This is a genomic window from uncultured Veillonella sp. (genome assembly GCF_900545795.1).
GTDB lineage: Bacteria > Bacillota > Negativicutes > Veillonellales > Veillonellaceae > Veillonella_A.
Window position 1 is genome coordinate 1 of sequence record NZ_URAR01000007.1, and the last position, 57671, is coordinate 57671.

45 protein-coding genes are annotated in these 57671 nt (G+C 39.0%); 40 read left to right on the forward strand and 5 right to left on the reverse strand.

The window, feature by feature from the left end; translation table 11 throughout:
- Positions 1–381 precede the first annotated feature (381 nt).
- The 21 genes from QZR90_RS04615 to QZR90_RS04715 all read left to right on the forward strand — a co-directional run bounded on the left by QZR90_RS04615 (position 382) and on the right by QZR90_RS04715 (position 23497).
- The gene (locus QZR90_RS04615) at positions 382–1200 is read left to right on the forward strand and encodes a peptidoglycan-binding protein (protein WP_295789292.1); all 819 of its coding nucleotides are present in this window, start codon (positions 382–384) and stop codon (positions 1198–1200) included.
- Positions 1201–1507: 307 nt separating this feature from the next.
- Positions 1508–2344 carry a pur operon repressor gene (gene purR, locus QZR90_RS04620; RefSeq protein WP_295789294.1) on the forward strand — a complete coding sequence of 279 codons (837 nt, stop codon included), beginning with the start codon at positions 1508–1510 and terminating at the stop codon, positions 2342–2344.
- Positions 2341–3726 (forward strand): bifunctional UDP-N-acetylglucosamine diphosphorylase/glucosamine-1-phosphate N-acetyltransferase GlmU, encoded by a 1386-nt coding sequence (gene glmU / locus QZR90_RS04625; protein ID WP_295789296.1) that lies wholly within the window; start codon positions 2341–2343, stop codon positions 3724–3726. Before purR ends, glmU begins: the two co-directional genes overlap by 4 nt.
- 118 nt (positions 3727–3844) lie before the next feature.
- Positions 3845–4798 carry a ribose-phosphate pyrophosphokinase gene (locus QZR90_RS04630; protein ID WP_295789298.1) on the forward strand — a complete coding sequence of 318 codons (954 nt, stop codon included), beginning with the start codon at positions 3845–3847 and terminating at the stop codon, positions 4796–4798.
- Positions 4799–4816: 18 nt separating this feature from the next.
- Positions 4817–5392, forward strand: a complete 576-nt coding sequence (pth, locus tag QZR90_RS04635) for an aminoacyl-tRNA hydrolase (protein WP_295789300.1) — start codon at positions 4817–4819, stop codon at positions 5390–5392.
- Positions 5393–5685: 293 nt separating this feature from the next.
- Positions 5686–5883: a hypothetical protein gene (locus tag QZR90_RS04640; RefSeq protein WP_295789303.1), complete on the forward strand. Its 198-nt coding sequence runs from the start codon at positions 5686–5688 to the stop codon at positions 5881–5883.
- 68 nt (positions 5884–5951) lie between these two features.
- Positions 5952–6461 (forward strand): NUDIX domain-containing protein, encoded by a 510-nt coding sequence (locus QZR90_RS04645; RefSeq protein ID WP_295789306.1) that lies wholly within the window; start codon positions 5952–5954, stop codon positions 6459–6461.
- 125 nt (positions 6462–6586) lie between these two features.
- Complete coding sequence (locus tag QZR90_RS04650) at positions 6587–7267, forward strand: thymidylate kinase (RefSeq protein WP_295789308.1); 681 nt, start codon at positions 6587–6589, stop codon at positions 7265–7267.
- A gap of 295 nt (positions 7268–7562) precedes the next feature.
- Positions 7563–8606, forward strand: coding sequence for a hypothetical protein (locus QZR90_RS04655; RefSeq protein WP_295789310.1), 1044 nt, complete (start codon positions 7563–7565; stop codon positions 8604–8606).
- A complete protein-coding gene (locus QZR90_RS04660) occupies positions 8603–9448 on the forward strand; it encodes a stage 0 sporulation family protein (RefSeq protein WP_295789311.1) in 846 nt (281 codons plus the stop codon). Before QZR90_RS04655 ends, QZR90_RS04660 begins: the two co-directional genes overlap by 4 nt.
- Positions 9438–10181 carry a tRNA1(Val) (adenine(37)-N6)-methyltransferase gene (locus QZR90_RS04665; RefSeq protein ID WP_295789313.1) on the forward strand — a complete coding sequence of 248 codons (744 nt, stop codon included), beginning with the start codon at positions 9438–9440 and terminating at the stop codon, positions 10179–10181. Before QZR90_RS04660 ends, QZR90_RS04665 begins: the two co-directional genes overlap by 11 nt.
- A complete protein-coding gene (gene rsmI / locus QZR90_RS04670; protein ID WP_295789316.1) occupies positions 10168–11082 on the forward strand; it encodes a 16S rRNA (cytidine(1402)-2'-O)-methyltransferase in 915 nt (304 codons plus the stop codon). The genes QZR90_RS04665 and rsmI overlap by 14 nt, the downstream gene beginning before the upstream one ends.
- Positions 11082–13082: a methionine--tRNA ligase gene (gene metG / locus QZR90_RS04675; RefSeq protein ID WP_295789318.1), complete on the forward strand. Its 2001-nt coding sequence runs from the start codon at positions 11082–11084 to the stop codon at positions 13080–13082. Before rsmI ends, metG begins: the two co-directional genes overlap by 1 nt.
- Positions 13082–13852 carry a TatD family hydrolase gene (locus QZR90_RS04680; protein ID WP_295789321.1) on the forward strand — a complete coding sequence of 257 codons (771 nt, stop codon included), beginning with the start codon at positions 13082–13084 and terminating at the stop codon, positions 13850–13852. Before metG ends, QZR90_RS04680 begins: the two co-directional genes overlap by 1 nt.
- Positions 13853–14305: 453 nt before the next feature.
- Positions 14306–15844 (forward strand): Ppx/GppA phosphatase family protein, encoded by a 1539-nt coding sequence (locus QZR90_RS04685; RefSeq protein WP_295789322.1) that lies wholly within the window; start codon positions 14306–14308, stop codon positions 15842–15844.
- A 12-nt stretch (positions 15845–15856) separates the two neighbouring features.
- Positions 15857–17407 carry a phosphatase gene (locus QZR90_RS04690; protein ID WP_295789324.1) on the forward strand — a complete coding sequence of 517 codons (1551 nt, stop codon included), beginning with the start codon at positions 15857–15859 and terminating at the stop codon, positions 17405–17407.
- A 2-nt stretch (positions 17408–17409) separates the two neighbouring features.
- Positions 17410–19527, forward strand: a complete 2118-nt coding sequence (locus tag QZR90_RS04695) for an RNA degradosome polyphosphate kinase (RefSeq protein WP_295789327.1) — start codon at positions 17410–17412, stop codon at positions 19525–19527.
- A gap of 477 nt (positions 19528–20004) precedes the next feature.
- Entirely contained in the window at positions 20005–21012 is a 1008-nt protein-coding gene (locus QZR90_RS04700; RefSeq protein WP_295789330.1) for a 3D domain-containing protein, read from the forward strand.
- Between the two features lie 188 nt (positions 21013–21200).
- Entirely contained in the window at positions 21201–21731 is a 531-nt protein-coding gene (gene rnmV, locus QZR90_RS04705; protein WP_295789332.1) for a ribonuclease M5, read from the forward strand.
- A gap of 18 nt (positions 21732–21749) precedes the next feature.
- Positions 21750–22616 (forward strand): 16S rRNA (adenine(1518)-N(6)/adenine(1519)-N(6))-dimethyltransferase RsmA, encoded by an 867-nt coding sequence (gene rsmA / locus QZR90_RS04710; protein ID WP_295789482.1) that lies wholly within the window; start codon positions 21750–21752, stop codon positions 22614–22616.
- Positions 22617–22642: 26 nt separating this feature from the next.
- Positions 22643–23497: a polysaccharide deacetylase family protein gene (locus tag QZR90_RS04715; RefSeq protein WP_295789335.1), complete on the forward strand. Its 855-nt coding sequence runs from the start codon at positions 22643–22645 to the stop codon at positions 23495–23497.
- 116 nt (positions 23498–23613) lie between these two features.
- Here the strand turns inward: QZR90_RS04715 and QZR90_RS04720 are convergent, their stop codons facing one another.
- Positions 23614–25218 carry a peptide chain release factor 3 gene (locus QZR90_RS04720; protein ID WP_295789337.1) on the reverse strand — a complete coding sequence of 535 codons (1605 nt, stop codon included), beginning with the start codon at positions 25216–25218 and terminating at the stop codon, positions 23614–23616.
- 167 nt (positions 25219–25385) lie between these two features.
- On the opposite strand from QZR90_RS04720, the gene QZR90_RS04725 reads away from it, so the two are divergent.
- The gene (locus tag QZR90_RS04725) at positions 25386–27794 is read left to right on the forward strand and encodes a DNA topoisomerase 3 (RefSeq protein ID WP_295789340.1); all 2409 of its coding nucleotides are present in this window, start codon (positions 25386–25388) and stop codon (positions 27792–27794) included.
- Between the two features lie 387 nt (positions 27795–28181).
- Here QZR90_RS04725 and QZR90_RS04730 read toward each other — a convergent pair whose 3' ends face one another.
- Complete coding sequence (locus tag QZR90_RS04730; protein ID WP_295789343.1) at positions 28182–29450, reverse strand: DEAD/DEAH box helicase; 1269 nt, start codon at positions 29448–29450, stop codon at positions 28182–28184.
- A 707-nt stretch (positions 29451–30157) separates the two neighbouring features.
- Here QZR90_RS04730 and QZR90_RS04735 point away from each other — a divergent pair.
- The 18 genes from QZR90_RS04735 (at position 30158) to QZR90_RS04820 (ending at position 56518) form a co-directional block, all read left to right on the forward strand.
- On the forward strand, positions 30158–30397 hold the full coding sequence (locus tag QZR90_RS04735) for a ferrous iron transport protein A (RefSeq protein WP_295789346.1): 240 nt from the start codon (positions 30158–30160) through the stop codon (positions 30395–30397).
- 1 nt (position 30398) lies between these two features.
- On the forward strand, positions 30399–32825 hold the full coding sequence (gene feoB / locus QZR90_RS04740) for a ferrous iron transport protein B (RefSeq protein WP_295789348.1): 2427 nt from the start codon (positions 30399–30401) through the stop codon (positions 32823–32825).
- A 353-nt stretch (positions 32826–33178) separates the two neighbouring features.
- Positions 33179–33370 carry a FeoB-associated Cys-rich membrane protein gene (locus QZR90_RS04745; protein WP_295789351.1) on the forward strand — a complete coding sequence of 64 codons (192 nt, stop codon included), beginning with the start codon at positions 33179–33181 and terminating at the stop codon, positions 33368–33370.
- 181 nt (positions 33371–33551) lie between these two features.
- Positions 33552–33830 (forward strand): DUF6110 family protein, encoded by a 279-nt coding sequence (locus QZR90_RS04750; protein ID WP_295789352.1) that lies wholly within the window; start codon positions 33552–33554, stop codon positions 33828–33830.
- Positions 33830–35926, forward strand: a complete 2097-nt coding sequence (locus QZR90_RS04755) for a heavy metal translocating P-type ATPase (protein WP_295789354.1) — start codon at positions 33830–33832, stop codon at positions 35924–35926. Before QZR90_RS04750 ends, QZR90_RS04755 begins: the two co-directional genes overlap by 1 nt.
- Positions 35927–36043: 117 nt before the next feature.
- Positions 36044–36445 (forward strand): hypothetical protein, encoded by a 402-nt coding sequence (locus tag QZR90_RS04760; protein WP_295789356.1) that lies wholly within the window; start codon positions 36044–36046, stop codon positions 36443–36445.
- Between the two features lies 1 nt (position 36446).
- On the forward strand, positions 36447–37427 hold the full coding sequence (locus QZR90_RS04765; protein ID WP_295789358.1) for a hypothetical protein: 981 nt from the start codon (positions 36447–36449) through the stop codon (positions 37425–37427).
- Between the two features lie 196 nt (positions 37428–37623).
- Positions 37624–38244, forward strand: coding sequence for an ECF transporter S component (locus QZR90_RS04770; RefSeq protein WP_295789360.1), 621 nt, complete (start codon positions 37624–37626; stop codon positions 38242–38244).
- 353 nt (positions 38245–38597) lie between these two features.
- Complete coding sequence (locus tag QZR90_RS04775) at positions 38598–39677, forward strand: metal ABC transporter solute-binding protein, Zn/Mn family (RefSeq protein WP_295789361.1); 1080 nt, start codon at positions 38598–38600, stop codon at positions 39675–39677.
- Between the two features lie 178 nt (positions 39678–39855).
- Entirely contained in the window at positions 39856–39999 is a 144-nt protein-coding gene (gene scfA, locus QZR90_RS04780; protein WP_009353042.1) for a six-cysteine ranthipeptide SCIFF, read from the forward strand.
- A gap of 147 nt (positions 40000–40146) precedes the next feature.
- On the forward strand, positions 40147–41586 hold the full coding sequence (scfB, locus tag QZR90_RS04785) for a thioether cross-link-forming SCIFF peptide maturase (protein ID WP_295789363.1): 1440 nt from the start codon (positions 40147–40149) through the stop codon (positions 41584–41586).
- 106 nt (positions 41587–41692) lie between these two features.
- Positions 41693–44215: a carbamoyltransferase HypF gene (gene hypF, locus QZR90_RS04790; RefSeq protein WP_295789365.1), complete on the forward strand. Its 2523-nt coding sequence runs from the start codon at positions 41693–41695 to the stop codon at positions 44213–44215.
- Position 44216: 1 nt separating this feature from the next.
- Complete coding sequence (locus tag QZR90_RS04795) at positions 44217–44468, forward strand: HypC/HybG/HupF family hydrogenase formation chaperone (RefSeq protein ID WP_295789367.1); 252 nt, start codon at positions 44217–44219, stop codon at positions 44466–44468.
- The gene (gene hypD, locus QZR90_RS04800) at positions 44428–45546 is read left to right on the forward strand and encodes a hydrogenase formation protein HypD (RefSeq protein WP_295789369.1); all 1119 of its coding nucleotides are present in this window, start codon (positions 44428–44430) and stop codon (positions 45544–45546) included. Before QZR90_RS04795 ends, hypD begins: the two co-directional genes overlap by 41 nt.
- A 50-nt stretch (positions 45547–45596) precedes the next feature.
- A complete protein-coding gene (gene hypE / locus QZR90_RS04805; RefSeq protein WP_295789371.1) occupies positions 45597–46607 on the forward strand; it encodes a hydrogenase expression/formation protein HypE in 1011 nt (336 codons plus the stop codon).
- Positions 46608–47304: 697 nt separating this feature from the next.
- Positions 47305–50091, forward strand: coding sequence for a hypothetical protein (locus QZR90_RS04810; protein WP_295789372.1), 2787 nt, complete (start codon positions 47305–47307; stop codon positions 50089–50091).
- Between the two features lie 8 nt (positions 50092–50099).
- Entirely contained in the window at positions 50100–55058 is a 4959-nt protein-coding gene (locus QZR90_RS04815; protein WP_295789374.1) for a YadA-like family protein, read from the forward strand.
- A 1121-nt stretch (positions 55059–56179) separates the two neighbouring features.
- Positions 56180–56518, forward strand: a complete 339-nt coding sequence (locus QZR90_RS04820; protein WP_295789376.1) for a hypothetical protein — start codon at positions 56180–56182, stop codon at positions 56516–56518.
- 55 nt (positions 56519–56573) lie between these two features.
- Here QZR90_RS04820 and QZR90_RS04825 read toward each other — a convergent pair whose 3' ends face one another.
- The 3 genes from QZR90_RS04825 to QZR90_RS04835 all read right to left on the reverse strand — a co-directional run bounded on the left by QZR90_RS04825 (position 56574) and on the right by QZR90_RS04835 (position 57475).
- Positions 56574–56873 carry a hypothetical protein gene (locus QZR90_RS04825; RefSeq protein WP_295789377.1) on the reverse strand — a complete coding sequence of 100 codons (300 nt, stop codon included), beginning with the start codon at positions 56871–56873 and terminating at the stop codon, positions 56574–56576.
- Entirely contained in the window at positions 56870–57202 is a 333-nt protein-coding gene (locus tag QZR90_RS04830; RefSeq protein ID WP_295789380.1) for a hypothetical protein, read from the reverse strand. Before QZR90_RS04830 ends, QZR90_RS04825 begins: the two co-directional genes overlap by 4 nt.
- A gap of 99 nt (positions 57203–57301) precedes the next feature.
- A complete protein-coding gene (locus QZR90_RS04835) occupies positions 57302–57475 on the reverse strand; it encodes a hypothetical protein (protein ID WP_295789382.1) in 174 nt (57 codons plus the stop codon).
- Between the last annotated feature and the right edge of the window lie 196 nt (positions 57476–57671).

Here is a 57671-nt window from a genome sequence, read left to right on the forward strand (position 1 = left end):
CATAAAGCATAAAGCATAAAGCATAAAGCATAAAGCATAAAGCATAAAGCATAAAGCATAAATCTCCTTTGATTACTTTTATTATGAATTTAATCAGAGGAGATTTTGTTATATATGTTAGAAAATTTGCTATTATAATTGAAAATTTATAAACTTTCATAAAAATTGGACCATTTTTTTAAAAACACTGTATATAGTAGGAAGTGGTACTGAAAACTATCTTATCTTGTAATATGTACTATGTATTTTTATGCTTGAGTGGGAAAAATAGGCTCAAATTTTGATAAAAGTGGTGATTAACGCTTGAAAAATAGGGGGATTTTTGACAAAAATCCCAAAATGCTGTAAAATATATATGCATTTAGATATGAGGTGGAAATATTGAGAAAACTTAGTATAGTAACGGTTCTCTTTACACTTCTCATGGCATGTACATCTGTTGTATGGGCCGATGTGGGGCGTGGTGATCGTGGCAGCGAAGTTCAATATGTCCAGCGTATGTTGGTTACGCAAGGGTATTTAGTGGACAATGCTGATGGTGTTTTCGGAAATAATACAGAGTACGCAGTACGTGTGTTTCAAAAGCAAAAGAATTTACCTATAACTGGTAAAGTCGATGACAAAACACTAAGCGCAATTAAAGAGAATAATAAGAATTTTGAAGTATCACAGCAATCTCGCAATGTGAGAAGTGATGTAGCGGTATCTCGGTTTGGAGACCGTGGACGAACTGTATCTGATTTACAAGCTCGTTTAGCAAGTAGCGGTTATTCACCTGGATTTGTTGATGGAATTTTTGGACAGGGCACAGCTGATGCACTGAAACGATTCCAAAAAGCAAATGGTTTAACGCCAACTGGTGAAGTAGATCAGAAAACTATGAGTTTACTTTCTAAAGAATGCGGCATTCCGACGGAGTATAAAAAAGTTATCTCCATGGAAGCAAGTGCGTATTCTGCAGATGACCCAGGCAATTCAGCTTATACAGCGCGTGGTAATCTGTTGCGACGCGGTCATGTATCTGTAGACCCGGATGTAATCCCATTGGGAACTGCCTTATATGTGGAAGGATACGGATATGCTGTAGCTGATGATACAGGCGGTGCTATTATTGGCAATCGCATTGACTTAGCCATGGATTCTCATGGTGAGGCCATTAATTTTGGACGTCAAACAGTTACAGTTTACATTTTAAATTAAATATTAGTTTTAGAGTTATGTAATAAACATGTTGTTTTAATTGGTTAACATCTAAAATGCAACAAAAAGCCTTTGACTTAGTCAAGGGCTTTTTTGTGTATATAACATGTTTGTGTATATAACATATTTGTGGTGGTATGACGTTGGCTCTATTGTCATAAAGCAGCGAACATTATTATGATAAATGAAAATAATGTTAGGAATTTTAATGGCTAGGTGTGTATTTAATTTACTTTTTATGGTATTCTAGAAGAGTAAAAGGTTGTCAGCTAGGACAACGCTATTTTTTTGTATGAGGAGGTTTACATTGGAAAAAGTGCGACGCGTTGAGCGCATGGTAGCGCTGACCAAATTATTAGTAGATTCTCCACAGGAATTAATTTCCTTGCGCTATTTTTGTGATTTCTTTAATATAGCCAAATCTACATTAAGTGAAGATATTACATGTGTTAAAGACTCATTGCAACGGTTTTCTTTAGGTACAGTAGAGACTGTAGCCGGCGTAGCAGGGGGCGTTCGCTTCATTCCGTATCGAAAAGGAGCTAGAGCTTTAGCTGTTCTCAAAGAGGTACAAAGTCGCTTGCAAGAAGAGGACCGCGTAATTGCAGGGGGCTTTTTGTACATGTCAGATATCTTATATGATTGGCATATTACGAGTCGTTTGGGTGAAATTTTTATGACTCGTTTTGCAGAGCGCAAGCCTGATTATATTATGACAGTGGAAACTAAGGGGATTCCGTTGGCCGTTATGGTGGCACGAGCATTTAATAAACCGTTGGTAATTGCTCGGCGGGATAGTAAAGTAACGGAAGGATCCTCCATTAGCATTAATTATGTAACGGGATCATCGAGACGTATTCAAACTATGTCTTTAACGAAGCGAGCTATCCCTCCTAAATCGAGAGTGTTATTAATTGATGATTTCATGAAAGCTGGGGGTACAGCTCATGGCATGAAAGAATTAGTGCATGAAATGGGGGGCGAAGTTGTGGGCACTGGTGTATTAGTGGCGACAGCCTTGCCAAATCCAAAGGTTGTGGATGATTATGAAGCCTTGCTCCGTTTGAATAAAGTAGATGAGCAGACTCGAAGTATTGATATAGAACCAATTTACTATACACCTGAAGAGGAGATTGTAGAATGAAACCAATTACATCTTTAATTTTAGCGGCTGGTAAAGGTACGCGCATGAAATCTAAGTTGCCAAAAGTACTTCATAAGGTAGGCGGTAAACCTATGGTTGAACGAGTGCTTAATACGGTAAAAGAGTTAGGCACTGAGCGCAATATAGTCATTGTTGGCTTTGGTGGTGAAGCAGTTACTGCTTACTTAGGTGATGCGGCTGAATTTGTTACTCAAAAAGAGCAAAATGGTACGGGTCATGCAGTAAAACAAGCAAAGCCTTTATTGAGTGATTATGAAGGAACTATTTTACTACTTTGTGGTGACACTCCTTTAGTGACTAAAGAATCCCTAGAAGCCTTGGTGAAAGAGCATGAAGACACAGGCGCAGCAGCTACGGTTCTTACTAGTAGTCTAGCTGATCCAACTGGTTATGGCCGTATTATCCGCGATGCTGAAAGCGGTAAAGTACTTCGCATTGTTGAGCAAAAAGATGGCAAGCCAGAAGAGCTGGCTGTAAACGAAATTAATACTGGTATGTATGCGTTTGATAGCCAAAAACTATGGCCTTGTTTAGAAGAATTATCTGATGACAATGCACAAGGTGAATTATATATTACTGATGTAGTAAGTATCTTGGTTAATAAAGGGGAACGAGTAAGTGCCTCCTTATTGGCTGATACGGATGAATCTTTAGGGGTTAATTCCAGAGCTCAATTAGCTGTAGCGGAACGCATTTTAAGAGAGCGAACTAATCAATATTGGATGGACCAAGGGGTTACTCTCATTGATCCAGCTAATACATATATTGGTACAGATGTCACCATTGGTAATGATACAGTGATTTATCCAGGCACTATCTTAGAAGGTGAAACTGTTATTGGTGAAGCTTGTGAAATCGGTCCACATACACGCTTTACAAATGTAAAAGTAGGGGACGGCAATTACATCCACTTTACTTACGCTCATGACTGCGAAATTAAAAATAATACTGATATTGGTCCTTATGTACATATTCGTCCTAATACGGTAGTGGGCGATAGCGTTCATATGGGCAACTTCGTAGAAGTTAAAAACAGTATTGTTGGGGAAGGTACAAAATTCCCTCATCTATCCTATATTGGGGACAGCGATGTAGGGGCTGGTGTAAATATTGGCTGCGGTACAATTACTGTAAATTATGATGGAAAAATCAAACATCGCACAACAATTAAAGATCATGCATTTGTGGGCTGTAATAGCAATTTAGTGGCCCCTGTGACGATTGGTGAAAGCAGCTATGTAGGAGCAGGTTCTACGATTACTAAAGATGTGCCACCTAAATCATTGGCAGTAGGTCGTGCAAAGCAGATTATTAAAGAAAACTGGGTTACTGACGAAACTTTCAAAAAAAAGAATAAATAAAATGTAAAATTCTTGACGATTTTTTTGCATATGATGTAAAAAATAGTATACAATAGGTATTGATGAAGTTTGCCAAGGGCAACAAAATTTATTGACAAAGCAAAAGGGGTATCGAGACATGGCATTTGAAGATGGTAAGAAACTTAAAATTTTCACAGGGAATGCGAATCCTGAACTAGCGAAGGAAATCTGTGATTACTTAGGCTTACCTTTAGGCGAAGCATTTGTAGGTCGCTTTAATAATGGCGAAGTGCAGATTATGATTGATGAAAGTGTACGTGGGAAGGATGTATTTATTGTACAACCTACTAGCTATCCCGTTAACGACAATTTAGTTGAATTGTTGGTTATGGCTGATGCATTAAAACGCGCTTCTGCGCGCCATATTACAGCTGTAGTTCCTTATTATGGATATGCTCGTCAAGACCGTAAGACACGCGGTCGTGAGCCTATTACAGCTAAATTAGTAGCAGATTTAATGCAAACAGCAGGCATTACACGTTTGGTAACTGTTGATTTACATGCTGGACAAATTCAAGGTTTCTTTAATGTACCAGTGGATCATTTATTTGGTGCTTCCATTATTGCAAAATATATTAATGAAAAGAAAATGGAAGATTTAATTGTTGTATCTCCAGATCTTGGTGGTGTAACGCGTGCGCGTGACTTGGCTGACCGCATTGGTGCACCAATTGCTATTATTGAAAAGAAACGTCCACAACCAGGTGTAGCTAAAGTTATGAACTTGATTGGTAATGTAGAGGGCAAAAACTGTATCATTATCGATGATATTGTAGATACAGCAGGTTCCTTAGTAGAAGGGGCTAAAGCACTTAAAGAGTTTGGCGCTAAGTCTGTTATGGCTTGTGTAACTCATGCGGTATTGACTGACCCTGCTTGCGAACGCATTGCTAATTCCAATATTAAAGAATTAATTGTTACGAATACAATTAGCTTACCAGAAGAGCATAAATTACCTAATATTACGTCCTTATCTGTGGCACCATTATTAGGTGAAGCCATTATGCGTATTTTCCATGAAGTTTCAGTAAGCAATTTATTCGACAAATAAACCATTAGGTGAAAGTCTGTGAAAATTGTTGTAGGCCTTGGTAATCCAGGGAAAGAATATGAATTAACAAAACATAATATAGGCTTTTTAGTGGTTGATGCTATTGCTGAAGCTCATGCACATACGCCTTGGAAAGAGGACTTTAAAGCTTTGATTACGACTATTCAAGTGGATGGTGAAAAAGTACTGCTTGTAAAACCGCAAACTTTTATGAATAATAGTGGTGAGTCCGTAGGGCCTTTAATGCGCTATTATAAAGTAGCTCCAGAAGATGTGTACTGCATTTATGATGATATGGATTTGCCAGTTGGTAAAATTCGCATCAGACCCAATGGCAGTGCAGGTGGTCATAATGGCATAAAATCACTCATAGCCCATATGGGAACTAATGAATTTCCGCACTTTCGCTTTGGCATAGGCCGACCTTTGCCACAATGGACTGTAGTTGACCATGTGTTGGCGCCATTTCCAGAGGACCAACAAGATAAGGTGGTAAAGGGCATTAAAGATATGGCTAAGGCTGTAGTTGGTACTTTAGAAGTAGGGATTGATCGCGGGATGAATTTATATAATCCTAAACGTCGCCCTCGTTAGACTATATGGTAATTGAGTCAATAGCATCGTCTTCTTTAGATGGTGCTATTGTTTTGTTTGTGTGAAACTCGATAAAAATATTGACAAAGACTCTCATATTTGGTATAATTACTCTATTATCCGTATTAGATTGTTGGAGTAAATGCTGAGGAGGATGAACTTATAGCCCAAAATGTCATAATCTGAACTTGTGTCTCTACAATCGAAAAGGGTATGTGGTAATAACCCAACCACTTTTTGACAGTAGGTTTGACCCAACCACTGTAGTTATTTAATTACAAGGAGGTTCGATTATGAACAAGATTAAAAGTTTATCGAGCCGCTTATCGGTGCTGGGATATAGTGGTTTCGAGATTTCTCACATTATTAATAATGCCGCTGGCGGCAAACAATTGACAACATTAAGTGGCAAACAGCTACGCCATGTTATCAGTCAAATGGAAAAATATGTAACACTTGGTACGCAATTTGCGGCAGCTTATAGTAAATAAGCAAGTGTAGAACTACAAAGAGACTATACGGACGTATAGTCTCTTTTTTTATAGAGCGGGAGGCTTACATGTTCGCAAGATCATCGAACAATAAACAAAGAAAAACACGAACTCTTACGAATCGTCGTTATCCCACAGAGCGCATGGGCATGTCCGTGAAGTGCATGGTATTCTGTGAGGGGGATATTTTGCTATTACAAAAGAAAGACCGTGAAGGGCTCAGACCTTGGGAGTTTCCTGGCGGTGGTTTAGAATTTGGTGAAGACTTACAAGATGCTGCCTTGCGTGAAGTGCGTGAAGAGACAGGACTTGATGTAGAAATTTTAGATGTAGCGGGCCTCTGGTCGTATAAAAGAAGTAAATTACAATTTTTAACGGGTGTAATTTTTATTGCTAAGGCCACTAGTAAGGATGTAACTCTTTCTGAAGAGCATACTGATTTTGCTTGGGTAAAGCCTAGTGATTTTAGTCAATATCGTTTACAAGATTCTTTGCGTAAAGCTTTGGAAAATATTCAGGAATCTAGTGTGAAGGGGCAGGAGTTGCGCCATTATTTTGTAGATAATTTTAAGGTCTAAACCTAAAGAAAATTTTAAGGCTTAGACCTAAATAAGATAAAATATAAATTAGAAAGAATATATAGAACTTATTATGATAATAGTACGATAATATCTATGTGTGATTCATTAATAGAGGAGCTATGATGGGTACGTTAATAATTATTGAAGGTGGCGATGGTAGCGGTAAGGCTACACAAACAAAAGCATTGGCAGAACGATTAAGTCGTGAAGGCTATAATGTAAGAACCGTGAGCTTCCCGAATTATGATAGCCCGGCAGCGATGCCAGTAAAAATGTATTTAGCCGGCGATTTTGGACATAAGCCATCTGATGTGAATCCATTTGTGGCGAGCACTTTATATGCAGTTGACCGCTTCGCGTCTTATCGTATGGACTGGGAAGAATTTTATAAGTCCGGTGGAATTATTTTGGCTGATCGCTATACAACATCAAATATGATTCATCAAATGGTAAAATATGAAGATGCGAAGGAGCGTCAACAATTTCTTTCTTGGTTAGAAGATTTAGAATTTGTTAAATTTGGATTGCCTAGACCGGATTGTGTGTGCCTTTTAGACATGCCGTTAAAAACTAGCGAAGCCTTGATGAAGGACCGTGTACATAAGACGGGGGGCGCTACAGGCGATATTCATGAACATGACCATGAGTACTTGCTTCGAGTTCATGGTGCTTATGATGAACTCGTTCAAGTTTATGGATGGGAGCGCGTGCCGTGTGCTAATGAGGTAGGGGATTTACGTAGCATTGAAGAGATTCATGAAGATGTCTATGACTTGGTTAAACCTTTCTTAAAGGCAGAATAATTGTTGTAAGAGGTAGCTTGTTTATAAAAGATAATCAGTAAAGCATAGTAAATAAAACATGGTAAATAAAGCATAGTAAATAAAGTATGGTAAATAAAGCCCCTTAGAGGCGCTTGGTATTAGGCTCGACGTGAGTCGGTAGTAGATAGTTTAAATTATAATTCGTAATAGTGGCACCTGTAGTATCCTGAGGATTTAACAGGTGCTTTACTTATATAGAAAAATTAGACATTCACGGTACATTTGCCGTATAATAATTATGTTATACTGCATTATTTTATTATGGGGGAATTGTATGTCGTATTTTGAAAAGGTCATAGGACAACAAGATATTATTGCCCATGTTAGTGATCTTGTAAAACGGCAAACCTTACCTCACAGCTTATTGTTCTATGGTGAAGCTGGTTTGGGGAAATTAGAAGTAGCTATTGGCTTAGCCTCATTGCTGATTGGACGGCAAGTATTTTCCAATGACAAGGGGCAAACCTATTTAGACGCAGTCAAACGGGCTCGCGTCATTGATGGGGAGTCTGAGAAAGCCAGTGAAGCACAGGGCCTTCCTATCTATATGGATAAGGGAGAAGCCTTTTGGTTGCGACCTATGAAGGCTACACTGAAAGTTGAACAATGGTATGAGCTATTAAATGAGTATTTAAATAAAGCTAGTGATAACAATCGCGTGGTAATTGTTGAAGATTTTCAAACAGCTAATGCTGTCATGGCTAATGCTATGCTGAAGACCATTGAAGAACCACCGCGAAATACATATTTTATTATTATTACCAATCAAATTGCTAATGTATTGCCTACTATATTATCTCGTTGTATGAGCGTTTCTTTTGGGCCTGTAGAAGATTATATTATAGAAGCAGCCCTTAGAAAAGAAGGCTTTACAGGCGACTTAAGCCTTCCTATTGGCGCAGGTCAGGGCAATCCAGCCTTAGTTCGTCAATTTGCTACTGAAGATAGCTTACCCTTGCTCAATTTGGCTATGGATGTACTAGAAATATTGCCAGAGGCCTTATTTTTTACTAAAGCATCCTTGGCAACGGAAGGACTTAACCGAGATGAATTAAAAGAGTTGATGGCCTGGCTACGACTCTTGAGTCGCGATATGATGGCATTAAAATTTGGCAGTAGTGATGATGTACTGCAATGTCCGCTATTTAAACTGCGCATGTTGCAGATTTTACCAAAGTGGAGTGCCAGAGCTTTATTACAAGTTCAAAGTGAGACGCTCGGTGCAGAGGAAGCACTTCGTTTATATATAAAAGCTAATTTAGTTATGGATGGTGTATTAATTGCACTGCGACAAGTTATAAAGGAGGATAACCAGTGATTACCATTGTAGGAATACGGTTTAAAAAAGCTGGTAAAATATATTATTTTGCCCCTGGTGGAGCCACCCTTGCCTTAGGGGACGGTGTCATTGTAGAAACAGCGCGTGGTTTGGAATTTGGTGATGTTGTCATTGCACCGCGCCAAGTAGAAGAAGAGTCTGTAGTACAGCCTTTAAAAAATGTTATCCGCAAGGCTACACCTAAGGATTATAAGCAAGTAGAAAAAAATAAACAAAGGGAAGAACGGGCCTTTGAGATATGCTTAGAGAAAATTGCCTATCGCAAATTACCTATGAAGCTCATCAATGTAGAATATACTTTTGATATGAATAAGATTATATTCTTCTTTACTGCCGATGGGCGCATTGATTTTAGAGATTTAGTTAAGGATTTGGCCACTGTATTCCGCACTCGCATTGAACTTCGTCAAGTGGGCGTGCGCGATGAAGCTAAAATATTAAATGGCATCGGTGCTTGTGGTCGTTCACTCTGCTGTGCTACATTTTTAGGTGATTTTTCACCGGTATCGATTCGCATGGCCAAGGATCAGAACTTAAGTTTGAATCCTACGAAAATTTCCGGTGTCTGTGGTCGACTTATGTGTTGCTTGAATTACGAAAACGACCTATATACTAAGGGTGGCGATTTGTATGTACAAAAAGAAAAAGCAGCTCCAGTTGTGGTCGAGCCACCAGGTATTGGTCGTGAAGTAGTAACAGATGAAGGTCTTGGCAAAGTCTTAAAGATTAATCGCAATAAGAAAATGGTAAAAGTGCAGCTTGATGAAGGCCGTACAATCGATCTCCCATGGTCAGAGATTGTGTTGCCTGATGAAGACTAATATGCCACAGCATCCATTAGAGCGATTAGATGATTTGGTTATAGGTGGGATGAAATTATGGCAGCGCACCGATCAGTTTTGTTTTTCCATTGATGCTGTTATACTGTCTCATTTTGTACCTATAAAATCGCGCCATGTGTATGCTGATTTAGGTACGGGCACGGGCGTTATACCTTTGATTTTAACGGGGCGCGGTGCTAAGCAAGTGGTAGGTTTTGAGTTAAATCCTATTACAGCTGAATTAGCGGAGCGAAATAGACAGTTAAATCATAAGGAAGAGGAAATACAGATTGTTAAAGCTGACTATTGTCACTTGCCCATGCAGGAATATAATGGACGATTTGATACCATTGTAGTCAATCCACCGTATTTTGATGTAAAACAAGGCAAGGCCCCACTTACTGAGGCCCGACAACTAGCTTTACATGAATCCCATACAACGATTGAGGATGTAGCTAAAGCGGCTAATCGCTTAGTCAAATTTGGCGGTTCTTTATGTATGATTTATCGAGCGGAGCGCTTAGTTGAAGCCCTTTTAGCCTTGCAAAAAGAAGGGCTTACACCTAAGCGTTTGCGTTTTGTTCATAGTTTGCCGCAGCGAGAGGCTAAATTAGTCCTCATTGAAGCACGTAAAGGTGGTCGCTTAGGTTTACTAACGGAGCCACCTTTATATATTTATGAATCAACCAATGCCTATAGTGAGGAGGTGCGTACTTGGTATGGAACAACATAAAATAGGAACTCTTTATCTAGTACCCACACCGATTGGTAATTTAGAAGATATAACATATCGAGCCGTGCGTGTTTTACAAGAAGTAGATTTAATTGCAGCGGAGGATACGCGGCATACGGGACTACTTTTAAAGCATTTAGACATTAGTACGCCCCTTACGTCTTATCATGAGCATAATAAGCTGGTTAAGGGCGAACAACTTATTGATGATTTATTGCAGGGCAAAGATATTGCTGTTGTCAGTGATGCGGGGATGCCCGCTATTTCTGATCCTGGTGCAGAGCTCGTAGAGATGGCCTTAGCTGCCCAGGTGGATGTTGTGCCCTTACCGGGTCCTAATGCAGCACTTACTGCTTTAATTGCATCGGGGCTTTCAGCTAGAGAATTTACTTTCATAGGATTTTTACCTAAAAAGAGTAGCCATCAACAGGAACTATTACAGCGAATTAAGGGGTATGAAGGAACCCTCATTTTTTATGAGGCACCACATCGTTTAATAAGTACTTTAAAGACTTTATATGAAGGTTTAGGGAATCGCCCTATTGTCCTCGCTAGAGAACTTACTAAACGATTTGAAGAGTTTCTTCGCTCTGATTTACGTACTGTTGTGGCAGAGTTTGATGAATTAGTGACGCAAAAAGGGGAGTTTGTCCTCTTAGTTGGTGGTTGTGCTACTAGTATTGAAACCGATGTAGAATCAACTGACCAAGCGATTAGCTTATCACTTACAAGTAAAACGGCGACACCTTCAGATTATGTAGCCTTAGTTCATAATTTAATGGAACAGGGTCTAAGCAAAAAAGACGCCGCTCGAGAGGTAGCCAAAAAATTAGGTGTATCTCGCCGTGTAGTATATAATGCTGTAGAGGAATTTAAAGAGATTACTGAGGAGGATTTATAATGACAGTGACAAAGAAAAAGCCGTATTATATTACGACTCCAATTTATTATCCAAGTGCTAAATTGCACATTGGCCATACATATTGTACATCTATTGCTGACACCATTGCGCGTTTTAAACGCCGTGCTGGCTATGATGTGCGCTTTTTGACTGGATCTGATGAACATGGTCAAAAAATTGAGCGCATTGCTAAAGAAATGGGCATTACACCATTAGAATACACAACTAAAATTGTAGAAGGCTTTAAACATTTATGGGAACTTATGAATATTTCCCATGATGATTTTATCCGTACAACAGATAAACGCCATGAAAAAGTAGTGCAAGATTTATTCCAAAAAGCTTATGAAAATGGCGATATTTACAAGGGCAAATATGCTGGTTGGTATTGTACACCTGATGAATCGTTCTGGACAGAGCAAAAATTAGGTCCTAATCACACTTGTCCTGACTGTGGCCGCCCAGTAGAAAAAATTGAAGAAGATGCATACTTCTTTAAAATGAATAAATACGCTGATCGTTGGCTTAAATTCATCGAAGAAAATCCTGATTTTATTCAGCCAGAATCACGCCGTAATGAAATGGTACAATTCGTTAAACAAGGATTAGAAGACCTTTGTGTTTCTCGTACAAGCTTTGACTGGGGCATTCAAGTTCCCTTTGATAAAGAACATGTTGTGTATGTATGGTTTGATGCATTAGTTAACTATATTAGCGCTTTAAATCCATTAGATGATGACAAGAGCTTATATGAAACTTTCTGGCCTGCTGATTTGCATTTAGTGGGCAAAGAAATTGTCCGTTTCCATACTATAATTTGGCCTATTATGCTCATGAGCTTGGGCTTACCATTGCCTAAGAAAGTATTTGGTCATGGATGGCTCATCGTTGATGGAACTAAAATGAGTAAGTCTTTGGGCAATGTAATTGATCCTATTCCATTGATTGAAACTTACGGTTCTGATGCACTTCGTTACTACTTGTTGAGTGAAATCCACTTAGGCAATGATGGCAATTTTACTTTGCCTAACTTTGTGCAACGTGTAAATTCTGACTTAGCTAATGATCTTGGAAATCTATTAAATCGTACGGTAGCTATGATTGAAAAATATCATGGTGGTGTGATTACTAAGACTGCCTCTGAAGGCCCTTACGATACGGATTTAGTGGCCTTAGCGGAACAAACTGTAAAAGATTACGAAAATTACATGGAAAGCTATGAGCTTAATAAGGCTTTAAAAGCAGTATGGCAATTTATCAGTCGCACCAATAAATATATCGATGAAACAATGCCTTGGGTATTGGCTAAAAAAGAGCAACCTGGCGACGAAGCACGTTTACAGGCTGTTATGTATCATTTAGCAGAAGCACTTCGCATTATTGCCGTTCTCGTAGATCCAGTGATTCCTACAGGAGCACCAAAGATTTGGGACCAATTAGGTCTTACAGGCTTTAGTGCGGCGACTCTTGATGATGTGCGCACTTGGGGTGGTTTAGCAGATGGCACTAAAGTGGTGAAGGGGGCTCCTATTTACCCACGTTTTGATATGCCAGAAATGGTTGAAGCACCACAAGCTAATGCCGTTGACGCAAAGACTGAGCTAGCAAATGCAGAAGCCGGCGCTACAGAAGAATCAGCTGCTGAAGCAAAAGAGCAAGAAATTCCTCCAATTAAAGAAAATATTGACTATGATGACTTTGCTCGTCTTGACCTTCGTGTAGCGGAAGTTATTTCCTGTGAAAAGGTTAAAAAATCTAAGAAATTATTGAAATTTGTCCTCAATGTAGGCGTGGAAGAGCGCACGGTAGTGAGTGGCATTTCCCAGTATTATGAGCCAGAAGAGATGATTGGTAAAAAAGTGATTTACTTAGCGAACTTAGCTCCTAAAAAGCTTATGGGCATCGAATCATATGGCATGATTTTATCGGCCTCTGATTTTGCTGATAATTTAGAAGTTACACAGATTCAATCATTGATCCCAGGAAGCTTGGTGAAATAATGCGTTTATTTGATACTCACGCACATATTAATGATGGTCGTTTTGAAAATGACCGTGCCGAGATGTTACAACTTTGCTTTGATGCCGGTGTGGAATATATTATGTGTCCTGCTGTGGATCGGGAAACAGCGGAGTCGGCCATTGCCTTAGCTGCTCAGTATGAGCAAGTTTATGCAGCGGTGGGCGTACATCCACATGAGTCAAAAGATGTAACACCTGAGGATTACGACTATTTCAAAACGCAAGCCCTTACCAATCCTAAGGTGAAGGCCATTGGCGAAATTGGGCTGGATTATTACTATGATTTCTCAGATAAGCCGACGCAAATGCGCGAGTTTATTTATCAATTGGAATTAGCTCGCGAAGTTAATTTACCCATTATTATCCATGACCGAGATGCTCATGGTGATATCTTAGCTACATTAAAAGAGCATGGTAAGGGAAATTATGGTATCTTCCATTGCTACTCAGGGAGCTGGGAGATGGCTAAGGAATGTATAAAATTAGGTTATTATATTTCCTTTGCTGGCCCAGTTGTATTCCCTAAGTCAACGAAGCTCAAGGAAGTGGCTAAAGAAGTGCCATTAGATAGATTGCTGATTGAAACAGATTCGCCATACTTAACGCCCCCTCCATTTAGAGGGCGCCGCAATGATCCTAGTAAAACGCAATTTGTGGCGGAAGAAATTGCTAAATTAAAAGGCATGGATGTGGATGAATTAGCAGCGATTGCTTTAGAAAACGGTAAGCGCGTATTTAATATTACTTAGTAGTCCATAAAATTAGTGCTACCTAGTAGGATGTAAAATTAGAACTACCTAGTAGGATGTAAAATTAGAACTACCTAGTAGGCTGTAAGATTAGAATTACCTAATAGGGCATAAATTTAGTAGTACCTTATAGGATGTAAATTAGCAGTACGTAAAATACAATCTATTTATACATAAAATAAAGTGTATTAAATAGGGAGTTTAATAGCGTATTAAATAGGATATAAAGGAAGCGTATAATCTTCAATGCTATGCTTTGATAAGGCGTAGACGGTGGAGATTATACGCTTTTTCTTATATATACTTTACTAAAAGCTTACAAAGTATACTAAAGTTTTACTGTACAAAGTGGCGAGACTTTACTATAAAGATAAGAGAGCTTTTATCCTTGAAATAATGGATTACTTTATGTAAGATTAAAGTATATATTATTTTGAACGAGAGGATGTTAACATGAAACGTGTTTCCTTTATAGATTTAGGCTCTAACTCTGTACGCTTTGTTATTACTGAAATTAAAGACAGCGGTAGCTATCAGCTTATTTATCAACAAAAAGAGAGTATTCGCTTGAGTGAAAATATGTGGGATCATAATCGACTCACAGATGAGGCTATTGAACGTGCTATTAAGACTTTGACGGCCTTTTCTCATATGGCGACGGCTATGGATAGCGATGAGATTATTGCAGTAGCTACGGCTGCGGTTCGATTAGCTGATAATGGACCAGAGTTTTTAGAATTAGTTAAACAACAAACTGGGATTAACCTAGTTTGTATTGACGGCTTAGAAGAGGCACACCTTGGGTTCCTTGGTGTGGTCAATACTATTGGCTTAGATGATTTTATCTTATTCGACTTAGGTGGCGCCAGTGTAGAGGTAACGCTAGTAAATAATCGCAAAATTGTTGAGTCCGTGAGCTTGCCCATGGGGGCGTTGACATTGACAGGGACTTATCAAGAAGGGGCTGAGATGTCCGAAAAAGAGCGCAAGTCTATGTTGAATCATATTCAAGAGGTGTTAAAAGAGCAAAAGTGGCTTAAGGATAAAAAACTACCTCTCATCGGTATTGGTGGTACAGCACGTAATTTAGCTAAAATAGATCAACGTGCCCATAATTATCCTATTGCTAAGCTTCACAATTATGAATTGACTTTTGACCGCTTGGAGGAAATTTATGAGTCTGTATGCTCTAAGACATTAAGTCAACGCAAGAAGATCAATGGCTTATCTCAGGAGCGCGCAGATATCATTATTGCCGGTACTGCCGTTGTGCGTGAGCTTATGCAGTACACTGATTCCCAAGTGATGATTGTCAGCGGTTGTGGCTTACGTGATGGCTTGTTCTATAAATACTATGGGGAGCATTATTTAAATCCAAGTGGCATTATGGATAATATTTTAATTCATTCTGCTGAAAATATTTTATTAGGTATGAATAAAATTGATCTTATTCATTCTAAATACATTGCTCGCCTAAGTGATGCCTTATTTGAACAATGGTGTAAAGAATATGAATGGCCAGAGCGTATGCGTGAGTTATTGCGCGTTACAGCTCTCTTACATGATATCGGTAAGGTGGTCAATTATTATAGCCACGCCCGTCATAGTGCGTATATTATTGCCAATAGTAATTTATATGGCTTAACGCATCGGGAGCAAGCTATTTGTGGCTTTATGGCATCTAATACACATGGGGCGAATAATAAATTTATTAAAACCTCGCCTTATGGCCGTTTGTTAAAAGGGAATGATTTACCGATTTTAAGTCAAGTATCACTGTTAATTGCCATTGCAGAAGCGATTGATGAGAGTCATGAACAATCTGCTGTATCAGTGAATACTGAATTTACTCCTAAGGATATTATTGTCAATGTATGGACTAAGGCCAATAAGGATATGTCTATGGCTGACGTAATGATTGCAAAGCTGAATAAACAGTGTAAAAAGGATTTTAAGAAAAACTTAATCGTAAGGTGGCACGAATCCCTATAAGGAGGGTATCGTATGGGCAAAAGTAAAGCGCATCTATTTGGCATTATCCATTTAGGTGCTAGTAGTATGAGTATTACCATCGTTGAATACACTTCAATTGATGAGGTAAAAGTAATTGAATATGCTTCTAAGAATGTAGCATTTGGTGAAGAGCTCTTCCACAGTAAACGATTATCTTTTAATACTATTGAAGATTTATGTCGCTTGTTAAAAGGCTATAAACGGCTCATGGAAGAATATGGCGTAACGGAGTATAAAGTGTATGCTACGGCCATTGTAAGGGAAGCGGAAAACCGACTTAGCATTTTAGACCAAATATTTATTCAAACTGGCTTTAAAGTGGAAGTCGTGGATATGCCAAAGGAAATTTATTATAAATATTTTGGCCTCTACTATCACATGATGCGTCAAGGTTTAACAGATACTGAAGATGCAGCCTTATTTTTAGATATTACATCTGGCGGTGTGGGCATTACTGTTTGGAAGGGGGGCGCCCTCTTATTCCAGGAGAATGTCCATTTAGGAACTTTGCGCGTTATGGAGTCCTTTAATCGCAATCAACGCTCTTCCTTAAGCTTTCCAGATGCTGTAGGGGAATACTTGCACAGTATGTTATCCCCGGTGCAGGAAGAAGTGAGCCGATTTAATGTAAAATATTTAGTCCTCTCTGGCGATGAGGCCCGTGAGGTGGCTAGATTGATGGGCTTTGAAGCGGATGGTAAAGAAACACTTTCACTTTTGCCTAAACAATTTGATGAATTCGTAGAAAGTTTTCATGGTATTTCAGCCACTAAATTAGTGAATCGCTACCAAGTGCCGGAATATCGTGCTAACATTCTTATGCCGACCATAGTTCTCTACAAAGAATTACTTAAAATGGTGCAGCCACAATGTCTTTTGGTTAGCTCCTCTAGCTTTGTGGATGGGGTTATCTTATACTATGGCTCTGAAACATATCCAAATAATTATTTATATATGATGCGTGAGCAAAATATGCAATTAGCTCGCGCTATCGCACGACGCTTTCAGGTAGATGAGCATCATGCGCGAGAAGTGGAACGCTTTTCATTGCAACTTTGTGATGCGTTAGCTGAGCATGGCATAACGGATCGCATGTCCTTTGTGATGCGCATTGCCGCTATATTGGCGGAGGTGGGGAAATTTGTAAGCCTTCGCAATCATAGTGAGCATGGCTACCATATTGTTATGGGAACTGATTTATTTGGCCTATCTGACCGAGAGAAAGAAGTAGTAGCTAATGTTGTGTATTATCATTACAAAGGGCGACCAGGCAATGATGATGAGAACTTTAGATACTTAAAAGAGGTGCAAAAAATATGGGTTACTAAATTAGTAGCTATTTTGCGATTAGCGCGAGCTTTAGATGTAAGCCATAAAAATAAAATTAGCCGCATCTCTGTAAAGAGCAAGGCAAAAACACTTCTTATTGAAGCGCATACTGATAAAGATATATCGTTAGAAAGTTGGACTTTTGAACGAGAAACTGAGTATTTTAGTGAAATCTTTGGGCTACAAGTAAAACTCAAAGTGGGAGGCAAATAATTATGTTTCGAGACCATTCATATTATTTTAATCGAGAGTTATCTTGGTTAAAATTTAATCAGAGAGTATTACAAGAATCCATAGACAACACCAATCCACTATTAGAGCGCTTGCGTTTTTTAGCGATTACTAGCTCAAATTTAGATGAATTCTATATGATTCGTGTGGCCGGGCTTCGTCATCAAGAGGAGAATGGCATTGTAAAATATGATGCCGCTCATATGGATGCTACAGCTCAGCTAAAGGCTATTGATGAGTCTGCTAAGCGCTTAGTTCGTGTTCAATATACGTATTTGCGCCATGTGCTAACACAATTAGAGGAAGAGAATCTTTTCTTTGTTAAGCCCGGTGATTTGACTAGCAGCCAGCTAGATTGGTTGCACCAATATTTTGAGCAAGTGGTGTACCCTGTAGTGACACCATTGGCGGTTGACTCTGGGCATCCATTTCCTTTCTTAGCGAATAAAACGATGAATACAGTGGTGCAGATTAAGCGCGCTGTAGAAGAAACGGAAGAAGACAAAGAAGCTAAAATTGCCATTTTACCGATTCCATCAGTCCTTAATCGTATCGTAGAAGTGCCGAGTCTCACCGATAAACGATACTTCATTTACTTAGAGGATATTATTACTTATTACTGCGAGGCCTTCTTTGTAGGTTATGAAATTTTAAAGAGCATGACTTTCCGAGTGACCCGTGATGCGGATTTAGAAATTGATGAAGAAGAAGCTAAAGACTTGCTTCGTGAAATGGAAGAATCCTTGCGCCGTCGTCGTCGTGGTGCTTCTGTTCGTTTAGAAGTAGCTGGTGATGGTGATGAAGGGTTATTACAGTTTATCTTAGACAGTTTGCAATTAAAGCCTAATGATGCCTTTATGGTTAATGGACCGCTAGACTTGTGCATGTATTTTGGCTTCTGTGATATTGATGGATATGACCACTTGCGCTATACGCCATTTGAACCTTGTGAACCAGCCGATATTGTGGGCCATGAAGAAGAGAATATTTTTGACATAATTCGCAGTGAAGATATTTTTGTACATCATCCATTTGAAACGTTTAGAACAGTGGAGGATTTTGTAGCCCAAGCAGCACAAGATCCTAAGGTACTGGCCATTAAGCAAACATTGTATCGCGTTAGTGGCAATTCACCAATTATTTCGTCCTTAATTAAGGCCGCTGATAATGGTAAACAAGTAACAGTCTTAATGGAAGTAAAGGCGCGCTTTGATGAAGAGAATAATATTTTGATGGCACGCCGCCTAGAAAAAGCTGGTTGTCATGTAATATATGGTTTAAAAGGCCTTAAAACGCATTCGAAGATTACCATGGTGGTGCGCCGTGAAGATGATGCCATTCGCCGTTATGTACACTTAGCTACGGGCAACTATAATGGTAAAACTGCACGCTTATATACTGACTGTGGTATTTTTACCTGCAATGACCAGTATGGGGAAGATGCATCGTCCTTCTTCAACTTAATTTCTGGTTATTCTGATCCTCCGATGTGGAACAAATTTATCGTAGCGCCACTTAACTTAAGAGAGAAGATTATAGCCAATATTGATGAAGAAATCGAATGTGCTAAACGTGGTGAAGAAGCGTATATTATTGCTAAGATGAATTCTTTGCTCGATAAATATGTAGTAGCTAAACTCTATGAAGCAGCCTCTCATGGCGTAAAAATTGATTTGATTATTCGCGGTATTTGTACCTTGCGACCTGGTATTGAAGGCGTAAGTGATACTATACAAGTTCGCTCTATTGTGGGGCGTTTCTTAGAACATCATCGCCTGTTCTACTTCCGTCATGGCGGTAAAGACGATGTATTCTTGTCCAGTGCTGACTGGATGCCACGCAACTTGAATGAGCGCGTAGAATTGATGATACCAATTGAGGAAAAGCGTCATAAAGAGCGTATTTTAGGCATATTAAAACTGTATTTAGCAGACAATCAAAAAGCTCATATTATGAGTGCTGATGGTTCCTATCGCAAGATTGTAGCGAGGGAGAACCCTATTTCTGCTCAAAGTCTTTTAATGAAGGCTGCTAAGCAGGCTAGTGAGAAGCCTAAATTGACTGTAATTGAACAAATGCAACCTATGTATAAGGACCAATAAATAGGTGCTAAAATTAACAATTCGTTTAAAAGTTATTGAACGATGAAATTGGAAATGATTAAAGTCGATTGGTTAAATTTTTATGAATTTAGCATTAAATTTTGACTTATCAAAATAATTTGTAGGTTAACAAATAAGCTTGAGCATGAGAGCTAGAAGTAAATTTTTCTGGCTCTTGTGCTTTTTATTTTTTAGATACGCCCTTACCTTAGAGTAGGCCTAAGTTTTGGGATACAGGATTTACTATGTCCTGTATTATTACTTAAATGAATACGGAGTGAATGGTTTGAGTTAGAAAAATTTCTTCAAAATGTAGTTTGAACCGAAAGTGTCCTCTGATAAAAGACATAACAAGGCTTAGGCGTTGCTTCTTGAAATTTAAGAATCCCGTCAAATACGGTGGAGTTTTATATACTAGTTCGTTTGTTTGACTTAATATATCCTCTTGTGGTAGAATGGCAAAGCAGGAGGGATTAGATGACAAAATATCTAGTAATTCAGAAGAGTAATATTGTGACTCTTGCAAAGCGTCACATGTTCCTAGTTCTGATACTCTTAGCAATTGTGTTCGTTAGCGTTTCAGGCTTTGCTTGGAATGAAAAAACAGTGACTCTCAATGTAGATGGTCAGACACAGATTGTTAAGACACACCTCAACTCAGCGGAGGGGATTTTACGTGATGCCAAGATTTCGCTCAATCCTAAAGATGCTATCTTATTAAGTACAGCGTCTTTGGAGAATGGCACAGTAGTTACTGTAGTCAGAGCATTTCCTGTAAAAGTTACTGTTGATGGTCAAGCAAAAACTGTTATGACTGTGCAAACAACAGCCCAAGGCTTAGCTGATGAGTTGGGATATAAGGCACCTAATTATGTACCATTAGAGGATGGCAACACTCATTTAACAAGTAATAGTGAAGTGACCATTGCTCGAGTAACAAGTCGTTCTGTAAAAAATTATGAGCGACCTGTAGAAGTACAGGTCATTCGTGAACGAGATGATACGATGGCTATTGGGCAAGAAGAACTTGTTCAAGAAGGTACAGCTGGCGTAGAATCTGTAGAAGAAGAAGTTTTCTATCAAGATGGTAAAGAAATAAAACGACAAATTCTTAATCATAATGAAATTAAGAAGATGGTACCGACTATTATTAAAGTAGGAACTCGAGAAGCAGTTGTAGAAACCTCTCGAGGCACTGTACGATACCGTGAGGTGCTTACAATGGAAGCGAGTGCGTACTTACCTACTGATGGTGATGGTCGAGGCATCACAGCTACAGGCATGGTAGCAAGACGTGGTGTTGTGGCAGTTGACCCTGATGTAATTCCATTAGGTTCACGTCTATACATTCCAGGTTATGGTATGGCTATTGCAGCTGATACAGGCGGCGCTATTTTAGGAAATCGCATCGATTTATTGATGGATACCTATAGCGAAGCCATGGAATTTGGTAGACAGTCCATAGAAGTATATATACTGAAATAAGTAAATTACTTACTGAGCTTAGTTAGATATATTTGTTTAAATATATGTACTTAAGCTTAGCTAAGATGAGCGTGCAGCATATACTTAACACTTCGTAAAACAAATAAAGGAGCGGTAAACTATAATGGTTTACCGCTCCTTTATTATTTGGTAAAATAGTAGCGATGTAATAGAGAAAGGAAAAGGTCATGTTAAAAGAAGTTTTAGTCGTAGAAGGAAAGTCTGATGTACAGCAAATTGCTAAAGCAATTGAAGCTGATTGCATTATGACCGAAGGATTTACATTGCGTAAAGCAGTGCTAAAGCAAATCCAATATGCCTATGAAAAGCGAGGCATTATTATACTTACCGATCCAGATACGGCAGGGGAGCGAATTCGACGATTTTTAAGTAAAAAATTCCCTAATGCACAACATGCCTTCATTCCTCGCGAAGACGCCATCGCCAATAATGATTTAGGCGTGGAGCAGGCTTCACCTGAAGCTATACGCAAAGCCTTAGCCAGCTTGCATACCCATACTATGACTTCTTCAGAAGAGTTCAGTATTAGCGATATTATTCGTCATGGCTTGTCTGGGGCACCTAATAGTGTAGCACGACGTGACAAATTAGGCGCTTTATTAGGAATTGGCTATGGAAATAGTAAGCAATTTTTATATCGATTAAATCATTATGGCATTAGCCGTGAAGAATTCGATGCGGCTGTATTAAATATATAAAAGGAGCTATCATTGAGCATTTTAGAATCAGTTATTGCCAGTCCGGAGGTTGTACATTATATATGTAAGCGATTTGGCATTCATATGAGTAAGAAATTAGGGCAAAACTTTCTTATATCTCGCCGTGTAGTGGACGATATAGTGAGAGCTGCGGAATTAGAACCAGGTGAGCCGGTTCTAGAAGTAGGGCCTGGTATTGGTACCTTAACACAAGGTTTAGCCCAAAGTGGTGCCAGTGTAACTGCCGTGGAGTTAGATCGCCGTTTATTAGAAGTGTTGGACCATACCTTGGAAAGCTATGATAATGTACAAATTGTTCACGGCGATATTTTAAAAGTAAATATTCCTGAGTTGATGAATTATAAGCCTTTTAAGGTAGTGGCAAATTTACCATATTATATTACAACGCCTATTATTATGTCTCTATTAGAGATGAAGCTTCCTATTGAACGCCTCGTGGTGATGGTGCAAAAGGAAGTGGCTGAGCGCATGGTTGCTACGCCAGGGACTAAAGCTTATGGTGCTTTATCGGTAGCAGTACAATATTATACGGAGCCGGAAATTGTGTTTGATGTGCTGCCTAAATCATTTTTACCAGCGCCTGAAGTGACGAGCTCAGTGGTGCGCTGTAAATTGCGTCCAAAGCCACCAGTTGATGTTATGGAAGAAGCAATTTTGTTTAGAGTGATTAAGGCTGCCTTTGCGCAAAGAAGAAAAACTTTTAGCAACACGATGAAGACCACAGGTCTAAAAAAAGAGCAAATTGAAGCTATTTTAACTAAAGCGGGCATCGATGGCAATCGTCGTGGTGAGACTTTTGATTTACAGGAGTTTGCCACGATTGCCAATGCGTGGAGCGAATTATATAATCAGCCAAGTCAGTAGGAAGGTACATGGGAGTTAGGTAACTCATGAGAAAACAGAATATTTTTATAGGATGTGCCTGTGCAATTTTAGGTGTAGCTATTTGTATAGGTGCGTATTTAGCATTTTTCTGGAGCACCGCATCGATGTATTCCATGCGTGGTGTGCCCATTTTAAATTATCACGAAGTGAATGATGAACTTTGGTCTCCTTTGACTATGCGAACTTGGGATTTCGAAGCTCAAATGAAGTATTTAAAGGATAATGGCTATCATGCCATAACTATGGATCAATTATATGATTATTTGCAAAATGGCACGGCTCTGCCAGATAAACCTGTTCTAATTACCTTTGATGATGGGTATGAAGATAATTATAAAAATGCATTGCCTATTTTACAGAAATACGGTATGACCGCTACTGTATTTATGATTGCTGACTCTATTGGCCAGCCGCGGTTTATGACAGAAGAACAACTTCGCGCTATGGAAGCGGCGGGGATTACAGTTGAGTCACATACCTATTCACATAAGGATTTGCGTCAGCTATCAGACGATGCTGTGCAGCAAGAGCTATCTAAATCAAAGGTTTTACTAGAGCAGGCGCTACATCATCCTATTGAGTATATTGCCTTTCCTTGTGGCTTTACTGATTCGCGTATAGAAGCCTATACGAAAGCAGCCGGTTATAAATTGGCGCTTACTGTGCAGGCAGGGAATGCTAAGCGTGGCGCGAATATGTACAATTTACCGCGCGTAGCTGTGTTTGAGGGGATGAACTCCTATACGAGTTTTACTTTGCGCTTACATTATATTGAATTTATAGAGGCCACTTGGGCTTTACGTGATAGTTTGCGAGACCAGGGCTATATACAATTGGCTAATTTAATGCCTTTATATTAATAAAAACACCTCGGTATGTAAAATTACTACCGAGGTGTTTTTGATTGTATAGTGTATTTCTTGTCTAAATGACTATCCGAATCCAAGTTGCTATTGAGCAGTTTGGTATTTAGATATTACTCGTTGTCTAAATGGTCATTAAGAGATGGCGTTTTGAGGAAGGTTACATCTGGATTGCGTTCTTCTACCCACCCCATTTGCCATTCATTGCTGATTAAAATAACAGTGCGATCGCGATTGTCTTTTACTACCATAGCATTGTCTAAACCTTTTAAGGATTTAATATCGACATTTCCTTTTACCCAGCGAGCTACACTGTATGGGAGTGAATCTGTAATAGGCTCTACGCCATATTCATTGCGTAAGCGATATTGAAGCACTTCAAATTGAAGCATACCTACAGCGCCTACAATAAAGGAATCTAGTGAATGTGGTTGTTCGAAGATTTGTACGGCCCCTTCTTGAGCGAGCTGAGTCATCCCTTTTTGGAATTGCTTGCGTTTCATCGTATCTTTTGGACTGACACGAGCAAAGAATTCAGGAGGGAAGACAGGAAAGTCGCTGAAGGTGAGTTTATGATTCGCGGCGCATAATGTGTCGCCTACGCCCATAGTGCCAGCATCGAATACACCAATAATATCGCCAGGGTAGGCTTCATCAATAATGGTACGCTCTGTAGCCAAGAATTGTTGTGGCTGTGCCAAGCGAAGCGATTTACCTGACTGACGATGAAGTACAGACATGCCTTTTTCGAATTTACCAGAGCAAATACGCATGAAAACAATACGGTCATGATGATTCGGATTCATATTAGCTTGGATTTTAAATACAAAGGCAGAGAAGTCTTCGCCTGTAGCTTCTACTGTTTCCTCCAAAGCTTGACGTGGTGCTGGCGATGGCGCTAAGTCGAGGAATTTTTCTAGGAATGGTTTAACCCCGAAGTTTGTCATAGCGGAGCCAAAGAACATAGGTGTTAATTCACCAGCACGAACTTTATCAAAGTCAAATTCGTCACCAGCTACATCAAGTAATTCAATATCATCAATTAGTGATTGATGCACTTCTTCACCTAAGAGCTCGCGGAATGCTGGATCGTCTACAGATTCTTTAGTGGATGCTAATTTTTTCTGGCCATGAGTTTCATCCTTAGCAAATAAATCGACTGTATGAGTGGCACGGTCATAAATGCCTTGATACTCTCCATTGATGCCAACAGGCCAATTCATAGGCACAGCACGAATACCCAGGGAGTTTTCAATTTCTTCCATTAAATCAAATGGATTACGGCCGAAGTGGTCAATTTTGTTGACGAAAGTAAAGATAGGAATTCCTCGTTCTTTACAGACTGCAAACAGTTTTTTAGTCTGTGCTTCTACGCCTTTGGCGACGTCAATGAGCATGACAGCGCTGTCTGCGGCCATCAAAGTGCGATACGTATCCTCAGAGAAGTCTTGGTGACCAGGTGTATCAAGAATGTTGACACGGCAGCCATCATAATCAAATTGAAGCACTGAACTTGTTACAGAAATACCACGTTGTTTTTCGATTTCCATCCAGTCAGATACAGCATATTTCTGTGTTTTACGAGATTTAACGGAGCCTGCAAGATGAATGGCGCCACCGTATAGTAAGAGCTTTTCTGTTAATGTTGTTTTACCCGCATCAGGGTGAGATATAATAGCAAACGTACGACGACGTTTTACCTCGTCTAAAAATGTCATGTTGTCACCTCAAATTATAAATATCTATCCTTAAAATTATATACTAGAATTGCTGGATTTGTCATTAAGAATGTAGATTGACTCTAATAAGGTGGATGTTTTTGTGAATCGTCTGTTACGTTAAATGGAACTTTATTGTATAATAAATAAGATACAAAGGAGGTCCTATGAGATTATTTATTGCAGAAAAACCAAGTATGGGACGAGAAATAAGTAAATATTTGCCAGAGCAGCAACGCGTTCAGCGTCGCGATGGTTATATCATACAAGGGGATGATGTAGTAACTTGGGCCTTCGGTCATGTGCTGGAGCAGGCGGAGCCTGGAGATTATGATCCTAAATATAAGCGCTGGAATGCAGCTGATTTGCCTATAGTACCTGAAGAGTGGAAGCTTTTAATCACTAAGAGTAGTGAAAAGCAATTTCATACCATTAAGGATCTTATAGAAAAGGCCGATATTATAGTCAATGCTGGTGACCCGGATAGAGAAGGACAGCTCTTAATCGATGAGATTTTGCTGTATGTAAATAATACAAAGCCTGTACAGCGAATTTTATTGAATGCATTAGATGAAAAATCAATTCGTGCAGCACTAGGTGATTTACGAGATAATAAAGATTTCTATAATTTACAGCAATCTGCCTTAGCGCGGGCACGAGCAGATTGGCTCATTGGGATGAATCTATCTCGAGCCTATACTTTGGCACAGCGCCGTATGGGGAATAAAGTTACCTTTCCTATTGGCCGTGTTAAGACACCAACCTTAGCGTTAGTAGTTCGTCGCGAGCGAGAATTAGAAAATTTTGTGCCATTAGATTACTATACATTAAAAGTATGCTATGAACATGTGAATGGCAAGTTCTGGGCTACTTGGCAATCAAAGGATGAACAAATTGGCTTAGATCCAGAGGGACGTTTATTAAAGCGAGAAATTGCAGAAGAGCTTGCTAAACGACTGATGGATAGTAAAATGGGGATTATTGAAAAGCGCGAGAAGAATAAGAAAAAAGAAGCGCAACGTTTGCCTTTATCGCTGTCTGCTTTGCAGGTTGCAGCCGGTAAGGCCTATGGCTATGATCCACAACAAGTACTTGATATAGCACAGAAATTATATGAAAAGAAATTGACCACCTATCCGCGGTCTGATTGTGATTATTTGCCAGAAAATCAATATGCTGATCGGACGGCGATTATTAAAAATTTAGCACAGAATTCAGGTAAATTAGGGGAGTGGGCTAGTAAAGCTGATGTATCTATAAAATCAAGAGCTTGGAATGATAAAAAGATTACTGCCCATCATGCTATTATCCCTACCACAGTGCCTTGTAACATAGAGACTTTGCCAGTTATGGAGCGAAATATATATTTCCTCATTGGCCAGTCTTATATAGGACAGTTTTATCCTGAACATGAATACGAACAAACTAAGTTAACTGTATTACAGGATGATGAGCATTTTGTGGCTCATGGCCGTGTAGTCACTGTATTAGGTTGGAAAGAACTCTTTCAAAAAGCTAAGAAAGCTAAATTTGAGGCTACCGATGATGATGCTGATAATGATGAAGGCGAAAATAATGGCGATGGTAAAGGACCAGCTATTGAAGATAGTGGTGAACTTCCTGTAGTAAAAAAAGGTGACTCTGTACAGGTTGATAATGTAGCCATTGATGCGAAGCAAACTAAGCCACCAAGTCGCTTTACAGCAGCTACTTTATTGCAGGCTATGAAGGAAATTCATAAATATGTAAAAAATGAAGATCTGAAAAAACAGTTAAAAGCGGTATCTGGCATTGGTACAGAAGCAACTCGCGCGACCATTATTGATGAATTAATTAATCGCAAATTTATGTCAGTCAAAGGAAAGAAGAAAATCATTCAACCCACTGACTTGGGTTATTTATTAGTGGATGCACTACCTGAAGAGATGCTATATCCAGACGAAACAGCAGTGTGGGAAGAACGTTTGGCAGCCATGAGTGATGGGGAGGGCACCTTAGAGTCGTTCTTGTCAGACCAGGTAGACTTTTTAGGGCGATTAATTCGCAAAGCCAATGCCACTGGCGTGTGGGGGCAGGCTGATGGACTGGATACGGATGGCTTTAATATTGCCAACACTGTTCGCGTGGTAAAAAAAGATAGCAGTACAAATACTAGTTCAAGTAATTCAAATCATACGAGTCTTGGTGAAGCGTTTGGGCCACAAGAACCTTGCCCTAAATGTGGCAAAGGGGTCTTGCAAAAACGGAGGGGCAAATTTGGCGAATTTTATGGCTGTTCTAATTTTCCTGCCTGCCGTCATACAAAGCCGGTAGGTGGTGTGAGTAATAATGGCATGGGAATGGGCTTCAATTCAGGGAATAATGAAATGCAAGACACGCGTTTAGCCAGGGCTATAGCTGATGCGGCGCAAACTAATAATACTAGTGATGCGCCAAACTATACTTGTCCACGGTGCAAAACAGGGCAATTAGTGCACATGAAAGACCAGGGACAAAATACTTGGCGTTGCAGTAACTTCCCTAGTTGCAGAACCAGTGTCGCCGATGTAGAAGGCAAACCTAGTATTTATAAATAAAAGTGTGAGACTTTAAAGATAAGCTACAAGTCCCTAATATTTCCAACAAACGAGATCTTAAAAGCGAGGTTCATAAGCCTAGCTAAAAGTGTATATTAAGGTAAAAAAAGGAATGCCCCTTCTCCAAGAAAACCACTATCTTAGCCATGATATCTTATATCCAAAGCATAAGATTCCCTTACTTCCAACAAACGAGGTCTTAAAATCGAGTTGTTCAAGCCGAAAGAGATAACTTGCTGGAATATAGATAATAAAGAAAAATATATAAAAAGCAGGGCTTCTCCAAGAAAACCATTTCTGGGTTTTCGGGAGAAGCCCTGCTTTTATTATTTCTAAATAAAGATTAGTAAAACAGCAAGCTATCTAAAGCCCTAGAACAGCTCGCCTTTACTTAGACCGAGAGCGTCTTACGCGCGTGTTCGCCCCCTTATGTCCAGTTGCCTTATGGCGTTTTGCCTTAGTAGCCTGATAATTAGAAGTGATTTTAGCTTTTTTAGGCGTCACTTCTTTCTTAGGTGCTTTTGCCTTGCCTTTAGTTTTAATTTGGCCATCGGCAGTGTATTTAGTCAAAGTGGCTTCAATAGCTCGCTCTATACGGCGTAGCCAGCTTTCGTCAGCGGCTGTAGCGAAGGTAATGGCTATACCTGATGTACCAGCACGGCCAGTACGACCAATGCGGTGAATATAATAATCTACATCATGAGGCACATCATAGTTATATACATGGCTAATGCCTTCAATATCAATACCGCGAGCGGCAATATCAGTAGCCACTAAGATTTGCGTACGTGCACGAGCAAAGTCCTTTAGTATTTGAGTGCGTCGACCTTGGCTTAAGTCTCCATGAAGTTCACCAATATTAAACCCTGCTGCAGTTAATTCATAGGAGAGACGAATAGCGCCCTCTTTTTTATTACAGAATACAATGGCTAAATAAGGATTGTCCTCTTGTAGTTGTTTGATTAAGCGCTCTAATTTTTTTTCTTCTGAAACCATAAGGACTCGTTGCTCTATAGTATCAAGTGTTACATTAGAGCCCTTAACAGTTACCGACATAGGCTTTGTCATATAGGTTTTAGCGAGAGCTCGCACACGGTCAGGAATCGTAGCAGAGAAGAGAAGTAATTGGCGATTAGGATTTGTGTGCTCGATTAAAGACTCTACATCTGGTAAGAAGCCCATGTGAAGCATTTGATCGGCTTCGTCTAGGACTACCCGACGCACAGTTTCTAGTTGTAGAGAGCCACGCGCTACATGGTCCAGAAGTCGTCCTGGGGTACCTAGAATTACATGAGGCCGACGGCCTAATTGTTGCAGTTGACCTTCAATAGTGCGCCCTCCAATGAGGGGAAGGATATCCACTCCTAAGGCTTCACCCAAAGATTTAGCTGTATCTGATATTTGTTTTACTAGCTCACGAGTTGGCGCAATAATTAAAGCTTGCTCCTGGAATACTTCTACATTGATACGTTGAAGTATAGGAAGTAAGAAGGCCAAGGTTTTACCAGTGCCGGTCTGGGCTTTAGCGATTAAATCTACACCTTTAAAGGCTGGTGGTATTGCCTGCTCCTGAATCGGGGTGGGCTCTTTTATACCCTGCTTAGCTAGCAGGTCAATAAGGGCTTCAGTAACCCCTAGTGTTTTAAATGATTTCATAATGAATGTCCTTTCTTTATTTACAAGCTGCAAGAATGATTTGATGTACAAGGCTATATATGTTTGTCTAAGACCTTAGTAAATACATTTCAGCATATTTATATGTATCTATATTATCTATATTATTATAGCATAGAAGAGGATAAAGCTTAAATTCTTACGGGACATTTCTATATTAAACACGAGTCGTCTAAAATATAAACTCGATTAAACATGAAACGTATTAAATACTTTTATTAGTAGGTGGATAAATGTAGTCAGTGTCTCTATTTGCAAATTATAAGGCGTATGTCACTAAAGAATAACCCACTTATTAATCTGTATGAGTAAAGGATATATACTTTTTGCGAAATTTGCATATTGAAAACGTATTGAAAATGATTATTTATTATAGTGATTTTTGATAAAAATAGCCTATTTTAACTCATTTTAGTAAAAAGATAAACACTCTCAAATGAAAATGAAAGTATAATGAATAGGCTATACTATTAAACTCATTGGTGTATAAGGGATTGAGAATGAAAATTCAGTAATTTCGATATACTTCTAAAAGATTCGAAATGAAAGTGGTTATTGAATTTATGGCTTCATGTGCTATAATCAAACTGTAATTATTTATCATTATTGGCATAATGAAACATAAAAAATGTGATACCTATAAGTTTAGGGATGAAAGTATTGCGTTTTGCCAACAAGGAGGTGTAGGGATGATAAAACAATTGGCACAGCTGAAGCCAGGAGAAGCAGGCGTGATTACTAACCTACGCGGAACTGGAAATATTAAACATCGTCTTATTGACATGGGTTTAGTTCCAGGTACTGCAGTGCGTGTAATCAAATTTGCTCCTCTCGGAGACCCTGTAGAAATAAAGGTAAAAAACTTTGACTTAGCTTTACGTGTAAGTGAAGCAGCAACAATCGACGTAGATACGAGTCAGGAGGCTTAGAATGAGTGACCAAACTGCCACTACCATTCGCATTGCCTTAGCAGGGAATCCGAACTGTGGTAAAACAACAATTTTTAATAATATTACTGGATCTAAACAACATGTAGGTAACTATCCAGGTGTTACAGTAGAAAAGAAAGAAGGGGAATGTAAGTTCAATGGTAGCGATTTACTATTTATCGACTTACCAGGTACTTATAGCTTAACAGCGCGCTCCCTAGATGAATTAGTAGCACGTAATACAATTATCAATGATGAACCAGATGTAATTGTTAATGTATTAGATGCTTCTAATTTAGAACGTAATCTTTATTTAGCAGCACAGCTAATTGAATTAGAGCGTCCTTTAGTGTTAGCCCTCAACATGTCTGATGTGGCCGAAGAAATGGGCATCAACATCGATGTGAAAAAGCTTAGCGAACTTACTGGCGCTAGCATTGTTAAGACTGTAGGTCGCAACAATGTGGGGACAAAAGAATTACTTCAAGCTGTAGTGGATGTAACGAAGCAAGAAGATATTCAACTAGCTACAGTAAATTATGGCGATTTATTAGAACCAGCTATTCAAAAGCTTGTAACTAAAATTGAAGAAGCGGGCACTATTAGCTATCCAATTCGCTGGGTTGCCATTAAATTACTTGAAAATGACCATGATGTAGTAAATAAAGTAAAAGTGTTTGAAAATACTGAAGCAATTCTTATTGAAGCGGACGCACTTCGCGCAGAACTTAGTGGCAAAGTAGATTTAGAAATTATTTTCCAAGAATATCGCCATCGTTTTGCTGTTGCTACCTTCAATGAATGTTTGCAAGGGGAAGCTAAAGAGCTTGAAACTAAATCAGATCGTATCGATAAAGTGCTAACTCATCGCGTATTAGGTCTTCCAATCTTCTTAGGCATTATGTGGCTTTTATTTAATTTTGTAAATGAAATCGGTGCTTATCCACAAGGTTGGATTGAAGATGCATTCGCCGCGCTCGGTACTTGGGCGACTACAGTGATTCCAGAAGGACAATTACAATCTCTCGTAGTAGATGGTATCATCGCTGGGGTAGGGGCTGTTATGAGCTTCGTGCCACTTATCGTGCTTTTATTCTTAGGTATTGCCTTCTTAGAAGACACTGGCTATATGGCACGTGCTGCTTTTGTAATGGACCGCGTAATGCGCGCTTGTGGTTTACATGGTAAATCATTTATTCCATTATTAATCGGTTATGGTTGTAGTATTCCAGCCATCATGGGGGCGCGTATTTTAGATAATCGTCGCGACCGCATGATTACGATTCTCGTGTCTCAATTTATGACTTGTAGTGCTCGTTTGCCAGTATATACCTTGTTTATTGGCGCCTTCTTCCCAGTTGGACAACGAGGCACTGCTTTGTTTGCTATTTACTTGGCAGGCATTGTGTTAGCTGTTATTATGGCTAAAATTTTCCGTAAATTCTTATTCCCTGGTGAGTCTGAACCATTTGTTATGGAATTACCTCCATACCATATGCCAACACTTAAGAGTGTATTATTACACATGTGGGAACGCGCTGTTCTTTACTTAAAGAAAGCGGGCACTTTCATTTTAGCCGCATCAGTTATTATTTGGTTCTTAGCATCCTATCCTCAAGATGTTCAGTATTCCCAAGATTTCGATGCAGCTCGTGAAACTGTAACACAAACCTATGATGCAAAAGCAGATTCTATTTTAGCTCAAGCAGGTTTAACTACAGATGAGCAAAAAGAACCTGTTATGAACTTAGTAGATCAAATGACTGCTATTCAAGAAGAACAAGATGCTGCTGCAGAAGAAGAAGGGGCTGAAGAGGAAGCAGCTGAAGCAACAACTGCTGAAGCTACAGCTGACGAAACGACTGAAGCTACTAATGACGCATCAGTTGTTGAAGTGCCAGAATATTTCAAAGGATTAGAAGCTGACAATGCTGCTTTATTCCCAGTAGCTTGGTCTATTTATCAAAATGATTTGGCAAAAGACGAAGAAATTGGCGAAATTGATGAATTGCAAGCAGCAGAAAAAATTCAAGGTTCTTATGCTGCTATGATTGGTCGCACTATTGAGCCAATTATGCGTCCACTTGGCTTTGACTGGAAGATGAGCGTATCCTTGATTACCGCTCTAGCAGCAAAAGAAGTTATGGTAAGTACCCTTGGTACGATTTATGCGGTAACTGCTGATGAAGAAAATGAACAACCATTACAAGAGTATTTACGTCAAGACGAGTCCTTTACGCCACTAGTAGCGATAGGCTTGATGATGTTTGTACTTATTTACCCTCCATGTTTTGCAGCTATGGCTGTATTTAAACGTGAAGCAGGCGGTTGGGCATGGCTTGGATTCTTTATCCTTTACTCTTGCGCACTTGCGTGGGGGGCCGCGTTCCTCGTATATCATGTAGGTCACTTATTAGGATTCCAATAATAGAGTTATATAGTGACGAAGGCTTATGTAGCATTGTGTTTACATAAGTCTTCACGCTATATGTTCATAAAAATTCTTTGTAAATTTTTTGTAAGAATATATATCAAATACCCTTTTGGAGCTTTATATAGATTATATTCGAACTTTATTCACCTAAAGGCTTATATTTAGGGCTCTATTAATAAAAGTTAATTTTTATATTAAGTAGTGGATAATGAGAATAAACAATATTCCCACCCATTCCTAATTGATAATAAATAACTGATAAAGAGTGAGAATTTAATGGGTGCCTATGTTTGTAAGGCGTTTTCTTTAAAATGTTATTGATAAAATTAAAAGGATGGTGTATGATAATGGAGAACCTAATAGTTTATCTCATCGGATTAATTGCTGTATTGTTTGTCGCCCGCAAAGCCTATCAGACTATGTCTGGCAAAGGCGGTTGTAGTTGTGACTGCGGTGGTAAAGGTGGTAAAAACACCATGAACACTGAAGGCACTGGTTGTGGTTGCTGCAGTGGTGCCATGACAAATAAAAAGGCTTAATACAGCTATAATCTAGTGCATACGCACAGCAAAGATAGTTAATTACATGATGTAAGATATATCATATGAGATAGGGCAAAAGTAGCCAAGGTTCAATATTCTTTGATCCTTGGCTGTTTTTATACAATTGTGTTTTACAGTTTTATTACATTTAATTCCCCGGAGAAAGGTTGGATCTAGTATGTTTAAAGTAGACAAAACAAAAGTAAAAAACGCTAATTTATTTGCAGCAGGTTTAGCTCTTGGTACAGTTGGTTTAAAAGTGTTAACTAGCAAAGACGCTAAAAAAGTGTATGCTAATGTAGTAGCTGCTGGCATTCGCGCTAAAGACAGCATTATGCAAACAGCAGAAAAAGTACAAGCTTCTAGCGATAGCATTTTAGCTGATGCACAAGAAATTAATGAAAAACGTCGTGAAGAAGACGCTTTATTAGAAGTGGAAGAGAGTGAAGAAAAATAATGCTGAAGTTTTCGGTTAGTCAAAGATTATCGAAACGACTTCACGTAAAGGTATCCGGATGGTTATTTGACGATGCACAAGCTGCTTATGTAGAAGATGAGTTAATGAAGAATCCGGCTATTAGTAAAGCCAAGTTCTTTACTCGCTCCCGCGATTTAATCATCACTCACAATGGCAATGAAATGGCCGTGCGTGATGCTATCTTAGGACTTCGTCAACTCGATTTAACAGCGGCCCCTGCATTGACTGAATATTCCCCACGACTTGTGAATCGCAAGTATCGTGAATCCATGATTGGTCAGACCTTATTATACATTGGTAAACGCGTATTATTGCCAATGCCAGTTAGGATGGCATGGAATTGGGTAAGTGCAGTAAAATTTGTAAAACAAGCTATTACTATGTTATGGCATCGCAAGCTAACAGTTGAAGTTCTTGACGGAGTAGCTATAGCTGTATCAATGCTCCGCGGCGATTTCTCTACGGCTGGTGCTATTATGTACTTATTAGGCATTGGTGAAACCCTTGAAGAGTGGACCCTTCGCAAGTCTGTTTTAAACCTAGCAGAAAGTATGTCTTTAAATGTAGACAAAGTCTGGGTAAAGGTGGATGGTGTAGAAGTAAGTCGCCCAGTGGCTGAAGTGCAAGAAGGAGACCAAGTCGTTTTACGTCAAGGCGAAGTCGTTCCTTTAGACGGCGTTGTTGTAGAGGGCGTCGTACTTGTTAATGAAAGCTCCATGACTGGTGAGCCAGAGCCGGTTCGTCGCGATGAAGGTACTTCTATATATGCTGGTACTGTAGTCGATGAAGGTTCTTGTGTTATCGAAGTACGTGGTAATTCTAAATCCTCTCGCTATGAACAAATTGTAACTCTCATTGAAGAGTCCGAACAGATGAAATCAGGGATGGAGCAAAAAGCCTTCCGTATGGCCGATAAATTAGTGCCTATTAGCTTTGCTGGTACAGTACTTACGTATTTATTAACGCGCAATACGATGAAAGCTTTATCCTTCTTGATGGTTGATTTCTCTTGCGCCTTAAAGCTTAGCATTCCACTAGCTGTATTGTCTGCTATGGAAGAAGCCTCCAAGCGTGGTATTACCGTAAAGGGCGGTAAGTTCTTAGAACAAATTGCTGCAGTTGATGTAGTGGTATTTGATAAAACAGGTACTTTGACTAAGGCTGAGCCCGTATTTGAACAAATTATTACATTTGAAGGCAATGACCCTGATGATATGCTCATGTTAGCCGCTTGTTTAGAGGAGCATTTCCCTCACTCTATGGCGAAAGCTGTGGTGAATGCAGCGGAACAACATAATCTACCACATAAGGAAAAACATTCTTCCAAGCTAGAGTACATCGTAGCTCATGGAATTGCTTCTAAAGTGGGGAATCGTAAATGTCGTATTGGCAGTGCTCATTTTATCTTTGAAGATGAAAAGACTGTCATTCCGCCAGATGAAATGGATAAATTTAATAATTTACCAGACTCCTCCTCCCATTTATATCTCGCCATTAGCGGTCGTTTAGCAGCTGTGCTGTGCATAAAGGATCCTGTGCGTGATGAAGCGGCGCAAGTGGTAAAAGAATTGCACGAATTAGGCGTGAAGAAAATTGTCATGATGACTGGTGATAGTAAGCGCAATGCAGAGCGTGTAGCGCGAGAAATTGGCATTGATGAAGTGCATGCCGAAGTATTGCCAGGCGACAAAGCGGCCTATGTAAAACAAGCTAAAAGTGAAGGCTATACTGTGATGATGGTAGGCGATGGAATCAATGATTCCCCAGCTTTATCAGAAGCACATGTAGGTGTGGCCATGAATGAAGGGGCGCCAATTGCGCAAAAAATTGCCAATGTAACCGTTTCTTCTGATGACTTAACTAGCATTGTTGACCTTCGTCGCATTGCTATGAAGCTTATGGACCGCATTCAGTTTAATTACAATTCCATTGTTGGTGTTAATGGTGGCTTAGTAGGGCTTGGTTTATTCCAAGTACTTACACCAAGTACAACAGCATGGATGCACAATTTATTTACTTTAGGCATTGGTTTACGCAGTATGACTCCATTATTGCCAGAAGGAAATAAAAAATAATAAGTTATAAAGTCCTCTAAGGCTAGTTTAAGCTAGCTTTAGGGGATTTTTTATTGAGTTTTAAGCCTACCTATAGTAGAATAAAGCTATTGAGTTGATTTACTAGGAGGTTAGTCCATGAAAGTTCTTGCCGATATTATGGTGCGTACTTTATATATGAGCTTTTTTATTATTTTAGTACCTCTCGGTGCTTATACTATACATAATGGATCGAGTGCCACTGTGGCACTGGTAAGCTATTTAGTCTTATCCATCTGCATTCCACTATTTTACTTATCTTCTAAGCGAAGTGGTTTTGGTCCGAAGGAATTGCGTATTGGGCGCGTTTTATATGTAGTGGCTTGGCTCAGCGTGCAAGTTTTAACATATAAATCATTCTTTGTAGGGGATTTTTCTTTTTTGTGGAATTTACCTACCATTGGTCGTGATATAGCGTTTATTGTAGTTATGTACGTTCAAGTGGTATTATCTTTATCTATTAGTTATGGTTTGACGCGTATCCTTAGAAAGGGGAACTAAGTTGAAAAATTTATTGCGTATGACTCTTTTGGGGGCTTTAGTTGTAGTTCCTGTTTCTATTATTGCTATGGCCGTGGGCGGCATGCTCGTAGGGATTCCATTGTATGTGGCGTTAGCTTTGTTTATGCCATTTTGGCTACGTCGTCAAGAGCGTTTAAAGCCATATGTAGAGTATCCATGGCGTGGTGGTTTATATTTTTATAGCTGGTTTGGTTGGGTTATTTTCTTTTACATGGGTGAGCGCGTAGCGCCACTTCAAATGCCTGGGCAAACATTAGGGGAATTGCTCCTTCTATGGTTTGGTATCTTCTTGCTTGGCTATATTGGAATGTCTCTTACGGCAGCTGTATTAGCTTTATTCTTTAAGCGCCCACGCATTAATCCTTGGCTGGATGAAACCTTAGATATTGCTGTATATGCATTACCGATTCCAATGCTTCTCATTGGGGATATTTTATTTATGAATTTAGGTGGCCTAAGTGTATCCTTAGAAACACAGGCTATGATTTTAGATACGCTAAATCTCTTTATTCTTTTATTAGTAGTTTGTACGATGGGTTCTATTGCCTTTTATTTATTCCCTCGTCATGAAGTGCGTAAAGCATTCCGCTTATTGCGAATTTTAATTACTGCTTTTGTGTGGCTTGCCATTAATGGACATATTTTTGCCGGTGGTTGGCTACCAGAGTTTGTGAGAAATTCGGCGGACTTAATTTTCCCAGCTTTTAGAGGAAATCCATTGGTATATGTGTCGCCAGCACTAATTCAGCTCATTATTATTGGCATTGCTAATGGTATTGGTTTAGGTGTTGAATCTGGTTTGACTAAATTACAAGGGCGCTTTAAATCGCAAGAAGAGATTGTGCGCACTAAAGTAGAAGATGTTATGAAAACCAATGTGCCGGAATCTGATGATGTGCGAGCTGCTGAGGAAGCTAAAAAAGCAAAACAGGCAGCTAAGAAAGCGCGTAAAAAGCGTTAAAAGCGTGACAAAATAAGTCAGTTTGTAATTAAAATGACTACAATCTTGACAGTAAGAATGTAATAATTTATTATAATAGATGGTTTATTAGCCTATAACAGTCTGTATCGAGTGAACAGAACAAAAATAGCAAGATAGACCATCTATTTTTTTATTCGACTTATATCCTTGAGGAATAAGAACGGAGGAACTGAACATGGAAAACAATCAAGTGTTAAAGAAAACTGCACAGCCTTCACCTTATGGGCGCAAGCGGTTTAATGTGAGACAATTAACAGTGGTCGGCTTATTAGCAGCCATTACTGTTATTTTAGGTGTAACGGGCTTAGGCTTTATCCGGATTCCACCTATTAATTTTACGATCTTACATATTCCAACTTTAATTGGTGCTTTAGTAGAAGGACCGCGCGTAGGTATGGTAGTGGGGATGATTTTTGGTGGCTATAGCATTGTTCAAAATATTATGGCTCCCAATGTTATGTCATTTGCCTTTTTAAATCCTATTGTGTCCGTATTACCGCGCATGTTAATCGGGCCTATTGCGTACTATGTGTTTAAACTATTGCCGCTAAAGAGCAATATTATTCGCACAGTATTAGCCTTCTTTATTGCTACTATCATGCACACTATTATGGTAATGGGCTTAATTTATATCATTTATGCAGAACCTTATGCACAAGTTAATAATTGGCCAGTAGAAAATGTTCTTAATATTGTGTTAGGCGTGGCTATTGTGCATGGACCTATTGAAGCTTTGGGAGCTGTTCTTGTAGGGACTCCCATTGTATTGGCTTTACGGGCTAAACTTAAAAAATAATACGGTAAAAAACTTACAGATAGTATTGTAATAGAGTTCTTTGTTATAAAGTGAAGCCCCGACAAGCGTCGGGGCTTTTTAATATGTAAAATGCATATATGGACATATGAATAAGTTTTTATATGTAAAATAAAGTGCTCTTTAAAAGTATGTATGTAAGAGCAGAGCACAAGTGTTAACGTATGAATTAAACAGGTGTTAGTATATGAATCTGATAAATGTTAGTGTGCAACCAGGTGTTAGTACATGAATATAGCTGGCGTTAGAGAATGAATTTGAGCGTAGCCATGTGGCCTACATTTTGTTAGTAATGGATTAGCTATTGATTTAGTTGTTGGAGAAAGGATGAGTTTATGTTTAATGTAAAGAAGGGGCTCCGGCTGGGCTTAGCTGTATTAGGTGTATTAGGAATTGCTGGTTGTGGCACTAATGGTAGTAGTGATAGCGATAAAATGCAGGTAGTGGCTACTGTATATCCTGCGTATGATGTAGCGAAGGCTGTAGGTGGCGATAAAGTAGATGTAAAACTACTTGTACCGCCGGGAGCAGAGCCGCACGATTGGGAGCCTACTGCCAGTGATTTAAAAAGTATAGGTAAAGCTAAGGTATTTCTTTATAATGGTGCCGGTTTAGAACCAACTGAAAAATTATTAACTGCTGATATTTTGCAAAAAGCAAAACCTGTGGAATTAGCTCAGTTTGTAAATTTGCGTTATGTAGGCGAAGATGAGGCTAGCCATGACGAAGATGGTCATGAAGGACATACTCATGATGGACAGGGTCATGAGTCTCACGATGTTAATCAGGACGCAAAGGCGGATCATAAAGAGGATACAAAAAAAGACAATCATGAAGAGGGACATAGCCATGATGGGCATAGTCACGAAGGTCATAGCCATGAAGCAGGCTCAGTAGATCCTCATATTTGGCTTAATCCAGAAAATGTAATGAAAGAAGTCGATGCAGTAGTAGCTGCTTTTAGTGAAGTCGACCCAAGTAATAAAGCATATTATGAAGCAAATGGTAAAGCTTATAAGGAAAAATTACAGGCCTTAGATGCATCATATAAAGCATTTGCTGCAAGTATTAGCAATAAAAATTTAGTTGTCACCCATGAAGCTTTTGGCTACTTAGCCGATCAGTATGGTTTTAAACAAAAAGGCATTATGGGCTTATCTCCTGATGCAGAACCAACACCAGAGAAAATGGCTAATTTAGTTGATTTTATTAAATCCAATCAAATCAAAGTTATTTTCAGTGAAGCGTTAGTCAATCCAAAGCTTGCCAATGCTATTGGTAAGGAAACAGGCGTTACTATTTACACTTTAAATCCTGTGGAAGGACTTACAGAAGACCAGATGAAATCAGGTGACAATTATCTAACTATTATGGAGAAAAATTTAGCCACCTTAAAAGAGGCTTTAGCTAAATAATTTTGAATAAATTGTTTAAGAATTGGTGAATAAAATATCGAAAAATATAAATATAAAAATCCTTATCAATAGGCATGGTGGCGGACTTTTATTCGCCTTAGCACTTGCCGAAAAGGAATAAGTTATGGTAAAATATTCACACATGAAACACGAAGCAAGGTAAAGGAGGTCGACTTACATGTCCAAACGAATTCGTACAATTAATACTGAATCTTTACAAAAAACTGCAAAAACTGGTGGTTGTGGCGAATGCCAAACTTCTTGCCAATCTGCTTGCAAAACAAGCTGCACTGTTGGTAACCAAGTTTGCAAACAGAAATAAAAATTTAGTAAGTGAGCCCGATGCGCTGTCATCGGGCTTTTTAATATACTTTTGTGACATATATGATATAACCTTTTTTGTAAGATAAAAACTGATAAATGTAGTATAATATAACTTAGTAAGAACTAGTAAAGATATGGAGGTACCATGTTAGAATTAAAACCTATGATTCATAAATTTAAGTTAAAAGATAAGTACTTTTGCTTGGACGTTAATAGTGGCATCATTCACGTGATTGATGAATTTACCGATAAAGTATTAGATATTTATGACGGCACTAATCGTGAGGCGGTTCATGAAGCCCTTGATGGGGTGGAAACAGCTGCTGAAATTGATGAGTTGCTCGATGAATTAGATCAATTAATTAAAGACGAAATGCTCTATGCGCCTATGTCTGAGGACTTTAAATTGGTAGCATCTGAAGAGCCTATCGTTAAAGCTCTTTGCTTAAATATTGCTCATGATTGTAACTTAGCATGTAAGTATTGTTTTGCTAGCCAAGGCGATTACGGCGGAGTAAAACGCGAAATGATGAGCTTTGATGTAGCTAAGCGTGCCGTGGACTTTTTAATTTCCAGGAGTGGTCCTCGTAAGCATTTAGAAATTGACTTCTTTGGCGGCGAACCTCTCATGAACTGGGATGTAGTAAAGCAGACCATTGAGTATGCGGAAGAGCAAGGCGAGAAGCATGGTAAGATTTTTAAAATGACTATGACTACGAATGGTATGCTCTTGACGCAGGAAAAAATTGATTATTTAAATGAACATAAATTGAGCATGGTACTATCTATTGATGGCCGTGAAGAAGTTCATAATCACATGCGTCCTAGCGCTGGCGGCACTGATACGTATAAGACAGTAGCTAAGAACTTAGTCAATGCAGTTAAACAGCGTAATGGCTTAGAGTATTATGCGCGTGGTACATATACACACAATAATTTAGATTTCACTAAAGATGTTATTGCCATGTCTGATTTAGGCTTTGAGCATCTTTCTATGGAGCCTGTAGTAGGTGAAGAAGGCGAATATGTGCTTCGAGATGAAGACTTACCAGCTCTTATGAAAGAATATGAAAAATTAGCTAACTTATACTTAGAGCGCCAAAAAGAAGGCTGGGGTGAGAAGTTCAACTTCTTCCACTTCCGCATGGATTTATATCGAGGTCCATGTATGGCGAAACGTCTACGCGGTTGTGGTGCTGGTCATGAGTATATGGCGATTGTACCAAATGGGGACATTTATCCATGTCATCAATTCGTAGGTCGTGAAGGCTATGTACTAGGCAATGTGTATGAAGGACTTAAGAATTTTGATATTCCACGAGAATTCCGCAATACGCATGTATTTACAAAACCAACTTGTGCAGCTTGTTGGGCTAAATTCTTCTGCTCTGGTGGTTGCCATGCTAATAATGAAACCTTCAGCGGCACTATCCATGAACCATATGCATTGGGCTGTGAACTTCAGAAGAAACGCATTGAATGCGCTATTATGATTCAAGCTGAACTAGATGAATTGCGTGAGCAAGGTGTAGTGCCAAAAGAAGATCCAGCATTCCAAGAGCGTAAGCAACATAATTGGATGTAGTTGATAGGCGTGAGTTTTACTAAAGGCTGGCGCAGTAATGTATTTTACTGATTTAACTTTCCAAGTGTGAACTCATTGTATGAGAAGTAATCGGAAAGGATTATGCATGGAGAGACAAGGTATACGATTTACGGGCATCGTGCAAGGGGTTGGATTTCGCCCCCTTGTGGCTATAATTGCTCGTGAACTAGATTTGACTGGTTGGGTGCTCAATGATAGTGAAGGTGTGTATGCAGAAATTCAAGGTACACCAGAGAATTTGAGTCAATTTATCCCTTTGTTAGAAACTTGTAAAGCTCCCATTTGTCGTATTGACTCCGCAGAAGTCAATACTTTGAGCGTGGTGCTGGAGGAGTCTGAGTTTGTTATTGCCCCATCCCCAGAAGGTACTGTACCAGCTACTTTTATTGGAGCAGACACAGCACCTTGTGAGGCGTGTATAAAAGAATTGCGTGACCCGAATAATCGGCGTCATAACTATAGCTTTATAAATTGTACCCATTGCGGTCCTCGCTATACTATAGTAGAGCAAGTTCCTTATGATCGTAAGTTTACATCTATGAAAGCGTTTCAGATGTGTGAGCCCTGTGCTAAAGAATATAGCGATGAAACAAATCGTCGCTATCATGCAGAGCCTAATGCTTGCGCCGTGTGTGGCCCACATTACCGTTTGGTGACGGCTGATGATGCAGTAGTACCTACTTTAGAGGGGCTAGCAGTTCAGCATGTGACATTTGAAACTGATGATCTACATGATGAATCGTCAGTAGGTAATAGTGAGTCATCTTCAGTAGCTAATGGTGCAGTGCATTCCAGTGCTACGGAGCAAAATAGGCAGTATGAAGCAGCTATATTTAGTGAGACGAGACGTCGCATTGAGGCTGGTGAAATCATTGCCATAAAAGGCATTGGTGGTTATCACTTGGCTTGTGATGCTACTAATAAAGAGGCTGTAGCTCGTTTACGGGCGCGCAAGAATCGTCCTAAAAAGCCTTTAGCCGTTATGGTCGACTCCTTGGAGACCGCAGAAACTATTGGCGTTTTGTCTGATGCAGCTATTGATGCACTTACATCACCAGAACGGCCTATCGTATTAGTTCCTCAGCGCGCTGAAGGGGCGGTGGCTTGGGATGAAGTAGTGCCTCAAAATAACTATATTGGTATTATGTTACCTTATGCACCTGTTCACTATGTATTGTTGCCTAAAGGAGCCATTTGGGTTATGACCAGTGGTAATCGCAGTGGTGACCCTGTGATTTATGAGGAGCAACGAGCTTTTGAGGAAGTAGGCGATGTAGCTGATGCATTTTTAGTACATAATCGTCCTATTGTATCTTCAGTAGATGATTCCGTCGTACAAATTATAGAGGAAACACCTCATTTCATTCGTCGTAGCCGTGGATATGTACCTACGTCCTTTACTGTGAATTTACCCAATAAGGGGAAGCAGTCGGTACTAGCCATGGGAGGCGATTTAAAAAATGCCTTTGCCTTAAATCGAGGCGAGGATATTTTGATGGGCCCTCATATTGGCGATTTAGCAAATAGGGCTATGAATGAATCACTTCGTCATAATATTAATCGCTTCACTGACTTATTCGGTATTACTCCAGCGGCAGTAGTGGGTGATTATCATCCTAACTATTATTCATCCCAGTATGGGAAGGAATATGCCTCCATTTATAATATTCCTTATATAGAAGTACAACATCATCATGCGCATATTGCTTCGGTAATGGCTGAGTATAATGTGACTGAGCCAGTATTGGGCATCTGTTTTGATGGCACTGGTTATGGTACAGATGGCACTATTTGGGGCGGTGAATTCTTATTATGCCAAGGAGCTAGTATGAAGCGCTTAGCTCATATTACTTCAGTCCCTATGCCTGGTGGTGAGGTGGCAGCTCGTGAACCCTGGCGCCAAGCACTATGGTATTTACGCTATCTATATGGCCATGATATTCCAGCTGTACTGGAGCCTTGGATAAAAGGATTGCCTTCACAATGGAAATTACTCGATCAAGTTATTATAGAGCAATTAAAAACGTATAAAAAACATCAAGAGGCAAAGGATGATAGTAAATTAGAAGGACCTTTGCGCGAATCAAGTAAAATAGTAGATTTACAGACAAATCTTGTAAAAGGTGTGTCGATGATTAAGGCTAGCAGTGGTGGCCGTTTATTTGACACCGTAGGATCTTTGCTTGGCCTAGGCTATAGCCATTCTTTTGATGGACAGGTGGCTATGGGCTTAGAGCAATTAGCCTATGGTGAGCGCGGTAATTTGTTAGAATTTACCTATACTGGTAAGGAACTCGATTTTGCGCCAGCTATTGCCTGTCTTATTGATCAAATGGAGCAAGGTGTATCCAAGCGTGTGTTAGCGGCTTCGTTCCATCGCACTTTGGCTTATGGTATTAGTGAAGTTATGGACCATTTATGTGGTATTTACGGAATAAAAAAAGTCGTTTTAAGTGGCGGCGTATTTCAGAATCATCGCCTTGTTCGAGGTATAGTGCTTCATAATGAGGCACATGAAGTATTGAGACCTAAAGAGGTATCAGCAAATGATGGCGGTTTAGCCTTGGGGCAACTTTGGCTAGCCCATCAGAAGTTAGGAGGCATGTAATATGTGTTTAGCTGTTCCAGCCCAATTAGTGGCAGTGAATGAATTCATTGGAACTATTGAATTGACCGGTGTAACACGAGATGTAAATCTCATGTTGGTGCCAGAGGCCAAAGTCGGTGATTTCGTTCTTGTACATGCCGGTTGCGCAGTGCAAGTAGTTGATGAAGAAGAAGCAAAGGCGACTATGGAAGCCTTTAAGGAGCTAGAAGAACTTGAACAAGATTACTTTGCAGGAAAAAACGCAGATCGCTAAAGAACTGCTTAAGGATATACGAGACCTTCATACAGAAGGTGAAATTGTACGCTTGATGGAAGTGTGTGGCACACATACAGTGGCCATATTTAGAGAAGGTATTCGCCAAGTATTGCCTAAGGGCATTGAATTAGTGAGTGGCCCAGGATGCCCTGTTTGTGTAACGGACCAATCGTATATGGATAAAGCATTAGCTTATGCAGCTATGGATAATGTCATAGTAGCGTCCTTTGGCGATATGTTAAAGGTGCCAGGCACAGAGAGCAATTTGTGGGAAGCTAAGAGTCGCGGTGCCCATGTGCATATTATTTATAGTCCTTTAGAAATTATTGAATTGGGCAAAGCTCATCCAGATAAAATGATTGTATTTCTAGCTATTGGTTTTGAAACTACTATTGCGGTCATTGCTGCAGCAGTGAAAGCGGTGGCTATGAGTGGCGTTAAAAATGTATTCTTCCTCGTGTCTCATAAATTGGTACCACCTGCTTTGCGGGCCTTGTCTAATCAAAAGGAAGGACGTTTAGATGGCTTTATTTTACCAGGCCATGTAAGTGTTATTATTGGTGAAGAACCTTATGCATTCTTGCCTACAGAATGTAAAATGCCTTCATGTATTGCTGGCTTTGATGGCTTGGAAATTTTAGCGGCTATACGCGATATATTAGAGCAGCGTAAAAGCGGTCAGCTTCATGTAGGAAATCAATATAAATCAGTGGTAGCTAAAAAAGGGAATCCTGTTGCGATTAAACTGATGGATGAATTATATGAGGTCATAGATGATACTTGGCGCGGTATTGGTGTTATTCCAAATTCAGGCCTTCGCCTTAAAGGCGAATATGCAGCCTATGATGCGGAGCGTATGATTCCTTTAGACCCCATTGAAAGTGGTGGCGCCCCTAAAGGTTGTCAATGTGGCCGCGTTTTACAAGGTTTAATTCGCCCTGATGAATGCGGATTGTTTGGTACGCTTTGTACTGCTGACCATCCAGTAGGTGCCTGTATGGTATCTGTAGAGGGTAGCTGTGCTGCGTGGTACAAATATGGTCGCGCTAGCGGTGGACTTACTTGGGAAGAGTAAGGTCGTGAAACTGGCTATGGAAATTAGCTATTGAGAAGTAAGGAGCTTGTATGGAAGAGACAATACGTTTAGTCCATGGCAATGGTGGGCGTTTTAGTCACGAGTTGATGGAGCGTCATATTATGCCACATTTTAAAAATGAAGTATTAGCCAAGTTACATGATGGGGCGCAGTTTGAAATCCCCAAAGGGCGTATGGCATTTACAACTGATTCATATGTAGTGACCCCACATTTCTTTCCTGGTGGTAATATTGGTAAATTGGCAGTTTGTGGCACAGTCAATGATTTGGCTATGAATGGGGCCGTTCCTTTATATTTAAGCTGTGGGCTTATTTTAGAAGAAGGCTTGCCAATTAAGCCTTTGGAAACTGTACTTACCACTATGGAAGAGATGGCAAAAGAAGCTAGTGTATCCATTGTAACTGGAGATACAAAAGTGGTAGAAAAAGGCGCTGTTGATGGGCTATATATTAATACTTCAGGCGTTGGTATTATTGGGGAAGGCATTCATATAGATCCGAGCCTTGTAAAACCAGGAATGAAAATTATACTCTCTGGCTCTATTGGGGACCATGCTATTGCCGTGATGGGCAGTCGCTATGAACTATCCTTGCCACCATCTATAAAAACTGATTGCGCACCTTTAAACCACATGGTACAAAGCGTATTGCAGAAAGTTGGCTCTAAGGTAGCGCTCATGCGTGACCCTACGCGTGGTGGTCTAGCTACTACCTTGCATGAAATTGCTAGTCAGGCTCAGGTAGGCATTCGCGTCGATGAAGTTAATTTACCTATCCACGAAGAAGTGCAGTCGGTATGTAGCATACTAGGCTATGATCCGCTATATTTAGCAAATGAAGGTAAGGCCGTCTTTGTAGTTGAAGCGGAGGCTGTAGAAGAAGTGCTAGATATTTTACATAATAATATCTATGGACAAGAAGCAGCATGCATTGGTGAAGTTATAGGGACGAATGCAGGCAAAGTAGGCTTGAAAACAACCTTGGGTGGAATTCGCCTGTTAGATGAATTAGGGGAAGACCAAGTACCGAGGATATGCTAGGAGAGTATTGAACTTTATACGTTCAAACGTCTTTCTGACTCATGTACAATAAAAGCTAAATGAAATAGTAAATACACTATAAACTAAATATGCAACATAAAATTGTAAAGATATAAAGAATAGATATAAATAAACAGGTAGTAGACTGAAAGGTCTGCTACCTGTTTTGTTATTAAATAGGAGGAATAGTGTTAATTAAACAGAAAGTTTAAAATTAACAATCCGTGTAAACAGTGATGGATATAAATATAATATTAAAATAGCGTAGTTATAAGTATACTCTAACTTTATATAGGATTTAATGAATATTGTATGATGTTTGATTAAAGAATGTCTATTGTATAGGGATACTTAGATATGAATTATAAGCATAGGTTATTAACTGATATTTGATTTATGGATTATGATAAATAAGGATGAGTATGAAAAAACGATTAATTTTAATTCAGGTTAGTAGTTATATTAAGCCATATTTCATGAAATACTTTTCCTTATAATAGTTATTTGGCTCTCTTTGAGCTATTTTAAATTAAAACATTATGAAGTCTTATTATTTATAAGGAGGCGGATGCTATAAAATATATAATCTTTGATAATATGTGTGTGTAGTTCTATTTTATGAAATACATAGTATATTAACCTCAAGATTTATATAAAATAGGACTAAGTAATTCGTTAGGTTATGAGAGGAAGAAACATGAAATCTAAAACAGATAAGCGTTTATTATCTAAATTAATTGCTGCCACATTGATGGGGACTGTTGGATTATCTATGTATTCAGTAAGTGCCGCAGATCCAGCTGAATCATTACCTTTAGGTGAAGGCTCTTCTGCGACTCATGAAAGTGTTGCAATTGGTACTAATGCACAAGCAACCACTTCGAGTAATGCAATTGGTATAGGTGCGAAGGCTAGCGGCAGTAGTAGCGTGCTAGGTAATGGTGCACAAGCAGTAGCAGGTGGTGTAGCTATTGGTAAAGAGGCAGTAGCTGGTATTGGTAAGGAGGGAAGTAATGAAATAATTGTTGGCGGTGTTGCCGTCGGACAAAGCGCTAATGCAGCATTGGGCGGTATTGCTATAGGGAGTAGTGCAACAACTAAAAATATTAGTGATGTAGTCATTGGCTCTAATAGCAAAAATAATGGGGCAGGTTCAACAATTATTGGATATGGTACAGAAGGGAATAGAAGTTCTGTAGTAGTTGGAACGAATTCTAAAGCAGGATTAAATGCTCTTTCGATTGGTTATGAGGCAGAGGCCTCTCAATTTGCGGCAACTGCTTTAGGAAGTCAGAGCAAGGTAACCGCTATGCAAGGGGTAGCACTTGGCTCTTCTACCGTGGCAGATACAGCAAGTGGTAAAACAGGTTATTTAGCTAATAAAACTCAGACTGCCAATGTTGCAAAATCTGTATATACTTCTACTAATGGTGCAGTGAGCGTTGGTAAAACTAATGAAATTACACGTCAAATCACGAATGTTGCAGCAGGAACTGAAGATACAGATGTAGTTAATGTAAGACAGTTAAAAGACTTAGACCTAGCTGTTGATAATAAAATTAGTACACAATTAAGTGCTGTAAATACTCAGTTAGATGGAAAATTAGATGCTGATGCACTTCAGTATGTAAGTATTAAATCTACTGAAACTGGTACAGGTAGTAATGAGGATAATTTAGGGGCCAATGGAGCGAACTCAATAGCAATTGGCCCAAAAGCTGTTGCTAAATATACAGCAGATGTTGCCATGGGCTTAAATGCAAATGCTCATGGATTCTATTCCATTGCTTTGGGGAGAGATAGTGAGACTACAGGCTCGAGTTCTGTAGCCGTAGGCGATGGCGCTAAGAGTAAAACGAATGAAACAGTAGCAATTGGTAAAAAGGCTATTACTAATTCAATTGGTTCTATTTCTATCGGTAAAGATGCAACGACTGCAACAGATTCAATGGCGGCAATGGCTATTGGTTATGAAACAAATGCAACTGGAGTTGCTGCTACAGCTATGGGGGCACAAGCAAAAGCTCTTTCCAAATCTGCTACAGCGGTAGGCTTTGATGCAGTAATTCAAAATGCATCGAATGGTTCTGGTCGCACAGGTAATAATGCAGTTGCCATGGGAGTAAGTTCCAAAGTTGATGGTGGTAATGGTGGCATTGCAATAGGTAATAATGCTAATGTAATTGATACTAATCAAGCAACTGTAGTTGGTACTGGCGCTATGGTTTCAGCATTACCTGAAAATTCAGGTGATTCAGTTGTTATTACTGATGGTTCTAGCGGAACGAAAACGATTACAAAAGGTGACGATGGTACATATACGGTAGTTCCAACTAAAGACAGTGTAGAATCATTGAAACAGCGTAATGGTAATGCTTATGGTGCGACGGCTTTAGGATCTCGTGCAACTGCTCATAATTTAGGTGCTGTGGCTGCTGGTCTTTATGCAACTGCTATTGGTGACACATCTGTGGCTATTGGTAATAATTCCATGACATTAGCAGATAGTGCAACTGCTGTTGGTGCTAGTGCTACAGCAACGGCAGAAGACTCCATGGTACTTGGTGGCTATACAAATGCTAATATAGATACAGCGGTGGCCTTAGGTTCATATGCTAAAACAGACCGTGCAGCAGGCGAACAAGTAGGTTATAATCCTGCTACTAATGCAGCTTCTACTGAAGACGATGCAACATGGAAGTCTACTCTAGGTGCAGTGTCTGTTGGTAACTCCACAGCTGGTAAAACTCGCCACATTACAAATGTTGCAGCTGGTTTTGCTGATACTGATGCAGTCAATGTAGCCCAGCTAAAAAATGTTTCTTTAAAGGTCACTGGTGATAATTTAAAAACTGATGCAACAGCTATTGGCAATGTAAACTTGGCGTCCCAACAACTAGCTATTAATGGTGATAGTAATATTACTACGACTGTAGCTAAAGATGGTCAATCTGTGAACTTAGCATTATCTAAAACTGTAACAGATAAATTAGGGGCTGTACAATACTTCTCAGTAAACTCTACTGAAGCTAGTAACAAAGATAATAAAGGTGCAACTAAAACTGGTGCTATTGCTATTGGTGCTAAAGCTGGTGCCACTAATTGGTATGATATAGCTATAGGCAATAATGCAAGATCATCTGATAGTTGGAGTATAGCTCTGGGCTCTGATGCTAATGTATCAGGTACTACAGCCACTGCAATCGGTTATGGAGCTCAATCCACAAATGATCAAACTATAGCTCTAGGATATATGGCAAATGCTAGTGGTCAACAAGCAACGGCAATTGGTCGAGAGGCAAATGCTGCTGGGGGAGTATCAATTGCACTAGGTACACAAACACATGCTAATGCCGATGACTCAGTTGCAATTGGCCGTAAATCTTCAGTTGCTTCTCAAGGTGTTAATAGTATTGCAATTGGACAAGAGGCGTATATTGGCAAAAAAACGGGCAAGGTGGCACACCAGCTGAGGGGGTTTTAGATCATTCATTGTCTATAGTTGATAATGACACCTCTTCTGGTAAAGAAAATCAAGAGTATATGAACTCTATTGCAATTGGTAGCACAGCAAAATCTTATGGTTATCAGAATACAGTTCTTGGTGTAGGTGCTGAAGCCCATGATACTAATGATGTGGCGATTGGTGTTCTAGCTAAAGCTAAAGGACATTATGCTACTGCTATGGGTAAACAAGCCAATGCTAATGGTTTAGAAGCTACAGCTCTTGGTCATTGGGCTCGTGCTTACGGTGATAATGCTATTGCTATTGGCTCTTATGCTATTACTAGTACACTTGATGGCACTGGTGAGGTTAAGAATGGCATTGCTATTGGTAAACAAGCTCGTGTGGCATCTAATAACTCTGTTGCTTTAGGTCAAAATTCTTTAGCGTTTGTTCCTACGGATTTAAAAACAAAAGCATATTTATCCGAGGAAGAGTTTGCTGCTGAAAATGGTGTAATTTCTGTTGGGAATGCAGAATACACAGTTGGTGATGTTAGTGTAGCTGAAAATCGTCGTCGTATCACTAATGTTGCTGGTGGTGCTGATGATTACGATGCGGTAAATGTGAAACAGTTAAAGGCTGCTAAAGTAGAAGTTATAGCAGGGGGTAATGTAACTGTTGATACAGATACTACTGCTGGGTACACTAAATATACAGTTAATTCTGTTGATATAGATACGAAGATAGTAGATGGCACAGCTATATATAATGATAATGGTACAGGCTCTATTACTCTAAATACAGAGCAAGATGGTACTAAAGGAAAAGTTTCTGTAACTGGTCTTCACGATAAATACATTACTGGCGCAAGCTTAACTGGAAATACATTAACTATTAATCGTAATGATGGTGAAAACTTTACAGTAGAGAATATTGCTACAAAAGATGATGTTACAACGGCTGTAGGGGATTCATCGTGGACACTTGGTGTTGCAAAAGTTCCTTCTATTACAACTGTTGGCGATAGTGAAGCAACTGCCGTTGGTACACCTACAGAGATTAAAAATGGTAATACAGTAACATTACGTGCAGAACGTGGCATTAAGTTAAATCAAGATGGCAGTAATATTGATATTGGTTTAAAATATATTGACGTTGATCCTGCTGTAGATGCGCAGCCTTTAGGTGTTTCTGATGCTAAAGCTAGTGGCGCTGCTACATTGGCTGTAGGTCAAAATAGCATTGCTGATGGGCATCAAGGCACTGCTGTGGGGTTCTCATCTCATGCTGGAGAATATTCTTTAGCAGTTGGTTCTAGGGCAGATGCAAGTGCGGCTCGCTCACTGGCCTTAGGTTATAATACATCTGCTGGTGTGTTTGGTGTGGCTGCTGGTAGTCAGGCTAAAGCAACTGGCCAGCAATCTATTGCTGTAGGAACTTATACACAGACTAATGGTGTGAATTCTATTGGTATTGGTATGAGTGCTAAAAAAGAGGGAGCCACTAGTGATAGCCCTAGTGATTTTGAAATTAAAACAAATAGCGATCGTGCGATTGCTATTGGTAGAGGAACGTATGTTGGTTTAAAAGCTAAAAAGGCAACTGCTATTGGTGTAGGCAATAAAATCATGGGCGGAACAACTAATACGTCTAATAATGCAGTACTTCTTGGTACCTCTTCGTCAATCACAGAAGGTCAATCTAGCTTATTATTGGGGAATAAGGCAAGCATTAATAAATCTCAGAACGCTGTAGGTGTTGGTAGTCAATCGAGTATAAAAAACTCTATGGCAGGTACTGCAGTAGGCTATTTAGCGATAGCTAAAGATGCAGAACAAGGCACTGCTATTGGTGGCGGCAGTATAGTAAGTGCTAAACAAGCTACAGCTGTTGGTGGTAGTAGTGAAGTATCTGCTGCACAAGGCGTAGCTATTGGTTATAAATCTAATGCAGGTGTAGCTCATGGTGTGGCTTTAGGTACATATTCTCAAGCAACTCGCGCAAATAATTATATGGGATATAATCCATTAACAGGAACTGTAATGGAAAATGATGAAGCTGCAATTGCAAAAGTTCTTGGTAGAGAAGCAGATTTAGAGGCGTATAATGCTACTATGCAGAATTCAGATCCAAAGAGCCAAGAATATTTAGAGGCAAAAACAAATAAAGAAATCCTGTTATCTGCATATAAATCGGGCATGTCTGCTGTATCTGTTGGTCGAGTTAATCTAACTCGACAAATTACTAATGTAGCAGCTGGTACTGCAGATACTGATGCAGTTAATGTAGCACAATTAAAAGCAGCTAAAGTAGAAGTAGCTGCCGGCGCTAATGTAACGGTGGATACAGATACATCTCTTGGCTACACTAAATACACTGTAAACTCTGTTGATACAGATACAAAGTTGGTAGATGGTACAGTTACATATGGTAACGATGGAGTAGGAAGTATTACTCTAAATACAGAGCAAAATGGTACTACAGGGACAGTTTCTGTAACAGGTCTTCACGATAAATATATTACTGGTGCCAGCATGACTGGTAATACATTAACTATTAATCGTAATGATGGAGAAAATTTTACTGTAACAAACATTGCCACAAAAGACGATGTAAATACAGCTGCTGGTAGTAAAATTGACACATTTACTGTAGGTACAGATGCAGCAGCACAAGCGAATGGTATTGATGTAGATAAAGAAAATACACGTTTTGACATTTTAGGTGCTAATGAAAACATTACTACAGAAATAGCAGGCCGTCAGGTTAAAATAGGTTTAGCTAATACATTAAACTTAACAGATGCTGGCTCGATATCCTTTGGTAATGGCGCGAATGCAGCAAAAGTTGATGCGTCTGGTTTAACTATTTCTGAACAGTTAAAATTCACTAATGATGGCATTTCGGCCGGTAATCAAACAATAGACAATGTGAAGAGTGCTATTTCAGATAAAGCTGGAACTCAATTTACGGATAAATTGAATGCGGCTAATGAATCTAATCCTAATTCAGCAGTCAATGTAAGTGATCTAAAACAAACTGCTGAGGCTTTAACAGGTCAAATTGGTGATGCCAATACAGCTGCTAATAGCAAGCTCGAAAGCTTTGTGGTGGGGGCAGATAAAAATTCTACTGCTGCCGGCATTACAGTAGACAAAGGCACTGAAGGTAAAACAAATCGCTTTGATATCGTTGGAGCCGATGAAAATATTACAACTAAAGTCAATGGCAACACAATTGAAGTTGGTTTAGCTAAAGATATTACTTTAAATGACGGTAGTGTAACTACTACTAAAGATGGTGTTACGACTAAAGTTGATGGCACGGGCGTTACAATTACACCAAGCAATGGTGATGCAAGTAAATCTGTGTCCTTAACTAATGAAGGCCTTAATAATGGCGGTAACAAAATTACTAATGTTGCAGATGGTGATGTAAGTGCTTCTTCTAAAGATGCTGTAAATGGTAGCCAATTGCATGCTGTTAAAGAAGAGTTAAAAGGCGATATCAATGACTTAGAAAGCAAATTAGGTGCAGCTGGTGATTTAACTAAAGTTGACCAAAATGGCAACCCAGTTGTAACTGGCAATGATGGCAAGAATTACAACCCATCTGATGTTGATGAAAATGGCAACCCTAAAGATGGTGCTAAGCCTGTTGAGTCTACCTTAGGTTCTGGTGCTGATACTAGTGGCCTAGGTCTAGATAATAAGGATAATAGTAAACCTATTACTGAACAAGAAGCTAAAGACATTGTTGGTGGCACTCCAGGTGCAGATGGTCAACCAGGTAAAGATGGTCTATTAGACAAAACTGGCCCATCTTTGAGCAATTTAGCTACAATTAAAGACCTTCAAGCCGTAGCACAAGCTGGTCTTGACTTCGGTAGTGACACTGGTGATACAGCACATCGTGCATTAAGCCAAAAGTTAACTATCAATGGTGGCATTTCCAATGAAGAACAATTAACTGATAACAATATTGGTGTTGTTTCTAATGGCAGTGATACATTAACTGTTAAACTTGCTAAAGATATTAATCTTGGTAAAGATGGTAGTGTAACAACTGGTAATACTACAATCAATAATGATGGTCTTACTGTAAAAGGTGAAGATGGCAAACCTGGTACTACTGTTGGCTCCGATGGCATGGTAGTTAATGGGGATGATGGAAAACCAGCTACAACTGTTGGCAAAGATGGCATTTCTACAAATGGTAAAGATGGTATCTCCGTAAATGGTGAAGATGGTTCTTCTACAACAATTAAGCCTGATGGTGTAACGTCTAAAGATCCTAATGGTAACTCCACAGTTTTTGGTCCTAATGGCGTAGAAGTGAAGGACAAAGATGGCAATACAGTTGTAACTATTAATGACCAAGGTATTTCTAATAGCAATGGTGGCCCAACTAACTTAAATGATGGTTTAAATGTACCTGGTGGCTTAGTTGTGACACCTGGCAAAGAAGTAAATGGTCAATATGTTCCTGGCAGCATTAGTGCTGAAGGTAATCGCATTCAAAATGTGGCACCTGGTATTGAAGCAACTGATGCCGTTAATGTAGGTCAATTAGGTGGCGTAAAACGTGACTTAAGCAATCGCATGAATACAATTGGTGCTCATGCAGCTGCTATGGCAGCACTTCATCCAATGGAATACTTAGAGGATGAAAAATTATCTGTGGCTGCTGGCGTAGGTACTTTCCATAGTAAACAAGCAGTAGCAGTAGGTGCGTTCTATCGTCCAAATGATGATACAATGTTCAGTGTTGGTGGCTCTTTCGGTGGTAGTGAAAATATGTTTAATTTAGGTGTATCCTTACGTGTAGGTCAAGATAGTGACTATGCGAAAGCAGCACAAAATTATAAACAAGCTCCACTTAGTACAATGACTGTTCTTGATGAAAAAGTAACAAATCTTGAAAAAGAAAACGCTGCTTTAAAAGGACAATTAGAAGAGCAACGTGAACAAATTAAATTATTGATGGAACGTTTAGGTGTTTAATAGTAAATAAATAAATGGAAAAAATTATGTGTTTTATAAAAATTTCATATTAATAACCTGAAAAAGAGGTGGAAATTTACATAATTTCCACCTCTTTTGTTTATCATTTATTATACAATTCGTTAAAATTAAATGGTTTGTAAGTTAACTTTTATGAATATCCTACTATTTTCAAATGAATTTTAAACATGGCATAAATACATCAGTTTTTACTGTCTTTATTGATAGTGAATTAAAAGTTATATCAAAATTATAAAATAGTTATTAAAATGATTTATGTTAAAAAGTGTTGAAGTATGAAGGCGAAATGAGTATAATTTAATCGTTAATAGAAAAGTTTACAAGTTTTATATAGCTTCATGAAAATAACAGGATATTTTTAATAAAACTAAAATTGTCCTGTTATGTACTATTAGATCATATATGATGAATAACCTTCACAATGCAATATGTATTTATAACCACAGTGTTCTAATTATAGTGTAGTGTAAATGTACAAGAATACGATAGTATCAATACTTGAGAGAATTCGATTGTACCACTAAAGAGTACAAAGGGGTACTACAAGGTATGACTAAAAATTAGAAAAAATTTTGTAAGCCCAAATATATAATCTTAATTTTTCAAATTACCCCCATAGGGGTCTCATTCTATCTTATTTACTGCCATTTTAAAGATGAGGGGGGCATGAAATACTTAAAAATGAGGTAGGTCAATTTGTCGTCTAGTCATCTATTTGGTCTCCATAACAAATAACTACAGTATCATTCTAGTTAAACCCAAAGAATACCATAACTTATTTGTTACAGAGAACATATAGTTATCACTAGTGTTATATCTTATGCAGTCCGTTGGCAATCTTAAAGGCTAGACCATTTGAATTACTAGCGGTCTAGCCTTTAAGATTGTTAAGGGAAAAGCCTTTTCCCTAAACCCTTTAGCCACTTAAGAAATGCATATGGTTAAACATAAGAATAAACAAAGGTTTAACCATATGCATTTCTTAAGTCTTTGGTACGTGTAACAATAGTGCCACATAAGTAAAACTATAGAACAATCAAGACTTATCATGTGCTATACTAGAGGTAATACAGTACGGTAACCATAAGGAGGGCGACAAGATGAAAAAGAAAATAATTTGTCTCTTTGTGTCGTTGTTTGTTTGTCTTATAGCAAACGTTAATGCAAGCATTCCGACATCAGAATTTTATGGAGTATGGAAGGAAGTTGACGGAACTAAGACACTTGTAATTAACGATAAGACAATCAATAATAAACATTATGAAATCGTAAAGACGGCAGACACGTATCACGGCAAAGCCTTATTACTCAGGTTAGACGGCTCAAAATTGTTGCATGATATAGCTATAGTCATGACAAACCAATCAAGAGACATCATATTTTATACAAATAGGGCAGAAGGAGCGAACAGAGTACCATATTATAAGCCAAAGAGATAACAATAAGAAAAGCCTTAAGAGTAACATTAAGTTATTCTTAAGGCTTATTTTTTTCTTATTGGTCTTCAACTTCATAGAATAAGGCTTGCTCTTGTCCGTTATCTTTTAGTAACTGAATAATTCCTTCAGGTGTCACCTCTTCAATTGGCTTGTATATGTCTTCAAACCCTTTTCTAATCTTTAGAAAATATTTAGCGTCTGAAGGTATTTCGCTCTTTCTCATATGTTTTTCAAGAGTTTTTCTATTGACAATAACATCACCTGCCAATAAAACAGCGTGGATAATCTCGAATGGAGTAGGTCTATTGGCTTGCATACCCCTTAGTGTTTTGTCTTTAAATAGGTATCTCTTCATTCTCTTACCTCTTTAAATGTTGCGTTCTCATGACCAAAAATTTCAAGGTCTATCTTGAGGTCTTGCGGTCTTAAGACGTCTATAGGCTTGTACGCCTCACCGTCTACCGTGGACATTCTTAAATATAACTTATTATCAAATTCTAGGGCGGTCAATGAGTACCGTGCCAACTTATAATTTTTAGCGGTTACAGCTTCCCTTAATTTGTTATGTATATAATTTTTGTCGACTAATACAAGTCTTGCATGAAGGACTTCCTTTATTGTCTCAAAGTCTGAAGGCTTACCGCCTTGCATTTTTCTCAAATTCTCATTTTTGAATAAATACATTATTTTGTCTCCCTTCTATAAGTAACTTATAACTCTAATGTCTTCCTGTACCTTTATTATACACTATCCGACCTTACACGTCAATACATATAATTACATTTATTTATTCTTTTCGTTCTCAATTAAAAAGTCAATAATAAGAGAACGGACAACAGCGGAAGAATTAAGCATGTTATTTTTACAGTATGTATTAAATGTGTCTCTTAATTCTTTAGGAATACGCACATTTAGATTTGTGTTATTCTCAAGATTTGTATAATAACTTTTATCCATATGTATATACCTCCCTTCTTATATATATTATAACATATGGATAATGATGTGTATAGATTGGTAAATAAAAATAAAATAGTTGTTGACACGTCAATACAAAGGGTGTATAATAAAGACATAAGGTAAGGGACAACAAAGAAGTCCCAAAAAATTTTAGCCCTCATGTGTTGACATGTGAGCACTGTAATAGACAAAA

Coding starts and splice junctions, on each gene's coding strand:
- glmU (WP_295789296.1), top strand. CDS start 2,341: ATGAAACCAATTACATCTTTAATTTTAGCGGCTGGTAAAGGTACGCGC.
- QZR90_RS04630 (WP_295789298.1), top strand. CDS start 3,845: ATGGCATTTGAAGATGGTAAGAAACTTAAAATTTTCACAGGGAATGCG.
- QZR90_RS04640 (WP_295789303.1), top strand. CDS start 5,686: ATGAACAAGATTAAAAGTTTATCGAGCCGCTTATCGGTGCTGGGATAT.
- QZR90_RS04645 (WP_295789306.1), top strand. CDS start 5,952: ATGTTCGCAAGATCATCGAACAATAAACAAAGAAAAACACGAACTCTT.
- QZR90_RS04650 (WP_295789308.1), top strand. CDS start 6,587: ATGGGTACGTTAATAATTATTGAAGGTGGCGATGGTAGCGGTAAGGCT.
- QZR90_RS04655 (WP_295789310.1), top strand. CDS start 7,563: ATGTCGTATTTTGAAAAGGTCATAGGACAACAAGATATTATTGCCCAT.
- QZR90_RS04665 (WP_295789313.1), top strand. CDS start 9,438: ATGAAGACTAATATGCCACAGCATCCATTAGAGCGATTAGATGATTTG.
- rsmI (WP_295789316.1), top strand. CDS start 10,168: ATGGAACAACATAAAATAGGAACTCTTTATCTAGTACCCACACCGATT.
- metG (WP_295789318.1), top strand. CDS start 11,082: ATGACAGTGACAAAGAAAAAGCCGTATTATATTACGACTCCAATTTAT.
- QZR90_RS04680 (WP_295789321.1), top strand. CDS start 13,082: ATGCGTTTATTTGATACTCACGCACATATTAATGATGGTCGTTTTGAA.
- QZR90_RS04685 (WP_295789322.1), top strand. CDS start 14,306: ATGAAACGTGTTTCCTTTATAGATTTAGGCTCTAACTCTGTACGCTTT.
- QZR90_RS04690 (WP_295789324.1), top strand. CDS start 15,857: ATGGGCAAAAGTAAAGCGCATCTATTTGGCATTATCCATTTAGGTGCT.
- QZR90_RS04695 (WP_295789327.1), top strand. CDS start 17,410: ATGTTTCGAGACCATTCATATTATTTTAATCGAGAGTTATCTTGGTTA.
- QZR90_RS04700 (WP_295789330.1), top strand. CDS start 20,005: ATGACAAAATATCTAGTAATTCAGAAGAGTAATATTGTGACTCTTGCA.
- rnmV (WP_295789332.1), top strand. CDS start 21,201: ATGTTAAAAGAAGTTTTAGTCGTAGAAGGAAAGTCTGATGTACAGCAA.
- QZR90_RS04715 (WP_295789335.1), top strand. CDS start 22,643: ATGAGAAAACAGAATATTTTTATAGGATGTGCCTGTGCAATTTTAGGT.
- QZR90_RS04720 (WP_295789337.1), bottom strand. CDS start 25,218: ATGACATTTTTAGACGAGGTAAAACGTCGTCGTACGTTTGCTATTATA.
- QZR90_RS04725 (WP_295789340.1), top strand. CDS start 25,386: ATGAGATTATTTATTGCAGAAAAACCAAGTATGGGACGAGAAATAAGT.
- QZR90_RS04730 (WP_295789343.1), bottom strand. CDS start 29,450: ATGAAATCATTTAAAACACTAGGGGTTACTGAAGCCCTTATTGACCTG.
- QZR90_RS04735 (WP_295789346.1), top strand. CDS start 30,158: ATGATAAAACAATTGGCACAGCTGAAGCCAGGAGAAGCAGGCGTGATT.
- feoB (WP_295789348.1), top strand. CDS start 30,399: ATGAGTGACCAAACTGCCACTACCATTCGCATTGCCTTAGCAGGGAAT.
- QZR90_RS04745 (WP_295789351.1), top strand. CDS start 33,179: ATGGAGAACCTAATAGTTTATCTCATCGGATTAATTGCTGTATTGTTT.
- QZR90_RS04750 (WP_295789352.1), top strand. CDS start 33,552: ATGTTTAAAGTAGACAAAACAAAAGTAAAAAACGCTAATTTATTTGCA.
- QZR90_RS04755 (WP_295789354.1), top strand. CDS start 33,830: ATGCTGAAGTTTTCGGTTAGTCAAAGATTATCGAAACGACTTCACGTA.
- QZR90_RS04760 (WP_295789356.1), top strand. CDS start 36,044: ATGAAAGTTCTTGCCGATATTATGGTGCGTACTTTATATATGAGCTTT.
- QZR90_RS04770 (WP_295789360.1), top strand. CDS start 37,624: ATGGAAAACAATCAAGTGTTAAAGAAAACTGCACAGCCTTCACCTTAT.
- QZR90_RS04775 (WP_295789361.1), top strand. CDS start 38,598: ATGTTTAATGTAAAGAAGGGGCTCCGGCTGGGCTTAGCTGTATTAGGT.
- scfA (WP_009353042.1), top strand. CDS start 39,856: ATGTCCAAACGAATTCGTACAATTAATACTGAATCTTTACAAAAAACT.
- scfB (WP_295789363.1), top strand. CDS start 40,147: ATGTTAGAATTAAAACCTATGATTCATAAATTTAAGTTAAAAGATAAG.
- hypF (WP_295789365.1), top strand. CDS start 41,693: ATGGAGAGACAAGGTATACGATTTACGGGCATCGTGCAAGGGGTTGGA.
- QZR90_RS04795 (WP_295789367.1), top strand. CDS start 44,217: ATGTGTTTAGCTGTTCCAGCCCAATTAGTGGCAGTGAATGAATTCATT.
- hypE (WP_295789371.1), top strand. CDS start 45,597: ATGGAAGAGACAATACGTTTAGTCCATGGCAATGGTGGGCGTTTTAGT.
- QZR90_RS04810 (WP_295789372.1), top strand. CDS start 47,305: ATGAAATCTAAAACAGATAAGCGTTTATTATCTAAATTAATTGCTGCC.
- QZR90_RS04820 (WP_295789376.1), top strand. CDS start 56,180: ATGAAAAAGAAAATAATTTGTCTCTTTGTGTCGTTGTTTGTTTGTCTT.
- QZR90_RS04825 (WP_295789377.1), bottom strand. CDS start 56,873: ATGAAGAGATACCTATTTAAAGACAAAACACTAAGGGGTATGCAAGCC.
- QZR90_RS04830 (WP_295789380.1), bottom strand. CDS start 57,202: ATGTATTTATTCAAAAATGAGAATTTGAGAAAAATGCAAGGCGGTAAG.
- QZR90_RS04835 (WP_295789382.1), bottom strand. CDS start 57,475: ATGGATAAAAGTTATTATACAAATCTTGAGAATAACACAAATCTAAAT.